Annotated in this window: 38 protein-coding genes and 5 pseudogenes (1 of these 43 cut by a window edge); 12 read left to right on the plus strand and 31 right to left on the minus strand. The window is 68.7% G+C overall.

Annotated features, from left to right (window positions below; all coding sequences use genetic code 11):
- The 3 genes in view from ACZ7MG_RS00685 to amaB are tightly spaced (at most 53 nt apart) and all read left to right on the plus strand, a layout consistent with a single transcriptional unit that may run on beyond the window.
- On the plus strand, positions 1-632 hold the 3' portion of the coding sequence (locus ACZ7MG_RS00685) for a LysR family transcriptional regulator (protein WP_471386400.1). It extends 361 nt beyond the left edge of the window; only the last 632 of its 993 coding nucleotides appear in the window; its start codon lies beyond the left edge, outside the window; the stop codon is at positions 630-632.
- Positions 633-685: 53 nt separating this feature from the next.
- Positions 686-2,035: a 2-oxoadipate dioxygenase/decarboxylase gene (gene hglS / locus ACZ7MG_RS00690; protein WP_471386504.1), complete on the plus strand. Its 1,350-nt coding sequence runs from the start codon at positions 686-688 to the stop codon at positions 2,033-2,035.
- Positions 2,032-3,582, plus strand: a complete 1,551-nt coding sequence (amaB, locus tag ACZ7MG_RS00695) for an L-piperidine-6-carboxylate dehydrogenase (protein WP_471386398.1) — start codon at positions 2,032-2,034, stop codon at positions 3,580-3,582. Before hglS ends, amaB begins: the two co-directional genes overlap by 4 nt.
- A gap of 395 nt (positions 3,583-3,977) precedes the next feature.
- Here the strand turns inward: amaB and ACZ7MG_RS00700 are convergent, their stop codons facing one another.
- The 6 genes from ACZ7MG_RS00700 to ACZ7MG_RS00725 all read right to left on the minus strand — a co-directional run bounded on the left by ACZ7MG_RS00700 (position 3,978) and on the right by ACZ7MG_RS00725 (position 12,455).
- Positions 3,978-4,502, minus strand: a complete 525-nt coding sequence (locus ACZ7MG_RS00700; protein WP_471386395.1) for a carbohydrate-binding protein — start codon at positions 4,500-4,502, stop codon at positions 3,978-3,980.
- A 773-nt stretch (positions 4,503-5,275) separates the two neighbouring features.
- The gene (locus tag ACZ7MG_RS00705; RefSeq protein ID WP_471386393.1) at positions 5,276-7,045 is read right to left on the minus strand and encodes an RICIN domain-containing protein; all 1,770 of its coding nucleotides are present in this window, start codon (positions 7,043-7,045) and stop codon (positions 5,276-5,278) included.
- Positions 7,046-7,251: 206 nt separating this feature from the next.
- A complete protein-coding gene (locus ACZ7MG_RS00710; RefSeq protein WP_471386390.1) occupies positions 7,252-8,073 on the minus strand; it encodes a carbohydrate ABC transporter permease in 822 nt (273 codons plus the stop codon).
- The gene (locus ACZ7MG_RS00715; protein WP_471386387.1) at positions 8,070-9,053 is read right to left on the minus strand and encodes a carbohydrate ABC transporter permease; all 984 of its coding nucleotides are present in this window, start codon (positions 9,051-9,053) and stop codon (positions 8,070-8,072) included. The genes ACZ7MG_RS00710 and ACZ7MG_RS00715 overlap by 4 nt, the downstream gene beginning before the upstream one ends.
- A 114-nt stretch (positions 9,054-9,167) precedes the next feature.
- Positions 9,168-10,421: a sugar ABC transporter substrate-binding protein gene (locus ACZ7MG_RS00720; protein WP_471386384.1), complete on the minus strand. Its 1,254-nt coding sequence runs from the start codon at positions 10,419-10,421 to the stop codon at positions 9,168-9,170.
- A 90-nt stretch (positions 10,422-10,511) separates the two neighbouring features.
- Positions 10,512-12,455, minus strand: a complete 1,944-nt coding sequence (locus tag ACZ7MG_RS00725; RefSeq protein WP_471386381.1) for a glycoside hydrolase family 127 protein — start codon at positions 12,453-12,455, stop codon at positions 10,512-10,514.
- A 279-nt stretch (positions 12,456-12,734) separates the two neighbouring features.
- On the opposite strand from ACZ7MG_RS00725, the gene ACZ7MG_RS00730 reads away from it, so the two are divergent.
- A complete protein-coding gene (locus ACZ7MG_RS00730) occupies positions 12,735-13,754 on the plus strand; it encodes a LacI family DNA-binding transcriptional regulator (protein ID WP_471386377.1) in 1,020 nt (339 codons plus the stop codon).
- 300 nt (positions 13,755-14,054) lie between these two features.
- On the opposite strand, the pseudogene ACZ7MG_RS00735 reads toward ACZ7MG_RS00730, so the two are convergent.
- Positions 14,055-14,685 (minus strand): annotated as a pseudogene (locus tag ACZ7MG_RS00735) (class II aldolase/adducin family protein); the annotation flags it as partial.
- Positions 14,686-14,811: 126 nt separating this feature from the next.
- Positions 14,812-15,075: a hypothetical protein gene (locus ACZ7MG_RS00740; protein WP_471386374.1), complete on the minus strand. Its 264-nt coding sequence runs from the start codon at positions 15,073-15,075 to the stop codon at positions 14,812-14,814.
- A gap of 248 nt (positions 15,076-15,323) precedes the next feature.
- On the opposite strand from ACZ7MG_RS00740, the gene ACZ7MG_RS00745 reads away from it, so the two are divergent.
- Positions 15,324-15,572: a hypothetical protein gene (locus tag ACZ7MG_RS00745; RefSeq protein WP_471386371.1), complete on the plus strand. Its 249-nt coding sequence runs from the start codon at positions 15,324-15,326 to the stop codon at positions 15,570-15,572.
- Positions 15,573-15,801: 229 nt separating this feature from the next.
- Here the strand turns inward: ACZ7MG_RS00745 and ACZ7MG_RS00750 are convergent, their stop codons facing one another.
- Positions 15,802-18,033: an ATP-binding protein gene (locus ACZ7MG_RS00750; RefSeq protein ID WP_471386368.1), complete on the minus strand. Its 2,232-nt coding sequence runs from the start codon at positions 18,031-18,033 to the stop codon at positions 15,802-15,804.
- A 290-nt stretch (positions 18,034-18,323) separates the two neighbouring features.
- Positions 18,324-21,128: a beta-L-arabinofuranosidase domain-containing protein gene (locus tag ACZ7MG_RS00755; RefSeq protein WP_471386365.1), complete on the minus strand. Its 2,805-nt coding sequence runs from the start codon at positions 21,126-21,128 to the stop codon at positions 18,324-18,326.
- A gap of 975 nt (positions 21,129-22,103) precedes the next feature.
- Here ACZ7MG_RS00755 and ACZ7MG_RS00760 point away from each other — a divergent pair.
- Positions 22,104-23,606 (plus strand): family 43 glycosylhydrolase, encoded by a 1,503-nt coding sequence (locus tag ACZ7MG_RS00760; RefSeq protein WP_471386363.1) that lies wholly within the window; start codon positions 22,104-22,106, stop codon positions 23,604-23,606.
- 149 nt (positions 23,607-23,755) lie between these two features.
- Here ACZ7MG_RS00760 and ACZ7MG_RS00765 read toward each other — a convergent pair.
- The 4 genes and pseudogenes from ACZ7MG_RS00765 to ACZ7MG_RS00780 all read right to left on the minus strand — a co-directional run.
- Positions 23,756-24,305: pseudogene (locus tag ACZ7MG_RS00765) on the minus strand (transposase); the annotation flags it as partial.
- A gap of 554 nt (positions 24,306-24,859) precedes the next feature.
- The gene (locus ACZ7MG_RS00770) at positions 24,860-25,306 is read right to left on the minus strand and encodes a hypothetical protein (RefSeq protein ID WP_471386360.1); all 447 of its coding nucleotides are present in this window, start codon (positions 25,304-25,306) and stop codon (positions 24,860-24,862) included.
- Between the two features lie 68 nt (positions 25,307-25,374).
- Positions 25,375-26,019 (minus strand): hypothetical protein, encoded by a 645-nt coding sequence (locus ACZ7MG_RS00775; RefSeq protein ID WP_471386357.1) that lies wholly within the window; start codon positions 26,017-26,019, stop codon positions 25,375-25,377.
- A gap of 355 nt (positions 26,020-26,374) precedes the next feature.
- Positions 26,375-26,830 carry a hypothetical protein gene (locus ACZ7MG_RS00780; RefSeq protein WP_471386354.1) on the minus strand — a complete coding sequence of 152 codons (456 nt, stop codon included), beginning with the start codon at positions 26,828-26,830 and terminating at the stop codon, positions 26,375-26,377.
- Positions 26,831-29,719: 2,889 nt separating this feature from the next.
- Here ACZ7MG_RS00780 and ACZ7MG_RS00785 point away from each other — a divergent pair.
- Both ACZ7MG_RS00785 and ACZ7MG_RS00790 read left to right on the plus strand, forming a co-directional pair.
- Complete coding sequence (locus ACZ7MG_RS00785) at positions 29,720-30,049, plus strand: hypothetical protein (RefSeq protein ID WP_471386351.1); 330 nt, start codon at positions 29,720-29,722, stop codon at positions 30,047-30,049.
- A 298-nt stretch (positions 30,050-30,347) separates the two neighbouring features.
- Positions 30,348-31,547: pseudogene (locus tag ACZ7MG_RS00790) on the plus strand (IS3 family transposase).
- Positions 31,548-31,733: 186 nt separating this feature from the next.
- Here the strand turns inward: ACZ7MG_RS00790 and ACZ7MG_RS00795 are convergent.
- From ACZ7MG_RS00795 to ACZ7MG_RS00815, 5 genes are all read right to left on the minus strand, one after another.
- Complete coding sequence (locus ACZ7MG_RS00795; RefSeq protein ID WP_471386349.1) at positions 31,734-32,849, minus strand: PQQ-dependent sugar dehydrogenase; 1,116 nt, start codon at positions 32,847-32,849, stop codon at positions 31,734-31,736.
- Positions 32,850-32,903: 54 nt separating this feature from the next.
- Entirely contained in the window at positions 32,904-34,043 is a 1,140-nt protein-coding gene (locus tag ACZ7MG_RS00800) for an XdhC family protein (protein ID WP_471386347.1), read from the minus strand.
- 111 nt (positions 34,044-34,154) lie between these two features.
- Positions 34,155-36,374 (minus strand): xanthine dehydrogenase family protein molybdopterin-binding subunit, encoded by a 2,220-nt coding sequence (locus ACZ7MG_RS00805; RefSeq protein WP_471386344.1) that lies wholly within the window; start codon positions 36,372-36,374, stop codon positions 34,155-34,157.
- The gene (locus ACZ7MG_RS00810) at positions 36,371-37,351 is read right to left on the minus strand and encodes an FAD binding domain-containing protein (RefSeq protein ID WP_471386342.1); all 981 of its coding nucleotides are present in this window, start codon (positions 37,349-37,351) and stop codon (positions 36,371-36,373) included. Before ACZ7MG_RS00810 ends, ACZ7MG_RS00805 begins: the two co-directional genes overlap by 4 nt.
- Positions 37,352-37,361: 10 nt before the next feature.
- Complete coding sequence (locus tag ACZ7MG_RS00815; RefSeq protein ID WP_471386339.1) at positions 37,362-38,003, minus strand: (2Fe-2S)-binding protein; 642 nt, start codon at positions 38,001-38,003, stop codon at positions 37,362-37,364.
- A 185-nt stretch (positions 38,004-38,188) separates the two neighbouring features.
- On the opposite strand from ACZ7MG_RS00815, the gene ACZ7MG_RS00820 reads away from it, so the two are divergent.
- Positions 38,189-39,175, plus strand: a complete 987-nt coding sequence (locus ACZ7MG_RS00820) for a GlxA family transcriptional regulator (protein ID WP_471386337.1) — start codon at positions 38,189-38,191, stop codon at positions 39,173-39,175.
- Positions 39,176-39,304: 129 nt separating this feature from the next.
- Here ACZ7MG_RS00820 and ACZ7MG_RS00825 read toward each other — a convergent pair whose 3' ends face one another.
- The 5 genes from ACZ7MG_RS00825 to ACZ7MG_RS00845 form a co-directional block, all read right to left on the minus strand.
- The gene (locus ACZ7MG_RS00825; RefSeq protein ID WP_471386335.1) at positions 39,305-41,860 is read right to left on the minus strand and encodes a CBM35 domain-containing protein; all 2,556 of its coding nucleotides are present in this window, start codon (positions 41,858-41,860) and stop codon (positions 39,305-39,307) included.
- A 133-nt stretch (positions 41,861-41,993) separates the two neighbouring features.
- Entirely contained in the window at positions 41,994-42,848 is an 855-nt protein-coding gene (locus ACZ7MG_RS00830; RefSeq protein ID WP_471386332.1) for a carbohydrate ABC transporter permease, read from the minus strand.
- Positions 42,845-43,801 carry a carbohydrate ABC transporter permease gene (locus tag ACZ7MG_RS00835; RefSeq protein WP_471386329.1) on the minus strand — a complete coding sequence of 319 codons (957 nt, stop codon included), beginning with the start codon at positions 43,799-43,801 and terminating at the stop codon, positions 42,845-42,847. The genes ACZ7MG_RS00830 and ACZ7MG_RS00835 overlap by 4 nt, the downstream gene beginning before the upstream one ends.
- 77 nt (positions 43,802-43,878) lie before the next feature.
- The gene (locus ACZ7MG_RS00840; RefSeq protein ID WP_471386326.1) at positions 43,879-45,189 is read right to left on the minus strand and encodes an ABC transporter substrate-binding protein; all 1,311 of its coding nucleotides are present in this window, start codon (positions 45,187-45,189) and stop codon (positions 43,879-43,881) included.
- A 112-nt stretch (positions 45,190-45,301) separates the two neighbouring features.
- A complete protein-coding gene (locus ACZ7MG_RS00845; RefSeq protein ID WP_471386323.1) occupies positions 45,302-46,372 on the minus strand; it encodes a LacI family DNA-binding transcriptional regulator in 1,071 nt (356 codons plus the stop codon).
- A 167-nt stretch (positions 46,373-46,539) separates the two neighbouring features.
- Between ACZ7MG_RS00845 and ACZ7MG_RS00850 the strand changes: the two genes are divergently transcribed.
- Positions 46,540-48,702 carry a glycoside hydrolase family 36 protein gene (locus ACZ7MG_RS00850; RefSeq protein WP_471386320.1) on the plus strand — a complete coding sequence of 721 codons (2,163 nt, stop codon included), beginning with the start codon at positions 46,540-46,542 and terminating at the stop codon, positions 48,700-48,702.
- On the opposite strand, the gene ACZ7MG_RS00855 is transcribed toward ACZ7MG_RS00850, so the two are convergent.
- The 5 genes and pseudogenes from ACZ7MG_RS00855 to ACZ7MG_RS00875 form a co-directional block, all read right to left on the minus strand.
- On the minus strand, positions 48,626-49,267 hold the full coding sequence (locus ACZ7MG_RS00855) for an SDR family oxidoreductase (protein ID WP_471946101.1): 642 nt from the start codon (positions 49,265-49,267) through the stop codon (positions 48,626-48,628). The genes ACZ7MG_RS00850 and ACZ7MG_RS00855 overlap by 77 nt on opposite strands.
- Positions 49,234-49,803, minus strand: coding sequence for an SDR family NAD(P)-dependent oxidoreductase (locus ACZ7MG_RS00860; protein WP_471386314.1), 570 nt, complete (start codon positions 49,801-49,803; stop codon positions 49,234-49,236). Before ACZ7MG_RS00860 ends, ACZ7MG_RS00855 begins: the two co-directional genes overlap by 34 nt.
- 286 nt (positions 49,804-50,089) lie before the next feature.
- The gene (locus ACZ7MG_RS00865) at positions 50,090-50,875 is read right to left on the minus strand and encodes a crotonase/enoyl-CoA hydratase family protein (RefSeq protein ID WP_471386311.1); all 786 of its coding nucleotides are present in this window, start codon (positions 50,873-50,875) and stop codon (positions 50,090-50,092) included.
- Positions 50,872-51,312: an AMP-binding enzyme gene (locus ACZ7MG_RS00870; RefSeq protein ID WP_471946112.1), complete on the minus strand. Its 441-nt coding sequence runs from the start codon at positions 51,310-51,312 to the stop codon at positions 50,872-50,874. Before ACZ7MG_RS00870 ends, ACZ7MG_RS00865 begins: the two co-directional genes overlap by 4 nt.
- A pseudogene (locus ACZ7MG_RS00875) lies at positions 51,310-52,356 on the minus strand (AMP-binding protein); the annotation flags it as partial. The gene ACZ7MG_RS00870 and the pseudogene ACZ7MG_RS00875, both read right to left, overlap by 3 nt.
- Positions 52,357-52,441: 85 nt before the next feature.
- On the opposite strand from ACZ7MG_RS00875, the gene ACZ7MG_RS00880 reads away from it, so the two are divergent.
- Positions 52,442-53,038 (plus strand): TetR/AcrR family transcriptional regulator, encoded by a 597-nt coding sequence (locus ACZ7MG_RS00880; RefSeq protein WP_471386309.1) that lies wholly within the window; start codon positions 52,442-52,444, stop codon positions 53,036-53,038.
- Between the two features lie 272 nt (positions 53,039-53,310).
- On the opposite strand, the gene ACZ7MG_RS00885 is transcribed toward ACZ7MG_RS00880, so the two are convergent.
- Positions 53,311-55,635, minus strand: a complete 2,325-nt coding sequence (locus tag ACZ7MG_RS00885) for an ATP-binding protein (protein ID WP_471386307.1) — start codon at positions 55,633-55,635, stop codon at positions 53,311-53,313.
- Positions 55,636-55,906: 271 nt separating this feature from the next.
- Positions 55,907-56,080, minus strand: coding sequence for a hypothetical protein (locus tag ACZ7MG_RS00890; RefSeq protein ID WP_471386306.1), 174 nt, complete (start codon positions 56,078-56,080; stop codon positions 55,907-55,909).
- A gap of 696 nt (positions 56,081-56,776) precedes the next feature.
- Between ACZ7MG_RS00890 and ACZ7MG_RS00895 the strand changes: the two are divergent.
- Positions 56,777-57,250: pseudogene (locus ACZ7MG_RS00895) on the plus strand (DUF6192 family protein); the annotation flags it as partial.
- Positions 57,251-57,671 lie beyond the last annotated feature (421 nt).

Consider the following 57,671-nt stretch of genomic DNA (forward strand, 5'->3'; position numbering starts at 1 on the left):
CGGAGTTCACGCTCCAGAGCGACGAGGGCGGCCCCGCCGACGTCGCGCAGGCGGTGTGCGAGGGCCGGGCGGACCTCGGCCTGGTCTTCGAGTACGACCTCGTCCCCGAGAGCTGGCCGGGCGAACTGCGCGTCACCCCCGTACTCGACGAGGAACTGGTGATCCTCTGCGGTCCCGGGCAGCACACCAAGGACCCACACCACACCGAGCCGGGAGAACTGGCGGACGCGATCTGGGTGACCAACCGCGAGGACTCGGCCGGCTACCACAACCTGACGCGGCTGTGCGCCCAGGCCGGATTCAGGCCCGAGATCCGCTTCACCAGCAATGACTTCGACGTGATCCGCGGCATCGTCCGGGAGAACCTCGGCGTCGCCATGGTTCCCGCACTCGCCCTGGGCATCGACCGGTCCATCACGATGCGCCGGATGCGCGCCCAGGGCCCACGCCGGAGGGTCTACGCCGTCCAGCGGTCCACGGACCCGAGCCCCCTCCTGCCCGCAGCCGTCGACGCCGTCCGCGAAGCGGCCCGCGCCTTCCTGGTGTGGACGACCGAGGCACTGGGCGTACCGGTCGACCCCCCTCTCGCCACCGTCCCACCCGAACCCTCCCCAGGAAGGAGTCAGTCGTGAACGCGGTCCCCACCTGGGAACTCCGAGCCCGCTTCGCGCGATCCCTGTCCGAGATGTACGGGCGGGAAGTACCCGCCTACACCACGCTGGTCGATGTCTCCGCGCAGGTGAACGCCGACGTGCTGCGCCGCGACGGCACCGCCGCCGCGCAGCGGCTCGGCAGCATCGCGCGGGTGACGGCCGAACGGCACGGCGCGATCCGGGTCGGCACGCCCGGCGAACTGCGCCAGGTCGGGCAGATCTTCGCCGCGCTCGGCATGCATCCCGTGGGCTTCTACGACCTGCGCGACGCCTCCGCCAGCTCGATCCCGGTCGTCTCGACCGCCTTCCGCCCCGTCGACCCCCTGGAACTGGCGCGCAACCCGTTCCGGGTGTTCACCTCCGTCCTGGTCACGGAAGACCGGCGGTTCTTCGACGCCGAACTGCGGTCCCGCATCGAGAACTTCCTCGCCCGGCGCACCCTCTTCCCGCCCGAACTCCTGGACCTCGCCGAGCGTGCGGAGCGGGAGCGATGCCTGCCGGAACCCGATGCCAGGCGCTTCCTCGGCCTGGCGACCGCCGTCTTCGAACTCTCGCCCGAGCCGGTGGACCGTACCTGGTACGAGACCCTGGAGAAGGTGTCCGGCGTGGCCGCCGACATCGCCGGGGTCGGCTCCACCCACATCAACCACCTCACCCCTCGCGTCCTCGACATCGACGAGCTGTACCGGCGCATGACCGACCGGGGCATCGCGATGATCGACGAGATCCAGGGCCCGCCGCGCTGGGACGGCCCCGACATCCTGCTCCGTCAGACCTCCTTCCGGGCACTGTCCGAGCCACGGCGTTTCCGGGAGCCGGACGGCACGGTCACCTCCGGTGCGCTGCGGGTCCGCTTCGGCGAGGTGGAGGCCCGGGGGATCGCACTCACCCCTGCGGGGCGTTCCCTCTACGACACCATGACCGCCGAGACCGACCGCCGGCTGGCCGAGGACCCGTCACTGCCCCGGCAGGCCGCCGCCCACGCCGTGTGGGCCCGGCACCTGCCCCGCGACGAGGCCGAACTGGCCCGCCATAACCTGGCCTTCTTCACCTACCGCGTGGCGCCCCGGCCCGCGGACGGCCGGCAACCGCCGCACACACTCCCCGAACTCCTCGACGGCGGATGGGTAACCGCCGAACCGATCGTCTACGAGGACTTCCTGCCCCGCTCCGCGGCCGGGATCTTCCGGTCCAACCTCGGCGACGAGGGAACGAAGGACACCAGCCTGGCCGAGTCCCCACGGGACGCCGGCTGGATCTCCGACGCCATCGGGCGCCCCGTGCGCGACCCGGCCGAACTCTACGCACGACAGCGGCACGACTCGCTCGTCCGAGTCGCCGAGGAACTCAAGCTCGACAGCATCGATGAGGAGTCGCCATGACCGCCACCGCCACCGATACCACCACCGTCACCGGTACCGAGGCCATCCGCGCCAGGGCCGAGGCCGCGCTGGAGCGCTGCGGTGTCGACCTGGCAGCCGTCAAGGGCGACGCGCTGACCGCACGCACCCCCGTCACCGGCGAGGACCTCTTCGGTCTGCGCGCCGACACCGCGCAGGACGTCGACAGCGCGATCGAAGCCGCGCACACCGCGTTCCTGACCTGGCGGACCACTCCGGCGCCGGTGCGCGGCGCGCTGGTCAAGCGTCTCGGTGAACTGCTCACCGAGCACAAGCAGGATCTCGCCGCCCTGGTCACCGTCGAGGCCGGGAAGATCGGTTCCGAGGCGCTGGGCGAGGTCCAGGAGATGATCGACATCTGCGATTTCGCCGTGGGCCTGTCCCGGCAGCTCTACGGCCGCACCATGCCGTCCGAACGCCCCGGCCACCGCCTGATGGAGACCTGGCACCCGCTGGGCGTGGTCGGCGTGATCACGGCGTTCAACTTCCCGGTGGCGGTGTGGGCATGGAACACCGCGCTCGCCCTGGTCTGCGGGGACACCGTGGTGTGGAAGCCGTCGGAGCTGACCCCCCTGACCGCGCTGGCCTGCACCGCCCTGCTGGACCGCGCCATCGCCGAGAGGGACGCGCCGGCCAACCTCAACCAGGTCGTGCTCGGCGGCGCGGAAGCCGGCGAGCGGCTGGTGGACTCGCCTCTGGTGCCACTGATCAGCGCGACCGGCTCGACCCGCATGGGCCGGGCCGTCGGCCCACAGGTGGCGGCACGCTTCGGGCGCAGCATCCTCGAACTCGGCGGCAACAACGCCGCCGTCGTCACCGCGTCCGCCGACCTGGACCTCGTGGTGAACGCCCTCGTCTTCGCCGCGGCCGGCACGGCGGGCCAACGGTGCACCACGCTGCGGCGGCTCATCGTGCACGCCGACGTCGCGGAGACGGTCACCGAGCGCCTCGCCACGGCCTTCCGCAAGCTCGCGATCGGCGACCCCTTCGCGGACGGCGTCTTGGTCGGTCCGCTCGCCAACGAAGCCGCGCACGCCCGGATGCGCGGCGCCCTCGACCGTGCGGTGGAGGAAGGCGGGGAGATCGTCACCGGCGGCGAACGACAGTCCGCCGACTCCGCGCCGGGCGCGTACTACGTCGCCCCGGCTCTGGTCCGGATGCCCGCGCAGACGTCCATCGTCCGTGAGGAGACCTTCGCGCCCATCCTGTACGTCCTCACATACACGGACTTCGACGAGGCGATCCGCCTCCACAACGACGTCCCGCAGGGACTCTCGTCGGGCATCTTCACCCGCGACCAGGCCGAAGCCGAACGCTTTCTGTCCGCGGAGGGCTCCGACTGCGGCATCGCCAACGTCAACATCGGCACCTCGGGTGCGGAGATCGGCGGCGCCTTCGGCGGAGAGAAGGAGACCGGCGGCGGCCGCGAGTCCGGCTCCGACTCCTGGCGCGCCTACATGCGACGCGCGACCAACACCGTGAACCACTCCGGCCGCGTCCTGCTGGCCCAGGACGTGAACTTCACCTGATTCCTCGCCCCTTAAGAGCGCGTCTGACACATCCAGTCGAAGGAGAACACCCAGCTCGACTCCGACGACGGTTCGGCTGCAGTCGGTACGGTACTTTCGGAATCCAGGTCGTCTCTCCGGTTTAGACGCGAGCAGGTGAAGGGTGCCCTGCCCGGTCAGGCGCACTCCGGTGAACGTGATGCCGCCACGGCTCGGTGTATACGTGCGGACGGCTTCGGTCCCGGGGAGTTCGCACAACGAGGTGCTGTCGGGGGGTTCGGGGCGTACGTCCGTACGGGTGGGCCGTCGTGGCGAGTTCCGAAGTCTCCCCGATGGCACGGGGCTCCTCCTGGAGGGTGTGATGGGGTTACTCCGTCCGGGGCCCATGGGCTCCGGACGGCCGTGGTGTCAGTTGTTCAGTGACGCGACCGTGATGCGGTCGATGTCGGGGGCATAGGCGGAGGAGTTGCCGAAGGAGATGGTGTTGGTGCCCGCGGTGGTGCGACGGGGACGGGGAGCTCCCACCAGTTCGACCAGCTGTAGCTGTTGCGGAACATGACCGTCGTCGCGGTGCCGTTGACGGTGACGCTCGCCGCCCTGGAGACGACGTTGGTGTTGTAGTTGCCGGAGCCGGCGGTCTCGTTGTCGGCGTAGCGCACGTTCATCACGTAGCGCCCGGTCTTCGGCGCGGTCACCTTGAAAGTGAGGGTGTTGGCGGAGCCGAGGCCGATGTGGCCGACGTAACTGCCCTCGGAGGCCCAGGAGTTGCTCCCGATGTCGGCGGTCCCGGCGCGGGTGGCGCTCTCAGCCTCGTAGGAGGTGACGCCGGAGGTGCTCGTCGGCCCTGCCACGCGCAGGTCACGCAGGGTGAGGCTGCCCTTGCCCGGGACCGCAGCCGCGATGCGGTTGTTGCTGGCGGACAGGTACGATGCCGTTCGCATGGCGATAGTGGCGCGTGCCCTGGGGGGCCCGAGGATGGTGTGCCAACGCATCGGTGGTGCGCGTACGGCGCGCATCCGCCAGGCAGCGGCGGCGAATCACTACGCCTCCACACCCCCGCGGCCTCCGGCAGACCCAGACTACGCCCGACGCGCCGGCCACCACCGAGCCGGTAGAGGCAGCCATCAACACCACGGCTACGGCCACCCCTGGTTCGGCCGCCGGTTCGTGGTCAGACCGGGATCATCGCGGTACGAGAGGCGGCGGCAGACAAACGGCGGGTGTGCCAGCCGACACGTGCGCCGCCATTGGTGGTCCCGCCGGACGCTTCGCGGCACGGACCTTGCGCTTCGGTACGGACGTTGTCTGCGCTGAATCCGCTGCCTCGACGTAGGCCCACATACAGGGCGGCGTCCTGGACCGTCGCGTGCCGCAGGCCCGAACCGGCCTACACCGGCGACACCGGTTTCGCCTGCTGACATACCGCCTGCGATCTGCTTCTCAGCCCCGACGCCCGCACTGCGTGCCCGACCACGGTCCTACTACCACCCGACAAGCTCTCCGTGACGACCGTGCACCGGAAGCCGTCCACCGACGACCTCGCCGCGTAGGAGCTGCCATGATGGCCGCCTACCTGGCCGGGCGTCACTTCTCAATGGCGACCACGCGCTAAGTATTCTCCTCAAGGGCTTGGCCGCACGGCGGCGAGGCCCGTCCGCTCGACGATTCGAGCGGACGGGCCCTTGCGCTTCTCGGGGTGTGGGCCGCGAGGGTGTTACCGCGCGGTGAGAGCCCACAGATGGTCGGCGGTGCCGTTGTCGTTCCACTGGAGGACCTGGGCGCCGGAGGTGGTGCTCATCTGGTCGACTCCGAGGAGGCGGCCGCTGTTGTAGTTGGCGATCTTGTAGTAGCCGTCGCGGGCGGGTATGACCTGCCAGAGGTGGTCGGCGGTGCCGTTGTCACCCCAGATCAGGGCCGTGCCGCCGTCGGCGGTGCCCGCGTTGGTGATGCCCAGGAGCAGGCCGCTGGACTGCTGCTTGATCTTGTACAGGCCGTTCCCGGCGGAGACCAGGGTCCAGTTCTGGTCGGTGCCGGTGGTGGACGTGGCCTGGACGACTGAGGTGCCCTGGGCGGTGCCCGCGCCGCTGGTGTCGAGGGCGAGGCCGCTGTTCTTGTTGGTGATCTGGTAGCGGCCGGCCAGCGAGGTGTTGGTGCCGCTGGGGGTGATGACCAGGTGGTAGCCGTCGGCGGCGTTCATCGTCACCGGGACCGTGATCGAGCCGCCCGAGACGGTGTAGTCGGCGTCGGAGATGGTGATCGGGCCGGGGGAGGCGGTCGTACGGCCGGTGTGGGGGCTGTACTCCAGCTTCACGTGGACCGTGCTGCCGAAGGCGGACAGGGACGACAGGCCGTTCACGGTGACCGCGCAGGAGCCGGTGCAGCCGCCCGTGATGACGCTGATCTGGTTGCCCGTGCTGTTGCGGGAGGCTATGCCGTCGATGCCGGTCTGGGCGGGCGGCGTGGTGGTGAGCATGCTCCCGGACATGTCGCCGTACCACTTGTACGTCCAGTACGAGCCGTTGGGCGAGCCGCCAGTGTCGGTGAGGGTGTCGCCGAGGGTGCCGTAGTGGTTCCAGAAGGCGAGTTCGGCGTTGCGGACGCCGCCGCGCTCGAACTTGGCGGCGTAGCTGATGAGGGCGCCGGAGTTGCCCATCTGGGCGGGGGTGCCGTACTCCTCGATGTCGATCGGGCGGGGGCTCAGTCCGAGGCTGGACTCCAGGGCGCGGTAGTCAGCGATGTGGGCGGCGATGGTCGAGCTGGTCTGCAGCTCGTGCCAGGCGATGACGTCGGGGACGGCGTTGTTGGCGATGGCGTCCTGGAGGAACGTCTGCATCTTGGCGCGGGTGTACGAGGCGAGGCTCGGCCCCTGGATCGGGGTGGTGGTGTCCTGGGAGCGGATCCTCTTGTACGTCAGGTTCCAGGCGTCGTCGAAGGGACCGGCCTTGGCGGTGTCCCAGTTGCCGTCGGGCTCGTTCCAGATGGCCCAGGCCGAGATGTTGGTGGCGCTGGAGGACTTCACGGCGGCGATCTGCTTGTCCACGGCGGACAGCCAGTCGCTCATGCTGACCCACTTGTAGGGGAAGTTCGGGTACCAGTCGGGCATGCGGGCGACGACCTTGGCGCCGGCGCGTGCCGCCTTGGGGGCCACGACCAGGGTGTCGCCGGCCGGCTTGGGTTCGCCGTTGGGCAGTTGGGAGCCGCCCGGGGCCATCTGCACGAAGGTGTTCGGCTTCAGCGCGTTGACAAGGCTGTCGGACGGGGTGGTGTCGTCGGCGAGACCGTAGAGGCTGCCGGTGCCCACGTGGGTGACGGGCCGCAGGGTCTGCGCAGCGTTGACGACGAGGGTGGTGGACGAGCCGGGGGTGGCCTGGGCAGAGGGGCCCGACAGGGCCACGGCGCCGGCGGCCAGGGCGGTGGCGAGGGCGGCGGCGCCGGCCCGACCGAGGGATGTTCTGTGGCGGTGACGGGAGCTCAGGTATGACATCAGCGGCTCTCCTGAGGGAGGGGTGGTGGCTTGTCGAATGCGGGGGGAGGGGGGAGGAGGAGGGGGGCGGCTTGGGGAGGCAGCCAACCGGCTGCATGGGGACTTCGGCCCTCAAGAGGGGCGACAGCCTGCGTGGGGTGCGGCCGACGCGCGGGCGGAGCACGGCCCCGACCGACGGGTGGGCCGGGAGCGACGGTCATCAGGGGTCAGTCCTTGACCGCTCCCGCGGTCACGCCCGCGGCCACATAGCGTTGGGCGAGGACCAGCAGCACCGCGGCCGGCAGGGACGCGATGACGGCGGTGGCCATGATCGCGTTCCATTCCTGGTTGTTGTTGCCGATGTAGTGGTAGATGCCGAGGGTGATCGGCCGCCAGTCGCCGCCGCTGTCGAGGGTGTTGGCGAAGACGAAGTCGGACCAGGCCCACAGGAAGCTGAAGAGGGAGACGGTGACCAGGGCGTTGCGGCTCACCGGCAGCACGATCGACCAGAACGTGCGAAAGGTGCCCGCACCGTCGATCCGGGAGGCGGCGATCAGTTCGCCGGGGATGCCGGACATGAACGCCGTGAAGATCATGACGCCGAACGGCACGGCGATGGTGGAGTCCGCGATGATCAGGCCCCACCAGGAGTTGAGCAGACCGAGGTCGAGGAAGATGCCGTAGAAGCCCATCGCCATGACGATGCCGGGGATCATCTGGGCGATCAGCAGGAACAGGCCGAGCGCGCCGCCGCCGAGCGGGCGGAGCTTGGCCAGCGCGTATCCGGCCGGAGCGGCGAGCAGCAGGGTGAGGACCACTGTGCCCAGGCCGATGAGCAGGCTGGTGCCGAGGTACGGCATCTGGTCGTCGAGGACGGCTCGGTAGCCCTCGAAGGTGGGGTGCAGTGGCAGCAGGTCGGGCGGGCTCTTGCGCATGTCCTGCTGCGGGGTGAGGGACACGTTGATCATCCAGTACACCGGGAACAGCATCACGGCGGTGAGCAGGAGCCCGATGGCGGTGTAACGTCGTTTTCCGGTAGGGGAGTTCACGCTTCCTGCCTCCTCTGGACGCGGATGTACAGCAGCCCGAAGACGAGCGCGATGAGGATGAGGATGTTGCCGACCGCGGCTCCCGGGCCGAACTTCGGCAGCAGGGTGCCGAAGCCGAGCTGGTAGGACCAGGTAGCCAGGGTGGACGAGGAGTCGCCGGGCCCGCCCTTGGTCATGATCCAGATCAGGTCGAACACCTTGAGGGTGTAAACGAGTCCGAGCAGCAGGGTGATCGCCGAGACCGGGCGCAGCAGCGGGAAGGTGATGCGGCGGAACTGCTGCCAGGCGCTCGCCCCGTCCAGGGAGGCCGCCTCGTACAACTCCGCGGGGATGTTCTGCAGGCCGCTGTAGAGGATGACCAGGTTGAACGGGATGCCGATCCAGATGTTGGCGATCACGACCGAGGCCAGCGCCCAGTCCGGTGAGGTGAGCCAGTCGACCGGGGAGACGCCGGCCAGGCCGAGGGCGTAGTTGATGACACCGGACTCGCTGTTGAACATCCACGACCAGGTGGACGCGGACACGATCAGTGGGAGCAGCCACGGGATCAGGAACAGCGCCCTGAGGGTGCCGGCCAGCCGGAAGTGCCGGTTGAAGAAGACCGCGAGGGCGAGCCCGGCCACGTACTGGAAGGCGATCGACACGAAGGTGAAAAGCATCGTGTGACGCATCGCCGGGCCGAAGGTGGGATCGTCGAGGACGGTCCTGAAGTTGTCCAGTCCGGTGAAGGGCGCATCGCCGGCGACGAACGAGCGGACGGTGTAGTCGCGCAGGCTCAGGTCGAGGTTGCGGTAGAGCGGATAGACGTAGAACGCGGCGAGGTAGACGACCAGCGGGGCGAGGAACGCCAGCGCGGTCAGCCGGCTCCTGCGCCGCTGTCGGCGCCGCAGTGCCGAGGCGTTCGTCCGCTGTCTGGCCACGGCCACCTCGGGCCTGGCCGGGGACCGTTGTGCGCGGCGGTCGACGCGGGCGATGGTCATGCGTACTCCTGGATGAAGGTGGCCGCCCCGGGGCGCGGTGGTGTCCCCGCGTTTGCGGGTGCCGTGCGGCTGTCGAAGCAAGGGCCCCGGGGCGTGTCACGAGGGCGGCGAGTGTCAGTTGCTGCCCTTGTCGGCGGCGGTCTGCGCGGTGCTGAGAGCGTCCTTGGGGCTCGCGCTTCCGGACAGAGCGGCCTGGACGGCGGTCCACATCGGCTGGGAGATGGTGGGGTACTTGGTGCCCAGTCCGCCGCTGGTGCGGCCGCGTGCCGCGGCGACCGCGTCGACCCACGGCTTGAGCTTGGGGTTCGCCTTGACCTGCTCGGACTGCACGGCCGCGGTGGGCGCGACGTACGCCAGCGTGGTGTCCGTGGCCAGCAGGTTCGCGGAGCTGGTCAGGCAGGTCACGATCTTCTTGCTGACGTCGTAACGCGCGGTGTCCTTCTGCACCGGTACCGTGACGAACTCGCCACCCGTCGGCACCGGCGCCGCGCCGCCGTTCTGCGCCGGGATGCTGATCACGCCGTAGCCGAAGCCGGCCTTCTCGGCGTTGCCGAGCTGCCAGGTGCCGTTCTCGCTGAACGCGTAGTCGCCGGTTGCGAACTCCTGCCAGCTGGTGGTCTGGGTGTTCTGGAGAACGTCCTTGGGCGCGTATCCCTCGTCGACCCAGTCCTTCCACAGGGTCAGCGCGGCGACGCCCTTCGCCGAGTCCAGCTTGGAGAGGTCACCGCCCGCGCCCCAGAACCACGGCAGGAACTGGAAGCTGCCCTCCTCCGTGTTGATCGCGGAGAAGGTGATGCCCTTCTTCCCGGCCGCCTTGACCTTTTCCAGGGCCGCCGTCAGCGAGGCCCAGTCCTTGATGGAGGCCGGGTTGACCTTCGCGGCGGACAGCACGCTCTTGTTGTAGTAGAGGGCGAGCGTGTTCGCGCCGATCGGGACACCGTACGAGGCACCGTCTAGGGTGCCCGCGCCGATGATGTTCTTCTGGATCGACGCAGTGTCCAGCCCGAGGTCGCTTGTCTTGTTGAGGATGCCCGCCTCCACCATCGTGGAGACCACCGGGTTGTCCACGAGCATCACGTCGGGGGCGTTGCCCTGCTGCGCGGCCAGCAGCGCCTTGTTGCCGAGGTCCGAGGTGTCCATGCCCGTGCGCTTGACCGTGACCCCCGCGGCGGAGCCGCACTTGGCGACTGCCTTGCCCCACTCCGAGGAGGCGTCGAACTGCGGGTAGGGGTCCCAGAAGGTGTACGTCCCGCCGGTGCTGCCCGATCCGGAGGCAGAGGAGTCCGACCCGCCGCCGCAGGCCGCGACGGAGGTGAGCGCGCCGACGGCGGCGATGGCGGCGATCAGGGTACGGCGGGAGTTTCTCACGGTGAGACCTCGTTGTCTTGGGGCGGTTCGCAGGGAGTGAGTGGTAGGGGAGATGAGGCGGGCGAGGGAACGGCGGGGATGCGGAGGGATTCAGGTGGTGGGCAGCCAGACGCGCATGCTGCCGTCCTGGCGGTTGGCCCAGGCGTAGTAGGGGACGGCCGTGAGTGCGACGGGATCGCCGTCCGTCTCCGGGGCCCGCTCGTCGGCGGAGGCGCGGGTGTAGGGCCACCAGCCCGCATCGGGGATCTTCCGTCGGCGCCCGGTGGCCAGGACGGTGGCGACGCCGCCGAGCAGGTCGGGCCGGTGCTTCTCGGCGAGCGGACGGGTGGTGTCGAGGACGATGTCGTCCAGGCCGCCGCCGGGGTGATCGACCCCTTCAAGGCAGTACACGAGCGGTCCTCGCTCGATGGCCACGCAACCGCGTACGGCGTCCACGCGCGGGTCCGCGGCCGTCAGGCGGGGGGCCATGGCGAGTTCGAGGACGACCCGGTCACCGGGTACCCAGACGCGTTCCAGGCGGAGCCAGCCGTCGGTGGCGGGGGCATCGGTCTGGTCGTAGGTCTTGTCCCCGTACCGGACCCGGTACTCGCGGCACCACTGCGGAATGCGCAGAGAAAGGGTCCAGGGCCGGTCTTCCGGGGTCTCGTCGACGGTCAAGCCGATGCTGCCCTGCCAGGGGTAGTCGGTCTCGGCGCTCACCCGGACCATGGCCCCGTCGAGGTCGCCGGCGTACTGCCCGGTGGCGTACTGGTGGATCTGCAGACCGTCGGCGTCGGCGGAGGCGAGGTAGTGCTCCAGCGAGGCCAGCAGCCGCATCACGTTCGGTGGGCAGCACGCGCACTTGAACCAGCGGGTGCGGCGGGCCGACTGGTCGCCGCCGGGGTCGGTGTGGCCGTCGCGCACCTGGAGCGGGTTGACGTACAGCCAGCGCTCGCCGTCCAGCGACACCCCGGCGAGGAACCCGTTGTACAGGGTGCGCTCGATCAGGTCGGAGTAGCGGGCCTCGCCGGTCAGCAGGGCCATCCGCCAGCTCCACTGGACGGACGCGATGGCCGCGCACGTCTCGCAGTAGGCGCGCTCGTTGGGCAGCTCGTACGGGTCGCCGAAGTCCTCCTCGTCGTGGTGGGCGCCCAGTCCGCCGGTGATGTGGGTCTTGGTGGCGGTCATCGCCGACCAGAGCCGTTCCGCGGCGGCACGCAGTTCGGCGTCCCCCGTCTCAGTGGCCAGGTCGGTGGCGGCGGCCAGCAGGTACAGCTGGCGGACGGCGTGGCCTTCGACGTTGTCCGCCTCGCGCAGAGGGACGCGGTCCTGGCAGTACGCCTCGCCGCCCTGCAGGCCGTGACCGAAGCGGTCGACGAAGTAGCCGGCGAGTTCCAGGTAGCGGTGTTCGCCGGTCTCGCGGTACAGCTCGACCAGGGCGGTCTCCACCTCCGGGTGGGCGTCGATGCCGTCGATCGGCTTGCCGCTGCCTGGCGGGCCGAACACCGAGTCGATGTGATCGGCGAACTTCACGGCCACGTCAAGCAGCTCGGCGCGGCCGGTAGCCCGGTGGTGGGCGACGGCCGCCTGGATCAGATGTCCCGCGCAGTACAGCTCGTGGCCCCAGCGCAGGTCCTTGTAGCGCTCGCCGTCCTTGACCAGTTGGAACCAGGTGTTCAGATATCCGTCGGGCTGCTGGGCGCCCGCCACCAGGGCGATGATCCGGTCCACGTGGGCCGCGAGGTCCCCCTCGGGGCTCTGGGCGACCTGCCAGGAGGCCGCTTCCAGCCACTTGTAGACGTCCGTGTCCACGAACGGGTACCCGCCCTGGAACTCGCCGTCCGCGGCGCCCGCCGCCAGCCGCAGGTTGTGCAGGTTGCCCGCTGATTCGAGCAGCCCAGGCCCCTGAGGGGTCGAAATGCGGGCATTGACCTCACGGCGGACGGACCAGAATCCCCCGCGCACCTCGGCGACGGCGGGTCGCAGCGCGACACGGGCGTGGGGACCGAGGCGGATCGGGCCGGTGGCGGGCACGGCGGAACGTGGGCTGGGCATGGTTCTCCGATGGGGGTTGGCAGGTCACGGACCGCGAGTTCGACGGGAAGGATTTCGACGGGAACGCTGTCGGGCGCTCACGCTCTCGCGTCCCAGGAGAGGGCGGGGCAACGCCGCGCCGACAGAAGGGAAAAGGTTTTTCTGCCGGGAACCTAAGTAGTGCGCGGCTGCTGGTCAATAGTTACGCCCCAGTTTTTTTCTGCGCAGGTGAGGCATAGTGTCCTGGGCCCGTTGCTGGCACGATGTACGTGGTTGCCTCGACTAGGAAAAGGATTGCTCGTGACGGAGGTCCCACGTTCTCGATCAGCTCGGCCCGCAAGGCTCGCCGATGTCGCGGCACTGGCCGGCGTGAGCGTGGGGACGGCGTCGAAGGCGCTGAGCGGCGGTGGCAAGATGCGGCCCGAGACCCGGCAGCGCGTTCTGGCGGCCGTGGAGACACTGGGCTTCCGCCCGAACCAGCATGCCCAGAGCCTGCACACCGGCCGCACCTGGACGGTCGGGCTGATGACCACCGATGGCATCGGTCGCTTCAGCACCCCGGTCCTGCTGGGGGCCGAGGACGCGCTCGGGGCTGGCAAGATCTCCGTTCTCCTGTGCGACACACGCGGTGACACCATCCGTGAGCAGCACCACCTGCACAACCTGATGGACCGCAGGGTAGACGGCATCATCGTCACCGGTCGCCGTACCGACCCGCGTCCCCCGCTGACAGGCATCGACCACGTGCCGGTCGTCTACGCACTCTCGCCCTCCACGGACCCGGCCGACACCTCCGTGGTCTCCGACGACCGCGACGGGGTCCGCCTCGCCGTGGAACACTTGCTCGACACCGGCCGCCGTCGCATCGCACACGTGACCGGGCCCGCACACCACGCTGCCGCCCGCGACCGAGCCCAGCACGCCGTCGATCTGCTCGCACACAACGACCTGCGACTCGCCACCGACCGGATCCACCACGGCGACTGGAGCGAAGCCTGGGGACGTCGCGCCGCCGAGGCCGTCCTGCGCACCGCCCCGGACACCGACGCGTTCTTCTGCGGCAACGACCAGATCGCGCGAGGAGTCGCCGACACCCTGCGTGAGAACGGCATCGATGTGCCCGGCCGAACAGCCATCGTCGGCTACGACAACTGGGACACCATGGCTCTGGCCTCCCGTCCCCCGCTCACCACCATCGACGTGGATCTCGCCGAGATCGGCCGCACCGCCGCGCTACGACTCCTGGACGCCATCAACGACGAACCGGCGCCGGGGGTCCACACCGTGGCCTGCCGCCTGGTCGTGCGCGAATCCAGCTGAAGACCTCGTACGAAGTGGCGCCCAGATCGGCTTGCGAACGGTCCTTGTGTTCCGCCCGTGGTGTGAGGCGGTCGTGGGCACCGTCGCGTGGCCGCCGGGGATTGCGCGACGGTGACCGCGGATGGTGAGTGGATGGCGTGCCGGTTCGACGTGATCTGACGACTCGCTGCCGACGGCGAAGGCGATGGGCCCGAAATGCGAGCGTCTGTCCACTGAGCCCCGGACACACGACGGGCCGACTCGGCGAATTCCGCCAGGCACCCAGGGTCCGGGCGGAATTCGCTTGCGTGGAGGGCCGGTTCAACCGGAGGCTGCCGCTGGGCCCGGGTTGCCTAGTAGGCGTCGGGGCCGTGTTTGCGGGTGTAGTGGCGGGCGAGGAGGTGGGCTGGGGGCGGCGTGGTCGGGGACAGGGAGGGGGTGTGCAGGGCGATGTCGGCGACCGCCTCGCAGATGATCGAGTGTTCCAGGGACTTGCGGGCGGTGGCGCCCCGGGTGAAGGGGCCGTGGATCGCCACGAGCGCGGCCGGGAACTCGACCGCCTTCCGGTCGTCGTCCTTCAGCAGGTCCACGATCATGCGGCCGGTGTTGTACTCGTAGTTCTTCGCGCACTGTTCGGCGGTCAGGTCCGAGGTACTGGGAATGGGCCCGTTGAAGGTGTCGGCGTGCGTGGTGCCCAGCACGGGGATGTCGCGGCGGGCCTGGGCGAAGGCCACCGCACGGGTGGAGTGGGCGTGGGTCACGCCACCGATCGACGGGAACGCCAGATACAGACAGCGGTGGGTCTCGGTGTCGGTCGACGGCGCAGGTCGCCTTCGACGACCTCGCCGTCCGACAGCCGTACCGTCACCAGGTCGTCGATGGTGAGGTTCCCATACGGCACCCCGGAGGGCTTGATGACGAAGACGTCCGCCTCACGGTCGACTCCGCTCATGGCGAGGCCCGTTGTTCGCGGGGCGGGTCGCTCGATTCTGCGTATGGACGATCATGCTTATGGCGGCGCGAGGCGAGCGACGAGATGGGGGTGCTCGCTATCGAGGAGCACCCCCACCGGGCGGTACTACTTGTACCAGAGTTCGCTGATGGTGCGGCCGGTGACCTGCACGGTGTTGTCCGCCCGCTGCATCTTCAGGCAGACGTCGTCCCCGTAGTTGGCGTTCAGCAGATCCTGGGAGTACCACTCGCAGGTCACGCTGTTCAGCTGTTGCCGGTCACCCCACTTGACCCCGAGCCGGGTGAGATCGCTGGGCGGGTTGCCGACCTTGTCGGTCCGGTCGATGGCACGTCGGCAGGCGATGCCGTCGGTCTTGGGAACCTCGATCACTCTCACGCCGTACTACGGCCACATATGGAACGCCGCGGGCCAGCACCGCTGCTTGCCCCCCGGCTACCACTTCACCTACGTCGGTGACGATTACAACGACAAGATCACGCACTGGGGTCTTTACACCGACTGGTGCTGAGCCCTCCACCCACGGGCATGGTCGGGTATGTACAGACGTATGTCACACATACCCGACCATGCCGAGCCGGGTGCCTGCCAGACCGAGTTGATGCAGCTCCCTGGCGATAGTGAGCACGGCCGGTGGTAGCAGCAGGCGGCAACTGCCCGACGCCGAGGCCAACTTCGTCTGGTTTCCACTCGGCGCCGACACCCTGGCCTCCGCGGCCGAGTTCGAGGCACACGGGCTGGTCGTCCGGCCGTACGCCGGAGAAGGCATGCGGGTCACGATCGCACGGACGGAGGCGAACGACAGGATCGTCGAGGCGGGCGGAACCGTCCTCGCGGCGCGTCCGATCTGGGACACCGACAACCTCTGACCCATGGCATGGGAGCGACTTCCGGCGCTGGCGCCAGTGCCGGGTCAGCCGAGGTTCGCCCCGTCAGGACGCCCGGCAAGCTCCCCCACTGCCGCAAGGGGCACGGCAGGTGCACCACCCACCGCACCGGCCGAAAGGCCAAGTACACCCAGTGCGGGACTTCCGGTCGGCACACCGAGGACACACGCCGAACGCACTCCCCCAGCGGCAAACTGTGACCGTCGCGGCATCAGTTCGAGTGCATGACCCACCAGACCGCGATCTGAGCGCGGCCGGCACCTAGCTTGGCTCGAATGTTCTCGACGTGACGGTCCACCGTCCGTAGCGACCGGTCGAGCCTGAACGCGATCTGCTTGTTGCTAAGGCCCTGCGCCACCATCCCGGCGATCTCGCGTTCCCGGGGGGTGAGCATGTTCGGAGCGGTCGTCCCGGCCCCCGGTTCAGGGGTGGTGTCCAGGGCCAGCTCGATGGCCTGGGCGCGGCCGTCGGCTGCGCTACCGACGGCGAACGCCTTCTCGTACGCGGCCTGGCCCAATGCCCGTACCGTCTGCTCCACACACCGTGCGTGGCGCGCGGCCAGCTGCGGGAAGGCGGACGTGGTAATGCCTATGTTCCGCCACAGAGCGGCCGCGGCCCCCAATTGCCGAGCCGCCCGTTCGTGGTCACCACAGGAAGCGGTCATCAAGGCCAGGTCCTCCAGCATCATCTGGGCGCCCAAGTAGTCGGCGAAGCCCTGCTCGATCTCTAGCGCGGCACGGATCAGTTCCCTGGCCTCCTTCGGCTCTCCACGCGCATAAGCATCGAGACCTAGGGCCCGCAGCGCGTGTGCGCGGCCTCGCCGGTCGCCATGGGTCTCCGCCAGGGCGAGTGCCCTTTCACCGATCGCGGTCGAGCGGGGGTCGCCGAGGCCGAGGTGCAGCAAGGCCAGCTGGGAGAGCAACATGTTGGTCTCGGACTCCCTGCCCAGCGCCAAGTAGGTGTCCATCGCACCCTCCAGCAGTGACACCGCCTCCTGCCGCTGCTCCAGGAATATTGCCGCCAGCGTGCCGCGCAGGTGCTGGACAGACCCGTGAACTGACGGGTCAGCCAGGAGTTCGTTCAGTTCGTGGACTTCGTTCAGCAGCAGGTCGGCCGACGCGTGGTCGCCGTGCAGCAGCGTCAACCAGGCGGCTGTCATGAGTGCCTGGGCGCGGGCCGGGGTGGGCGCGGGCGCGGCGGTGAGGGCCCGGTCGAGTCGTTGGCGTCCCTCGCCCAGGAAGCCGCCGATGCACCAGTGGTAACGCAGCGCGGCGGCCAGCGCGAGGGTGACCTGTGGGTCGCCGGGGCAGTCCAATGCGGCGAGCAGGTCGGCGTGCCCAGCGCGAAGCCGGGTCAGGGCCTGTTCCTGGCCCGGGCCGTACCAGTGATCGGCGATGTGTTCAGCGAGGCGGAGGTGGAAGTCGCGGTGTCGCAGCCGTAGTCGTTCCGCCTCACCGGACTCGGTGAGGCGCTCCTTGCCGTACTGGCGGATGGTCTCCAGCAGACGGTAGTGGGGCAGACCCTCGGCTTCGGTGATCAGCACGACCGACTGGGCGATGAGCCGGTCCAGGAGGTCCGATACCTGGTGCGCCTCGACGCCTTCGCCCAAGCAGACGTATTCGGCTGCCTCCAGGGCGAAACTCCCGGCGAAGACCGAAAGGCGGTTCCACAGCAGCTGCTCGGCCGGGGCGCACAGACCGTAGCTCCATTCGATCGTCGCGCGCAGGGTGCGCTGGCGAGGGGACGCGGTCCGACTGCCGCCGGTGAGCAGCGCGAAGCGGTCCTCCAGCCGGTCCAGCATCTGCTCGATCGTGAGAATACGCAGCCTGGAAGCGGCCAACTCGATCGCCAGCGGCATGCCATCCAGATCGGCACACAGCCGGGACACCGCGGCATGGGTCGCGTCGGTGACACGGAACTCCGGGCGAACCGCGACAGTCCGGTCACGCAGCAACTCGACCGCCTCGTCCGGCGCCAGAGGAGGCACGGTGTAGAGGTGCTCGCCGACGATGCCCAGAGACTGCTGGCTCGTGGTCAGGACACGTACCCCGGCGGCGCCCGACAATAAGACGTCGGCCAGCTCGCCGCAGGCGTCGACGAATCGCTCGCAGTTGTCCAGCACGATCAGTGCCCGGCGTCCGACCAGTCGTAGCGCGAGCTGCCGAAGGGCGGGCCCGGCTCCAAGGTCCGGCACGCCGAGCGCGGTGGCCGCCGCGCCGGCCACCGCCGACGCCTCCTGAACAGGAGACAGGTCCACCAGCCAGACACCGTCGGGAAAGGCTTCCATCGATGCGGCGGCGGCCTCCAGCGCCAGCCGCGTCTTGCCGATTCCGCCTGCCCCGGTGAGTGTCACCAGTCGTGCCGTCCCAAGGAGTCGGCGGATCTCGGAGACCTCGCGCCGCCTGCCCACGAAGGTGGTGAACGGCGCAGGCAGATTCCCCACCGACCCAGCCACAGTAGTCACGTTCCTTGCCCCCGCCCGACTGGCAGCACGATTGAAGTCCTCGCTCCGGCGCGGGCCGATGATCGTCCGAGGGTGTGGCACTCGTCGCGTGTCACTGGACGAAGCACCGTTTATTGGTTGTTATGGATAGAACAACCAATAAACGGACTATAGCATGGCATGTCCCGACCGTCGGTCAACGGTATGGGATTAGTCCCGCCCCCGCCCGTGCAGGCATCCCCCGTCGAGGCACGCCACGAACAGCCCCCCGAGGCGGTCCCGGCCGGCCGTCAGGCCACGTATGTCGCGTTCTGCGCCGTGGTGACCACGGTCTGTCCGTCGGCCTGGGTGAGCAGACCCGCGGACACCCAGGAGTTCACCGTCGCCTGCACCTGCGTCACCAGCGCGCCCTTGTCCGCGAACGGCGCCTCGGCCCAGATGTCGTCCAGGAGTGTCGTGCCGCTGGACTTCGCCGGGTTGGTGACACCAGAGTCGGTGTTTCCGAAGACGACCTTGGGCTCGGAGCGGCGGACGTAGGCGTGCGTCGGGGCCGTGGTGCCTTCGTAGAAGGGGGCGAACTCGGTGCCATTCAGCGTGTAGTGAAGCGGCTTGCCGGACAGGGGCGTAAGCGAGGGCAGCAGGTCGCCGGAGAGGGCGGCGTTTTTGTAGAGGCCGACCTGGAGGTGGCTCGTGCTTGAGTTGCGGCCGACCAGGTTCACCGGGCCGTAGAACAGGGTCTGGAGCGACGGGTCGTCGAGGGCCTTCTCCACTCGCAGCCGGAACGGGATGGTGACTCGCACGGTGTCGCCGCTGTTCCAGGTCCGCGACACGGTGAAATAGTTGCCCGCAGCCGGAGTGCCGCTGACCGCGCTGCCGTTGACGGTCACTTTGAAGCCGCTGGTCGCCCAGGACGGCACGCGCAGCTTCAGCTCGAACGACGCGCTGCCTCCGCTGATCGTGATCGTGGAGCCCTCCTCCCGCGGGTAGTCCGTGGTCTGGGTGACGGTGACGCCCTTCTGGGACCAGGTCAGCGAGGACGGGCTGTAGAGGTTGACGTACAACGCGCTGTTGTCGGCCTTCCTGAAGTACACCGAGTCCTGGTACTTCGTGGCGCTCTCCATGCCCGTGCCCTCGCAGCAGGTCGTGCCCTGCTTGGGGGTGTAGTCGCGTACGTGCCCGGGCGTGAGGCCGATGAAGTACGTGACGAGCGGCTTCTCGGCGTCGGCCTTGTCCTGCTTGGAGCCGAGGACCTGGTTGTACAGGGCTCGCTCGTAGTAGTCCATGTACTTCGGATCCTGCTCGTGGAAGAACAGCATCCGGCTCAGCTTGAGCAGGTTGTACGCGCAGCACGTCTCGGCGTTGGTGCCGCTGATGGTGCCCGAGATCACGCCGCGGGCCTTCCAGAACTCGGCCGTGCTGGTGCCGCCGATCCCGTACATGCGCTGCGGGATCACCATGCCCCAGAAGTTCTTCGCGGCGGTCAGATAGCGCGTCTCACCCGTCGCGTCGTACAGCCGGACATAACCGGTGAAGATTGGGATGTGCTGATTGGCATGCAGGCCATCCAGGATGTCGGTGTTCGCGACACACGCGTCGATGAGCTTGTCGAGGTCGAAGAGCTTGGCGAGCGCGAGGTGTTCGGCCTTGCCGGTGATCGAGTGCAGGTCGACGATCGTCTCGACGATGCCGCCGAACTCACCACTGGAGAAGATGCCCCACATCCGCTGCAGCGTGGCGTCGGGCAACTTCGACAGCCGCGAGTACATCCAGTCACACATCCCGGAGGCGAGGTCGAGCGCGCGGGCGTCGTCCGTGGCGAGGTAGGCGTCGAGCAGGCCTTTGAGGATCTTGTGCGCGGTGTAGTAGGGCGCCCACACCTTGGTGTAGTCGGCGGTGGTCCGCGTCTCCAGGTCGATGAACTGCGTCTCCGGGTACGCGGCGAGGAAACCGGGGTGGCTCGGTCCGCCCCAGGTGCGGCGCAGCGTCGCGGTCAGGCCGCGTCCGGAGGCGTCGGCCCAGGTGCCGCCGGTGGTGGTGGCGAAGTAGTACGACGCGAGGTTGCCGAGCGCCGCGGAGGATTTCTTGGCCTCGTTGGTCTGCAGAGAGGTGATCTCGGCCGCGGTCAGGGCTCGCGAGTAGACGTTGAACTCGTCGAAGGCGCCCGCGAACACCGGGTCGCCGGCGTAGTTCGAGCGGCCCAGCCAGTTGTTCGTCAGGGTGCCCAGGACGGACGGGTTGAGGGTCATCGAGGTGTTCTGGGCGACGGCGGTGCCGTTGACGTAGAGGGTGCCCGTGGTGCCGCTGATCGTGACGGCCAGGTGGCTCCACTGGTTCAGCGGCAGGGCGGCGGTGCCGTTCAGGGCCTGCTCCCCGTTCGGCCCGCTGGTGGTGATGGCGAAGCGCGGCACCCCGCTGCCGTTGCGGGAGGCCAGGTACATGTACCGGGTCGTGTTGTTGCCGAAGTCGAAGATCCTCTGCCAGTTGGCGTTGTGAGTGGGCTTCACCCAGACCGACAGGGTGATCGCCGAGGCACCGCCGAGCACGGCGGCCGGCAGGTCGACGTACTGGTACGAGCCCCGGACGTTCTCGTGCGCGCCGCCCCACTTACCGGTGACGGTGAGCATGCGAGGGTCGGTGCGCAGGGCCGCGCGCGCCTCGGTCAGCGCGCCGACCATGGTGCGGATCTTGTCGGCGTAGACCTGCTCTCCGGTGCTCGCGTACGCCTGCGCCAGCATCGTCAGGAAGTGCCCGGTGTAGTGCCCGCGCAGATTGCCGTTGGCCTCCCCGTCCAGGCCCTCCCAGCCACCGGGGGCGACCGCCCCGCCCGTGGAGAGCCCGGCGTTGGCGCGGAACACCTGCAGCAGCCGGTTCACGTCGTAACCGCGGCCGTGGTCAAGCATCAGCTGGCGCTTGGTGGCGAAGATGCCCTGCCCCAGGTTGACATCCGTGAGCTCGAACGGTCGGAGCGTCCAGGAGGACGGCGCCGGCAGCGTGGCGGCGGCTGCCCTGCCGGTGGCGGCGTACGTCATCGCCGGCGCCGCCATGGCGAGCAGCGTGGCCTGCAGGAGTGTTCGTCTGGAGAGTGCGGGTGCCATGCGTTTCTCGTCTCTGCGCAGGGTGTTTTGGGATCGGAACTTGCTGGCCAAGCCCCGGTATTCGTCATGTCGAACCATGTTCGACATGGCGAACGCCGCAATGGAACTAACTGCGGGGTCAAGGTCTGATTGGTGTTGTCGAGGCCCATCCATGGCTGGATCTTCAACCGATGGGCCGTACCCACGTCGGCCTCGTCCGGGACGAGTCCGTTGGAGCGGGACGATACTGCCGTCGACCCGGAATGACCACTGCCAGGCGGTATTCCCGTTGCGGACTCACAGGATGGACGCGGTCGAAGACCTGCAGCTGGACGCCCGTCCGGGCGTCCGGGACCTTGAGGCGGCGCCCGAAAGCCGGTGTCCGCTAGGAGAAGCGCGCACTGAGGAGCCAGGGGGCGCCTGACCTCAGCGAGATACGTCGGCAACCCCGTCGCGACACGCCCCAGCCCCTCGGGCGGTCGGCGTACCGCGCCGGCGGCGTGCCCGCAGGTCAGGATCACCATGGAGTAACAGGCGAAGCGGCTCACGGCTCGCTCCTCGATCGGGCCCTCCGTCTCCCGGGACGACAGTCGACCCCGAAGTCGTACGGCAGCTGTTGCGCAGGCGGCTGGTTCGAGCGGAACGGGCCGTCCCGCCCGAGCGGGGAGATCCTGGCGCTCATCGCGGAGGGACTTCGACGGGGCCGCCGCCGGGCCGCATCAGAGGATGCCGGCGGTGCTCGCATTTCTGCTGGGGCAGATCGCTTCGCTTCCGGGCCCGGCCGTCCACGCCGTCCGAGCTGAACCTTCCGAAGGCGAGAAAGCGTTCGGGCGGTCGATGGAGTCCGCGACACCGGCCTTGCCCGACCCATTGACGGCACTCCGGGCGCACCTCTACCTTTCGGTCGAAGTTACGCACATTGTTCGTTATTTCGAACACGCGGGCGGGGGGCCGCTAGTCCGAGCCGCTGCTGGAAGGACATCTGTGATCCGCACCATGAACCGTCAACGATCGAGTCGTCGCTGGGCGATGCTCGGGGCAGCCCTGCTTTCTTTGATCGCCTCCCTGCTGGTCGTCGTCACGCAGCCCACCGCCGCGGCCGACGGCCAGCCATACACAAACCCGGTCAAGTCCCAGAAGGGTGCCGACCCCTGGCTGGAGTATTACAACGGCAACTACTATCTGGTCACGACCACGTTCACCAACAAACTGCTCATGCGGAAGTCCCCCACCCTCACCGGGCTGAGCACCGCCCCGAGCGTGGAGATCTGGTCGGACACCACCGCGGGCCGCAACGCCAACATCTGGGCGCCGGAGATCCACTTCCTCGACGGCAAGTGGTACCTGTACTACTCGGCCGCGCAGTCCGGCGCCGCCTGCTGCGACACTCAGCGCACGCACGTGCTCGAGAGCTCCGGCACCGACCCGATGGGCACGTACACGTACAAGAACCAGCTCACCGGCTCCAACCTCAGCCCCGGCGGCTGGCTCATCGATGCCAGCGTGCTGAAGCACGACAACAAGCTCTACCTGATGGGCAGCGGCTTCATCAACGGCAGCAAGCAGAGCCTCGTCATCGCGCCGATGAGCAACCCGTACACGCTGAGCAGCTCCACCTTCACGATCATCTCCAGCCCCACGCTCAGCTGGGAGACCTCCGGTGGCGCGGTCAATGAGGGACCCGAGCCGCTCTACCATGGCGGCCGGACCTTCGTGACCTTCTCTGCCAGCCACTGCCGGACCGCGGACTACAAGCTGGGCCAGCTGGAGCTCACCGGCAGCGACCCGCTGGATGCCGCCTCCTGGACGAAGAAGCAGACGCCGGTCTTCCAGCGCAATGACACGGCGAGCGTCTACGGCCCCGGCCACAACGGCTTCTTCACCTCCCCCGACGGCACCGAGAACTGGATCGTCTACCACGGCAACAGCGCGGCCAACGGCGGCTGCGGCAACGGCCGCACCACCCGCGCGCAGAAGTTCACCTGGAACGCTGACGGCACCCCGGACTTCGGCACCCCGGTCGCCCTCGGCACCTCTCTGGCCGGCCCGTCCGGTGAGACCGCGACCACCCCGACCGCGTACACCATCGTCAACCGCCACAGCGGCAAGTGCCTCGACGTCACCGACAGCAGCACCGCCGACGGCGCCAACATCCAGCAGTGGAGCTGCACCGGCGGCGCCAACCAGAAGTGGCGTATCGAGGACCGGGGTGACGACGCCAGCCGCCTGGTGAACGTCGCAACCGGCAAGGTTGCCGACGTCGCCAACTGCTCCTCCGCCGACGGCACCGACATCCGGCAGTGGTCCTGGCTGGCCAACAATTGCCAGAAGTTCCGCATGATCTACACCGGCGACGGCTACGTCCGCATCACCAACGTCAGCACCGGCAAGGTCGCCGACGTCGCCAACTGCGGCACCGGCAACGGCGTCGACGTACGCCAGTGGTCGTGGCTGAACAACAACTGCCAGCAGTGGCGGCTCGTGCCCACGACCGCCTGACCGGCCGGCACCGGGTGTGCGCCAAGCCTGGCCAAGCTCGCCACAGGCCGCTTTCGCGAAGCAGTGACTCAGCTCGTGGAAGCGGTAACCCGCGGGCCGGACCGCCTATCTGACGGAGCTGGTGTTCCGCCGGATCATCGAGGCCGGCGTCCTCCCGGTCCGTGGTCGACGAACCCCATCAGCGGGTGGTGGCCGTAGGTTCTCTTCCACGTCGGTGCGGCGTCCTCCTTGTCCGAATGCGCGATCACCAGCACCCCGTCGAGGTCGGCGGTCACCGCCCTGCCCGCATTGGGCGCTTTCCCGTCGGCCAACTGCCAGGCCCGATCGCGCGTTTCGGCCCGCGCAGCACGGATCGCCCGCAGGGCTTTCTCCCCGGAGGCGGCAAGAGTGTCGACCAGGCGGGAGACGGTCGGGTCGGAGGCGACCGGCCCGAACACAGCCGGCTCGGCCCGCAACATGCCGACATCGGCCAGGCAGTCTCCGCCCAACGCGACCGCCAGCGCGATGTCCAGCAGGACCTTCCCGGGGTCATGGACAGCCCGCGGCTTCCGCCACGGCGCCGATGCCACGGATATTGCCTGGTCGAGGCCGGTCCTGCGGACCGTCTCCACGAGCAAGACCGAACCGGCCTGCGAGACCACCTGGCGGCCGTCCCCCCTGGACACGGACACGCGGGTATGACGCGATAAGCTCTCTCACCTGGAAAGTGCTCTTTCCCTCGCAACCAACAGGACCCTCAGCAAGTCCTATCGTTGCAGGTCAAGAGCACTTTCTGCGTTTCTGATCAGCCTGCGGACAGGCCACCTCGTGAAAGCACGAGGCTAGCCGCCCCCGGCCGGCACGCCGTCGTCGTCCTGATGCCGGACGGGCCGCAAGGCTCCCGGACAACTTCCGGGCGGCGGCGCACGCGGCCCCCAAGCGCTGCGCGTTCGCCAGCGACTTCCAGTCCCAGGACTCCGACGTCCACAAGTGGCTGGAGGCCGCCGGATCGGCATCACCCAGTCCTGGGATCAGTCGCTCGGCCTCACCCGGGGCACCCCGCTGCTGACCGAGATCCAGAAGCTGTTCAACGGGCAGAGCTCGCCGGAACAGTTCGTCAGCTCGGTGCTCGCGAAGCCGCATGCCTCAAGCGATCTCGCGAGCTTGGGCACAGTACACAGGTGCCCTGCTCGGGAGAGCAGGGCACCTGTGTGCGCGGTCAGGACATCCGGGGGCTCGGTACATCCTGCGGAGCCTGGATTCCTCCCACGGCTCTAGTCGCGGAGAGCCCACAGTTCGACGATGGGACGGCTGTTGACCTGGCCGGTGTTGTCAGCGCGCTTGATGCTGTTGCAGACGTCGAGCCCGCGCTTGCCGTCGAGTACGTTGAGGGAGAAGTCCTCACAGGTCCAGCCGTCCACCCTCTGCCGGGCCCCCCACCTCGGCTTGAGCTTCGTGACGTCCGCCGGCGGGTTGGCGACGTTGTTGGTGCGGTTGACGGCCGTCTTGCAGGCAACGCCGTCGCTCTTGGGAACCTCGAATATTCTGGCCCAGACGACCTCCTTCTCGCCGTTCTTGCCGTAGTAGCCGACCCAGTAGTTCCCGCAGACACGGGAGCCGGCCTGCGCCTCGGCCGTGCCGGGGACGGCGATCAGTAGGCCGGCCGCCGTGGCGAGGGCCGCGAGTACTGCGGTGCGGTGCTTCGTGCGCTTGAAGATCATTTCTTTCCTCCTGGGTCTGCGGGGATACCGCCGAAACCGATGGCCAGGGTGCTGGAGCGCGTGCTCGTTCAGCGGGCCAGGATCTTGCCGTTGATCTCGTACGTGGCCATCCAGCGCTGGAAGATGTTCCGGTTCCACTTGCCGAACCTGACGCTGCCGTTCCAGTCGTACTCCCTGCCGTTCAGGCAGCCGCGGTTGGTCCTGACCCAGCCGCCGACGAAGTCACCCTGAGTCCAGCGTCGGACGGCCACGTTGACGGGCGCGGCCTGGTCCCTGCCAAGCAGGTTGACCGTCCAGGTGAAGGTTGTGGTCGTTTCGGTGGTCCGCGAGTAGCCACCCGCGATACCGACGACGAGGTTGTACCACTTCTTGCTGGGGGAGCTGGCGTTACCCAGGTCGGTGCCGCCGCCGAGGTTCCAGGAAGCGCTCGACGTCTTGCTCTTCTCCCACGAGTAGCTGCAGGTACGGCCGGCCGGGCACAGGAACAGCGGGCCCCGGAACCTCACGTCGTACCAGTCGGCCGGCGCCTTGATCCGCCACACCGCACGGGTCACGTTGCCACCGCCCTGACCGGGAACGATCTGCGCGCCGTCGGACTGCTGCTCGGTCATGCACTGGGTCGCGGCTTGCGCCGATCCGACCGTGCCCATCATGGTCGCGAGCAGCAGCGCCACGCACATGAGCAGCCGGTGCCACCAGACTCTTCTTGCCATTACTCATTCCTTTCCCTGGAGTGCCGGCACGGCAGGCACTCGGTCGTCCGGTTCGGAAGTCGCCCGTCAGAGGAGGCCACGCGGACGAGATCCCGGATCGAACCTTGTCGGTAGGCGGGCGGTCCGGAGGCCACCAATAGCCGAACCCCACTGCCTCACGCTGGCCGCGACACGGAGTTTGCGAAGAGAACCCGGAAGCTGTGAATGCCAGCAATCAGATGCGGTGACGAACCCAGGCGCGAACTTGGGCCTAGGGTCTGTTCCGGTCGCAGCCCATATCTCGTCTACAGAGCCCGCGGGGCACGCGTCCGATATATTTCACGCTCTCCGGACCGGTCGCGACCTCCTTCTCGCCCTAGTAGACGATAGACATGACTGTGGCGGTACGTCCCGCTACCTGGCCGATAGCGTCGACGCGCTGCATATTGAGGCAGGGGTCGTTTCCGTACTTGTCGCTGAACAGGTCGCCGACAGCCTCGCAGGTTTCATTCCCGACGCTGACCCTGTTGCCCCACTGCACCTTCCCTTTATATCCGGGAAGGCTCGTCATGTTGAGGGCGTCCGTCTTGGTGTTGACCCGGTGGCACTCACCGAACTCGAACTTCTTGACCTCGATGAACTTGCCTACCCTGCCGACCTTCCTGACCTCGCCCTTCGAGTTCGCGGCGTACGCGTCCCAGTAGTTCCCGCAGATCCTGGACCCGGACTGGGCCGAAGCGGTTCCGGGAAGCGCGACCGTTGCGGTCGCCGCGGTCACGAGGGCGAATGCAGCCAGAGCCACTCTGCCCCTGAGAGAGCGCTTGGAATCCATTTCCACTCCTTCGGTTCCGTGGGCATTTCGCATCCTGGTGACCCCGAAAAAAGAGACTCTTCGGACCGAACAGAACTCGAAATAGCTCCTACAGCGGCGCGATCCTCGTTGGCCGCACCGTCGAGCGAGATAAGTTTGGGATCAGCACGACCGCGATGTCAAGACTTCAAGAACTTCCTTCCCTCCAGCTCGCCCCGACTCCTCCAGGCTTATTCCAGGCATGCAAAAGCAACCCTTTTGGCCCCACCGAAAAAGTGAAAGAGAGGGCAAGGAGAGGGTTGCGAGAGGATTGCATTGCGACGCCCGAAGAAGTCGCCCCCAGATGGCGGCAGGAACGAAAATATCGAAAAGAACAGGCTGTGCCGATTTCTGCGGCAATGACCTCGAAAGTACGCAGAGAACACTGTGGGGACTGGGGACCGCTTCGGCACCACAAAGCGAAAAAACGAGGCGAAGCGAACGGCGAGCAGTGCACACTTCACGCACCGCCGGAGCTTCGCTCGGGCCAACCTCCTGCGGGGGGAGAGGGCGCCACGCGGGGCTGGGTCAAGTCTCGCGTGGGGATGGACGGGCATCCGTGGTCCTGATGCACAGATCATGTGACCTGCGCTCCTGTACGTCAAGACAGATATGCTTGAGGTCTCAAGAACATAAAGACCGAAACCCAAGTGGGGCGCGACCGCCCTGATCAGGGATGAAGCCTCAGCGTGTCGGCCGCTCACGTCGCGCCGAGCCCGGCGACCGCCCACCGGTCATCCACCTCATTCGCCAGAGCCTGGCCAACGGGCCCGCGCCGTTCACCTGCCCCGAAGCCCCGCACCCAACAGCAACCGCCAAGGTGCGCTGCCACACCACCAGACTGGCGAAGTCACCTCCTCCGCCACCTTGTTGAGTCCTCCCGACCCGACCGGGCGGCCGAACCCGTCAATGCCCTACCCGACGCACCCGCGTCCACCTTCGCGTCGAGCAACAGAGCTGGCCAGCTGGGCGATCACCGGCACCCGGTTCCCAGCTGCCGAGGACGGCGGCGCCACCGCCCGCCGGTAGCGAACCGAACCGGTGCTGCCGCGGCACACGATCTGTTGCACTTCTGACGACCTCCACCCGGCGAACCTGTGCGGTCACAGCACTGAACAGCGTCTGAAGGGCCTGTCAGCGGGGTAAGTTGGTGCCGATGGTGCCAGGTGGGCGACCGGCGAAACACCACGCGTCGGGAGACCCACGCGGCGTTGACGCACTGGCTGAGGCCCGGTTGCGCCTGGAGACTGTCGCCGTATGACCTACCGCCGTGGTGGACCGTCTGCCAGCACCGGCGGCAATGGCGCCAAGTCGACTTGAAGAAAAGCACGTTGACGACATTGGGCGAACGCAAGCGAGTGCAGGTTGGCCTAGATCCCGGCGCCCCAGCGCGGCCATCGTGGACTGTCAGAGGGTCAAGGGCAGTGAACACGGCGGACTGCACGGGCATGGCGGCGTGAAGAAGTTCAGCGGCATCGAGTACCACCTGTTCGTCGATGTCCGGCGGCACCGTCCTGGTCACCTGCGTGTGCCCAGCGACCGTCGGCGATCGCGACGCGGTGCTGTTCTCCTGGGCTGCCGCTGACTTCCTGCGTCTTCGGTGGGCGTGGGTGGAGCAGGGCTACCGCGGGCTCTGACTTCGCTGCCCGCGCCTGGGTGGGGAACCGCCCCCAGCAGTACCTTCGCCCTCGGGGTCCAACGGTTCGAAGCAGCCCCGAGAGACCGTCCCTGGGTACAACAGCGGCACCAGGCCGCAAGCCTGGGAAAGACTGCTGTGCCTGCAGGGCATCCTGTGCGTACTGCGACGACATCGGCTGGCAACTGCTGCATGTAGCTCGGGCGGGCAGGCTTGTCTGCGCTGGCTCGGTCGATGGCGCAAGGCCGACGTCCTTCGAGAAGCGCACCGCATTGTGCTTGCCGCGCTGCACTTGGCGGACGCTGTCCCCATGCTTTGCACCGTGATCCCCTATCGAGCCATGGGTTCTCACGCTTGTCGCAACAGACCGGGCGCTTGCCGGTGCGGGTGATGGCGGAGACGTCATTCCTGCCCGGCAGTGTGTTCACTTCCCGCGGCCGACTCCAACGCGCAGCCTGGCTTGGTGGCTTGAGATCGCCAGCCGACGGGTGTGCGAACCGGCGGCGGTGGGCGCGGGCGGTCGAAGGCGCGGCGTGGTCGAGCGCTCGTGGCAGTCGCCATCGAAGTCACGGCCGCCCACGCAAACGCTCGACCGGGAACCCCGGCCGAGCGCCTCGCCGAAACGCAGTGATGCCGCAAGAGCCCCGGAAGTACGAGCGCTTTCCTGGTGGGAGCGCTGACTCGAAGAGGGGTGAGCGGTGGTTCACTACCGGCAACTCCCCGTTGTGGTCCGGCTCAGCGATTCTTGCAGTCTGCCGTCACCTTCCCGTTGCCGGCGTCCCTGACGGCTACCAGCCCGACACCACCGTCAGCTTTGCACTGCCTTTCCAGGTCCGCATATGTCCCTGTCCGGTTGTGCCATATGTGGTCCCCCCGGCCAGCGAAGGCCGAACTGGCCCCCGCTACCTGAAGTCCTACCAGGAGGGCTGCTGCGGCAGGTACCACCCACCGGGCGGCGCGGCGTCCACTGGGGGCAGTTGAGCCTTCCGCGGATCCTCGATCAGCGGATTGGGGGGTTCGTCGTGACACAACATCTCCTATCGGGAGAGCTCGCATGTGAGGGGTTCCTCGGACTCCACCAGCGGAGCAGCGGAAGCCGAGTGGTGAGGAAAGCCTCTACGACAGTTGTGTGTGACGCCGTCGGAAAAAGTCTAGAAACTGTGAATATTGAACTTTCACGTATCTCGTTGGAACGGGTCCGACACGCGGCTCCAGGCTCGTTCGGGGGTGCGCCCGTGCTGCCCCAAATCTGTGGCCGGTCGCGCCGCAACAACGAACCCTCCGCAGACCTCCCAACGGGCGGCTTCCCGCGGCCCGGTGGCACCCTGCACAACGCGCTGGCAGGGGGACCTCGACCCGCGCCCGTTCCCCGGGACGTCGAGGGCCCCACCCTCGCCAGTACCACCTACAGAGTCGAGAAGCTCCTGGCCGGCCGTGCTCCGCTCTGCTACTCCGAGTACGGGGACTACCTGATCGCCATGAACACCACCACCGCCAAGGGCTTCACCTTCCCGGCCTCCGGTGGCTTCGACCCGCCCGGGGCCCTATCACCGGCAAGAACCTAGGCAAGGGGCAGCAGCCCAGGCTGGGCTGCTGAGCACCCTGGTCCTGCGCGGGAGCCGTTCCTCCGACTGACAGGTCAGGTCCTCGACAGACTGCTCCGGCAGTTCGTCGCCCAGGCGACCGGTCCGACACTGTCATGGCGTCGGGCCGGTCGCCTGGGCCGGGTGGTCAGGCGGAAGGGGCGCCGGTGAGGGTTTCCACGCTGCCGGTGTCGAGCGAGTAGTAGGCGCTGACGGGCCTTGACCCTTGATCCTGGACACACGAGACACTGGATCCTGAGGATCTGAGAACGGACATCTCGTGGTCATGAAGAACTATCCGCCGCAGTTCAAGGCGGACGCGGTCGCGCTGTGCCAGTCGCGGCCGGAGGCGACGATCAGGCAGTCGCCGCCGATCTGGGGATCAACCCCGAGACCTTGCGGAACTGGGTCCGGGCGGCTGGAGCGAGTCGACCCCGGGAGCGCCGGGCGGAGGTGCCGACAGAGCCGCCGACGCAGTTGGAGGCGGAGAACGCCGCTCTGCGCAAGAAGGTCCGTGAGCTGGAGGAAGAGCGCGAGATCCTGCGGAAGGCGGCGAAGTATTCCGCCGGGGAGACGCGTTGGTGAACCGCTTCCAGTTCGTCGCAGACCATCAACGCCGTTACGACGTGAAGCGGCTGTGCACCATCCTGGGCATCGCCAACTCCAGCTTCCACTACTGGCGTCGGACGGCTGCGGACCGGACCGCCCGGCAGGAAGCCGACGCCCGCCTCGCCACCCGGATACGGGCCGTGCACCGCGAGTCGGACGGCACCTATCGCGTCCCCAGGATCACGGCCGAGCTCCGCGAGGCGGGCGAGCGCGTCAACCACAAGCGGATCGCGGGGTGATGCGGGGCGCCGGCCTGGCGGGCGTGCGCTTGCGCCGCAGACACCGCACCACTGTCGCGGACCCGGCCGCGGCGAAGGCCCTGGACCTCATCGGCCGCGACTTCACGGCAAGCGAGCCGAGCGCGAAGTACGTCGGCGACATCACCTATCTCCCGCTGGACGGCGGGAAGTCCCTGTATCTGGCCACCGTCATCGACCTCGCCTCACACCGCCTGGCCGGCTGGGCGATCGCGGACCACATGCACACCGACCTCGTCACCGACGTCCTGGCCGCCGCAGAACGGACCTGCGGCAGCCTCGCCGGGGCGTACATGCACACCGACCACGGGGCCCAGTACACCAGCCGGGCCTTCGCCGACGCCTGCCGTCAGGCCGGCGTCCGCCAGTCCATGAGCGCGATCGGCAGGTCGGCGGACAACGCGCTCGCCGAGTCCTTCAACGCGACGTTCAAACGCGAGACGCTTCAGGGCCGGAAGCGCTGCTCCAGCGATCGCGAGGCCCATCTCGACGCGTTCCGCTGGCTCAACCGCTACAGCACCCGACGCCGTCACTCCCGCCTCGGACAACGCAGTCCCATCGCCTACGAGACAGCACTCGACACAACATCAACTACCCTGGCCCAAGCCGCATAGCCCGTGTCCAAGATCCGGGTCAAGGCCCCCCGTCCAGCAGTAGTGAAGTGCAGGGAAACTTCGATACAAGCCACATGGCATGGCCGTCCGGTCGCTTCAGGAACGACGCGCTACGGCTGTGCGGATCCCGGCTCCGGCCCGGGAGATGAGGCTCCCGGGCCGGAGCCGGGATCCGCACGAAGGAAGTCAGGACACCTGCAGAAGCAGGATCCGGTCGTCCTCGTCGCTCGGCGAGCCCCGGCCGTCGGTGTTGCTGGTGACGAGCCACAGCCTGTCCTCGGTTGCCGCGACCACGGTGCGCAGCCTGCCGTGATCGCCCTCCAGATATCCTCCGGGCTCTCCATCTGGCCGGGCGCCGTTCAGCGGGATGCGCCACAGGCGTTGGCCGCGCAGTCCCGTCATCCAGATCGCGTCCTTGGCGTGGGCGATGCCGCTGGGAGAGGCGTCCTCGGGAATCCACTGCTGGACGGGGCTGGTGAATCCCGGAGTGTCGTCGCGCCCTTCGACCTCCGGCCAGCCGTAGTTGCGTCCGGGCCGGATCAGGTTCAGTTCGTCCCAGGTCGCCTGGCCGAACTCCGAGGCCCACAGGCGTCCGTCGTCGTCCCAGGCGATCCCCTGGGGGTTGCGGTGCCCCAGGGAGTACACCACCGATCCCGGTTCCGGATTGCCCTGCGCCGGTTCACCGTCCGGGGTCATCCGCAGGATCTTGCCGCCGAGCGAGTCCCGGTCCTGGGCGAGGTGGGTCTCGTCCGACTCGCCCGTGCTCGCGTACAGCATCCCGTCGGGGCCGAAGGCGATACGGCCGCCGTTGTGGGTGTAGCCGTGCGGGATGCCCCGCAGGACTGTGTCCGGCGGACCCAGCTGGCGGCCGGCGGGCTGTGACGGGTCGTAGCGCATCCGGACGATGCGGTTGTCCGAGGCCGAGGTGAAGTACGCATAAACCAGGTGATCGGTTACGAAGCCGGGGGAGATCGCGAGGCCCAGCAGTCCGCCCTCACCCTGAGGGGCGACTGACGGCACCGTTCCCAGTTCGGTCTGCTCACCGGTGTCGGCGTCGATGCGGGTGATGGTGGCCTCGTCGCGGGAGGACACCAGTAGGTCGCCTTCGGGCAAAGCGGTCAGTCCCCATGGCGAGTTGAGGCCGTCCGCCACGGTCCGGAGCACCTTCACCCGCCCTTCCTGCGCACCGGTGCCGGCAGAGGCCGCGGCGTTGCCGGAGCGGGTGTCCCGGGTGTCCGTCGTGCAGCCCGTCACGACAAGGAGCGCGGTACCCAGAGCGGCCCTGAGCAGGGAGTGGCGCACGGGTCCTGGTCCTCGTTCTCTCAGGGTCTCTCGTATGTTCAAGGTTCCTCCTGGTTACGCGACTGCCCGGCCGCCGCCTGCCGACATGGCAGGGTGGATGGGGCCGTGCCCCGTGGAAAGCGGTGCCCCCGAGGCTTTGTTGGTGTGCGCGATGATTTCGGCGGTGATGGAGACAGCCGTCTCCTCGGGGGTGTGTCCTCCGAGATCGAGCCCGATCGGTGAGCGCAGCAGCGCGAGACGCGTCTCGGGCACACCTTCTTCCTGCAGTAGCTTGAGACGGTGTTCATGAGTGCGCCGTGATCCCATGGCGCCGACATAGCTCACGGGAAGACCGAGAGCCAGGCGCAGAAGCGGAATGTCGAACTTGGCGTCGTGGGTGAGGACGCAGATCGCGGTGCGGGAGTCCACCGTGGTGCGGGCCAGGTACCGGTGCGGCCAGTCCACCACGACCTCGTCCGCGTCCGGGAAGCGCGCGGCAGTGGCGAAGACCGGGCGCGCGTCGCAGACGGTGACGTGGTAGCCGAGGAAGCGTCCGGCCGAGCTGAGGGCGGCGGCGAAGTCGACGGCGCCGAAGACCAGCATCCTGGGGCGGCGCGCGTTGCTGTGGATCATGACGGTCAGCCGTTCGTGGCACATCCCGTCATCGGCGCCCACCTCAACCCGTCCGCTGCGTCCCGCCCGTAGCAGGGCACGGGCCTGTGCCACCACCGTCCGTTCCGTGACCGTGTCGTCCAGGGCTCCCCGGTGCCCGCCGTCCGCTTCGGTGCCGGGTACGACGATCATGCGGCCCACGAGTTTCTCGGGGCCGTCCACGATCTGGGCGACGGCCACGGGCCGGCCGGAGGTCACCTCCGCGAGAGCGGCGGCCAGAAGGGCAGTCCGATCGACGTTCTGTATCAGGACCTCGATCTCACCGCCGCAGGTCAGGCCCACGGCGAAGGCGTCGGAGTCGGAGTAGCCGAACCGGGCCGACACGGGGGCCCCGCCCTCCGCCAGTACCTGCCGGCACAGCTCGTACACTTCCCCTTCCACACAGCCGCCGGAGACGCTGCCCACCGCGTTGCCGTCGATGTCCACGGCCATGGCGGTGCCGGGCGGCAGGGGTGCGCTGCCACTGACGTGGACCACGGTGGCGAGGGCGAAGGGGCGGCCCTCACGGCACCAACTGGACAACGTCTCGGCGATGTTGAGCATGTGCGTGTCTTTCTGGGTTGGGGTTGCTCATGGGGCGGCGGCGGGCCGGACGACCATGTGGGGAGGGACGGCTGGCGGGAGTCCCGAGCGGCGATCTCCCGCGACGACCGATCAGAGCAGGGCCTCCGCGGTGATGGGCAGCTCACGGACACGGCGCCCGGTGGCGTGGAAGACGGCGTTGGCCACGGCGGGCGCCACCCCGACCTTCACGATCTCGCCCAGGCCCTTCACGCCGATGGGGTCGGCTTCGAGATCCTCGCCCTCGAGATAGACCGCCCGCAGGTCGCGGATGTCGGCGTTGACGGGCACCAGGTAGTCGGCCAGGTTCGCGTTGGTGATGCGGCCGTCGCGGTGGTCGGTGACGGTGTGTTCGAGCAGTGCCATGCCGATGCCGCCCACCATGGCGCCGAGCGCCTGGCTGTCCGCGAGTTTGGGGCTGATGACGCGCCCCACGTCGTAGACGCCGAGCATCCGCCGTACCCGTACCAGCCCCAGGTGTCGGTCGACGGCCACCTCGGCGAAGACGGCGCTGTAGGCGAAGGCCGAGGTCCGCTCCTGGTCCGCCGCTGGCGGTACGTAGACTCCGCGCGCTTCGAGGTGCGTGAGGGCGTGGCGGGCCATGAGCCGGGCGTACGTCTCGCCGCGTCCTGGATCGTCGCGCACGTGCATACGGCCCCCGCGGACCACCACGGCGTCTTCGGTGACTCCGTGCAGAGGGGACCGTTCGTCCCGGACGGCGAGTTCGATCGCCTGCCGTCGCAGTCGGTCGCAGCCGTCCTGGACGGCGGAGCCCACGCTGGCCATGGTCTGGGAACCGCCGTGGGGTGGGACCGGCGGCAGTGCCGAGTCGCCGAGTTCGAAGCGGACGTTGCGCAGGGACAGGCCCAGGGCGTCCGCGGCGAGTTGGGACATGGACGTGTAGGTGCCGGGGCCCATGTCACTGGCGGCGGCCTGGACCCGTGCCGTGCCGTTGGCGCCGAGCCTGACGGCGGCCTCCGCACGGCCGCGCAGGGTGTCGTAGCAGCCGGCGGCGACACCGGTGCCGATGAGCTGGTCGCCGTCGCGGGTGGAGCGGGGCCGGGGGTCGCGCCGATGCCAGCCGAACTCGCGGGCCCCGGTGCGCAGACACTCGCGCAGCCGCCGGGTGGAGAACGGCAGCCCATTGGACTGGTCCACGTCCGGCTCGTTGCGCAGGCGCAGTTCGATCGGGTCGACGCCCAGGTCGTACGCGAGTTCGTCCAGGGCCGACTCGATGGCGAACGCGGCGGTGGAGTAGCCGGGCCCGCGCATGAACGTGGGCGTGTTGACGTCCAGCGGAACCGTCCGGTGCGTCTGACGGACGTGAGGCGTCGCGTACAGCATCTGTCCCGGGACCCGGGCGCTCTCGACGAAGTGCTCGTAGGCCGATGTCTCGGACCGCAACTCGTGGAGCATCGCGGTCAGTCGGCCGCGGTCGGTGCTGCCCAGACGCACCCGGTAGCTGTACGCGGGACGGTAACCCGTTCCGTAGTACAGCTGCCTGCGGGTCAGTACGAGCTTCACCGGGCGCTGGACCTCGCGTGCGGCCAGGGCGGCGATCGTGACGTGTGGCCAGGTCCGCAGGGCGTTGCCGAACGCCCCGCCGACGAAGGGGGAAACGCAGCGCACCGAGGACTGCGGTATTCCGAAGACGGCGGCGAGTTCGTCCCGCGTGCCCAGGACCCACTGCGTCTTGTCCCACACGGTGAGTTCGTCGCCCTCCCAGCGCGCCACGGTGGCGTGCGGTTCCATCGCGTTGTGGTGGTTGCGGGCCGCCCGGTAGGTCCGGTCCAGAGTCACGGGCGCGGAGGCCAGCGCCTCGTCCGGTTCGCCTCGCTCGTAGTCCTGATTAGGGAGCGGGGGGTTGACCGGTCGGTCCGTCGTCGCCAGGTCGGTGACGGGTTCTTCGGCGGCGTACGACACCTTGACCAGGCTCGCCCCGTGCTGCGCTGCCTCCAGGGTCCGGGCCACGACCACGGCGACGGGCTGCCCGAAGAACAGGACCTTGTCGTCCTGGAAAACGTGCAGACGCTCGCCCACCGCCGGGTCGAGCCAGGCACCGGGGTTGTCGCGGTACGCCAGCCTGGGCGCGTTGAGGTGGCTGATCACCTTCATGACGCCGGGGTGGGCGAGCGCGCGACCGGTGTCGATGCCGGTGACACGTCCGAGAGCGATCGTGCTGTCGACGACGACGGCGTGGACGGTGTCGTCGAGGACGTGGTCGGCCGCGTAGGTGGCCCGGCCGGTCACTTTCAGGCGGCCGTCCACCCGGGACAGGGGGGCACCGACGGCTGCCCTCGGCTGCGAGCTCATTCGGCGCCTCCCACGATGCGCAGCTGACGTTCGACGGTGCGTTTCAGGAGCTGCACCTTGAAGCGGTTGTGCTCCAGCGGGCGAGCGCCGTCGTCGGCCCGCTCAGCCGCTCTGGCCCACAGGGACGCCGACGGCCGCTCACCGACGAGGAGTCGCTCGACGGCGGGCAGCCGCCAGGGCACGGTGCCCACACCTCCGGCCGCGACCCGCGCCTTGTGGATGACGCCGCGACGCAGATGCAGGGCGACGGCTGCGGAGGTGAGGGCGAACTCGTAGCTCTGCCGGTCGCGCACCTTCAGATAGCCGGACCGGAGCGGCCGGGGCTGCGCCGGGATCTCCACCGACGTGATCAACTCACCCTTACGGAGCGCCTGCTCGCGGTCCGGGGTGTCCCCCGGTGGCAACAGGAACCCGGACAGGGGAACGGTCCGTTCGCCACCCGGCCCCAGCAACCGAACCCGAGCCTCCAGCGCGGTGAGGGCCACGGCGGCGTCCGAGGGGTGGGTGGCCACGCAGGACGCGGAGGTGCCCAGGATCGCGTGGGTACGGTTCTGGCCGTGCAGCGCGGCGCAGCCCGAGCCGGGTTCGCGTTTGTTGCAGGCGGCGGTGACATCACGAAAGTAGGCGCACCGGGTGCGCTGCATGATGTTCCCGCCGATGGTGGCCATGTTCCGCAACTGGGGCGACGCGCTCAGCTCCAGCGCCTGCGAGATCACGGGGTAGAGGGCGCGCACCTTGGGGTGGGCGGCGGCCTCGGCCATCCGGACCAGCGCACCGATGCGCAGACCCCCGCCTTCCGTGACCGAGAGGTCGCGCAGTGGCAGGCCGCTGATGTCGATCAGGCTGCCGGGGCGTTCGACCGTCTCCCGCATCAGGTCGACCAGGGTGGTGCCGCCGGCTATGTAGCGTCCGCCGCGACGGGCGGCGTCGACCGCCTCGCGGGCGTCGGAGACTTTGGTCAGAGTGAAGGGATACATGGGCGCGGCCTCACTTTCCGTGGGCGGTCTGTTCGACGGCGCGCACGATCTTCACGTAGCAGCCGCAGCGGCAGATGTTGCCGCTCATCCACTCCCGGATCTCCTCCGGGGAGTTGGTGTGGCCCTCCTTGATGCAGCCGATGCCGGACATGATCTGTCCGGGCGTGCAGTAGCCGCACTGGAAGGCGTCCTGCTCGATGAACGCGCTCTGCAGTGGGTGCAGTCGACCGTCGTCGCCATCAGCCGCCAGCCCTTCGACCGTCGTGACCTCGGCTCCCGCCAGGCGTACGGCCAGCGTGAGACAGGAGTTGACGCGGGTACCGTCCACCAGAACCGTGCAAGCACCGCAGGCGCCCGCGTTGCAGCCCTTCTTCGTGCCGGGCAGGCCGAGGTGTTCACGGAGCAGGTCCAGCAGCGAGGTGCGGTTGTCGACGGTGAGGGTGTGCCGTACGCCGTTGACGGTCAGCGACACCGTGCTGCCCGGGGCATCGTCGAGGGCCTGGGCACCGCTGGCCGCCGCGGGTGCGGCGACGGCCCGGCCGCCCGCGATCACGACCCCGCCGGCGGCACTGGTCACCATGAAGGCGCGTCTGCTCGGGGCGGATCCCTCCCGCGTCGTGGTCGGCGTCGCGTCAGGATGTTCTGCAGGCATGTGTGTTTCCTCGCCTCGCTCATGCGTCTCCGTGGACGACCCCAGGCCCCTCCCGCGCGGGGGACCGGCACTGGACACCGTCGCCGCCACCGTCCTCCAGTGCGGCAGTTGGTTGAATGCGAGACTTTCGTACGTCCGTGATCGGCCCAAGTACCGGAAACGACAACCATCGCTAAATTAATGACATGGAGCGCCACATCATGAGCGTCGCTGTGACGGCCGACGCACCGATCTTCGAGCTGACCATTCCCTGGGAGGTGTTCGGCAGGCCCAACCTCGGCGCACCGGAAGCCTGGTACGACTTGCGTTTCTGCGCGCCTCCCGGTCTGCGTACCGGCGGCGGGTTCGTGCCTGACACGCCGTACGGGTACGAGGCGATGGACGGTGCCGACACCGTGGTCGTGGCGCCGCTCGCGTTCGGCAGGGACGAGATCCCGCAGGATCTGTTATCCGCGGTCAAATCAGCCCACGCCAACGGGGCCCGGATCGTCTCCCTGTGCACCGGAGCCTTCGTGCTCGCGGAAGCCGGACTGCTCGATGGCCGTACCGCGACGACACACTGGCTCCACGCGGACACACTGGGCAGACGCTATCCGTCGGTCAAGGTCGACCCGGAGGTCCTCTACGTGGACGACGGCGATATCCTGACCAGCGCGGGTGCCACCGCGGCGATCGACCTGTGTCTGCACATCGTCCGCCTCGACCACGGAGCGGCGGTCGCCAACCGGATCGCCCGGCGACTTGTGGCCTCCCCACACCGCTCCGGTGGTCAGGCACAGTACATCGATCTGCCCATGCCCCGGTGCGAGGAGGGCTTGGAACCATTGTTCGACCGCATGCGCCGCCATCTGCACGAACCCATCACCGTCACGACCTTGGCGCGCTGGGAGAATGTCACCGAGCGCACGCTGTTGCGACGGTTTCGGCAGGTCACCGGAACGACGCCGATCAAGTGGCTGACCGCGCAGCGACTGCAGCACGCCCGACACCTGCTGGAGACGACCACGCTCGCGGTCGAACGGATCGCGGAGGCGTCAGGTCTGGGCGGCCCGGCCAATTTCCGCCGCCACTTCACGGAGAAAGTGGGTGTGTCCCCGCACGCGTATCGGCGCACGTTCAATGGCGGGACCGATGGCATCGGGAGCGAGACAGCCGGCATCGTCCGGGGCTGAGAGACACCAGAGGGACACCTGAGCAGCAGACGGTCGTTCACTTGGCCACGTGCTTGGCGTCGCCTCGTCCGGAACGTGCGCGTCCTGGGGCGGGCCGGCTCGCAGTCCGCCCCAGGACGCGTGGTGTCGTCAGCCGTTCAGTGGCGCGACGGTCACCTTGTCGATGTCCGGCGCGTACGCCGCGGCGTTGCCGAAGGTGATGGTGTTGACGCCGGCCTTGAGGGTGACCGGGACCGGGAGGTCCCAGAAGTTGGACCAGCTGTAGGAGTTGCGGAACATGACCCTCTGGGTGGTGTCGTTGACGGTGAGGTCGGCCGCTCGGGAGATGACGTTGGTGTTGTAGTTCCCGGACCCGGCGACCTCGTTGTTGGCGTAGCGCACGTTCATCACGTAACGCCCGGCCGAGGAGGCGTTCACCTTGAAGGTGAGGGTGTTTCCGGCGCCCAGGCCGACGTGTCCCACGTACTTGCCGCCGGAGGTCCAGGAGTTGTTCGAGACCGACGCGGTGCCGGTGAGGGTGGCGTCCTCGGCTTCGTAGGCCGTGGCCCCCGTGGTGCTGACCTTGCCGGTGACGCGCAGGTCGCGCAGGGTGAGGCTGCCCTTGCCCGGGACGGCGGCGGTGATGCGGTTGTTGCCGGCCGACAGGTAGAGCCGCAGGGGCTTGTCGGTGACGCGGCCCCGGGTGGAGGGGAGTTTGGCGGCGGTGGCGCCGTCCAGGCTCAGGGTGCCGTTGCCGGTGGCGGCGTAGTCGGCGTGCACGGTGTAGTAGCCGTCGGCCGGTGCGTAGACGTCGAAGGCGGCCTTGTCGCGGCGCTCCAGCTTCAATGCGCCGGCGCCGCTGATGCCCGAGACGCCGTACTCGTACGACGGCGACCCGGTGATGTCGGTGTAGGTCGCGGGGTAGACGGAGTCCGGAGTCCTGGACGCGGTGAGGTCGATCTTGTCGAGGGTGACCTCGTTGGTGCCCTTGGACAGGGTCAGGGTGTGCTTGCCGGCCGTCAGTGAGACGGGTGTGCTCGCCGTGGCGCGGTAGGTCCAGTTCAGGGTGGACCCGTAGGTGAGGGTCTGGGGCGAGCCGCCGTCGACCGTGAGGGTGTGGGTGGCGGGCCCGCCGGACTGGTTGCCGTAGAAGACGTCCAGGTCGTACGTGCCGGTCTTCGGGACGTCGACGGTGAAGGCGACCTGGCTGTCGGACTTGTTGAGGCTGCCGACGTCCTTGGTGCCGGAGGTGGCGAAGCCGTAGGGGTTGGTCACCGAGCCCTGGGAGTAGACGGTGCCGCTGGTGATCGCGGCGTTCTCCGCCTCGTACGACGCGGACCAGGGCAGGCTCGCTGCCGTCGGCGAGCCGCTGCCCGCCGGGTTGACGGTGACGCGGTAGGCCGACATGGCGTCCAGGTCGCTCAGAGGCACGGTGACGCTGCCGTTCTTGGTGACCTTGGCGGTGGTGCGGGACACCACGCTCGGCGCGGCGGCACCCTCGTAGCCGCTCCAGCCGATGCGTTCGACGGTGACGTTGACCTTCTTGCCGAAGCGCGAGGGGACGTTGCGGATGACGGTGTTGACGTCGCCGGAGGTGCCGCCGAGCAGGACCTGGGCCTGCTTGCGGGTGGTGTCCAGCGAGGCGATGCCCTGGACGGTGTCGATGGTGTTGGGCTGCGGCGGGTCGAGCTTGACGGTCTTGCCGGTCAGGCCCGCGTACCAGCGCAGCAGCCACCAGGTGCCGTTGGGGATGTTGGTCTGGGCGGCGTTGTCGTTGAGGTTGCCGGCGATGTTCCAGTACGCCTGGTCGGCGTAGACCTTGTTGCGCTCGAACATCGACATCCACTGGACCATCTGTCCGGGCACGGACTGGTCACGCCGGTTGCCGTACTCGTTGATGCTGACCGGCCGTTCGGAGATGCCGGCCTTCTTCTCGATGGCCCGGTAGTGGGCGAGGTGGGACTCGAAGTCCTTCAGGGAGTCCGGGCCCAGTTCGTGCCAGGTCGTGATGTCCGGGAGCACCTTGTTGGCCTTGGCCCACGGGTAGAAGTCGCCCATGAGCTTGCCGTCGTAGTGGGTCTCGTTGGGCCCCGCTATGCGGGCGTTCGGGATGATCGAGCGGATCTTCTCGTAGACGGTCGTCCAGTCGCTCTGGAACTTGCTCAGCGCGCTCGCGTACTTGGCGCTGTCCGAACTGCCCAGATCCGGATACCAGTTGCCGTTGGGCTCGTTGAAGGGCACCCACACGAAGTCGTCCCGGTCAGAGCGGGCGGCGACCTTGCGGACCATCGTGTCGACCTTGGCCAGATAGTCGCTCAGGCCGAGGTTCTCGTAGGGCCACTGGGCGTAGATGTCCTGCATGTAGATGTGGACCTCGCCACCGCCGTTGCGGTCATAGCTCTTCTTGATCGCGAGAGCGTCCCCGTTGGGGTGCTGCGCACCGTCCGGCGCCTTCTGGATGACCGTCGTCATGTGCAGCGGGGCGACCAACTCGTCGCCGGGGACGGCGTCGTCGCTGAGCCCGTACAGCGTTCCGTTGGCTCCGTGCATCACGTCACCGGTGGTCCTGCCCAGGTCGACGGTGACCTGAGGGGTGGCCGCCTGGGCGGTCGGGACGGTCACGGTCGTGCCGACCAGCGCGGCGGTGAAGGCGACCGCTCCCATCAGGCGTGCGGTGTTGCGGGAGCTGTGCTTGGTTCGGGGCATGTGCGTCCTCCGCCTCCCGCGACGCTGCGGGAGGATGGTGAGTGGGCCCGGACCGCCCGGACGGATCGGGTGGACCGGAGGTTGGGGGGCCGGGGCGCGCGGGGAGACGCGCCCCGGAGATCTTGGGCGCAACCTATTTGACGGCTCCGCTGGTGATGCCGGCGACGATCCGGCGCTGGGCGATGACGAAGACCGCCACCATCGGCAGGCTCATCATCACGACATAGGCGAAGATGAGATGCCAGTTGTTCAGGTACAGCTGGGCGCTGGCGACCTGGTAGAGGTTGAGCGGCAGGGTGGCTTTCTCCCCGCCGCCTAGGACGAAGAACGCGTAGAAGATGTCGCTCCAGGCGAACAGCATCACCATGATCGTCGCGGTGGCGATGACGGGTCGCAGCAGCGGCAGGATCACCTGGAAGAAGACCCGGGCCGGGCTGGCGCCGTCCATGCGCGCGGCCTCTTCCAGTTCCTCCGGGAGGTTCCGGATGAAGCCGGTCATGAAGAAGATCGACGTGGACAGGTACATCCCTGTGTAGACCGCGATCATGCCGAGCTGGGTGCCCGCCAGGCCGAGTTGCCGCAACTCCATGACGATGGTGATGACGGCGGGCGGAAGCAGCAGGCCGCTGATGCTCAGCGCGTACAGCGTGCCGACCAGGCGGCCCTTGCGGCGGGCGAAGACCCAGGCGGCGCCGGCGCCCAGCAGCAGTACGAGGACGACGGAGGGGACCACGACCAGCGTGCTGTTGACGAAGCCCTGGACGATCTTGCCCTGGTCGAAGGTCTGCTGGTAGTTCTCCGCGGCCTGTGCCTGGTGCGGCAGCGAGAGGTTGGGCTTGATCGCTTCGGCCTGGGGCTTCACGGAGGTCACCGCGACGAGCCAGAGCGGGATGCCGATGGTGACGGCCGCGACGAGCAATACGGCGACGGGCTGCACCCAGCGCAGGGGGCTGCGGCGTACGGGGGCGAACGCGGGAATCGTGGTCACTGGTTGTTCTCCCTGCGCCGCAGGCCGACGATGACGGGCACGGCGAGGACGACGACGATGAGGAAGAGGACCAGGCTCATCGCGGACGCCTGGGCGTACAGACCCTGGCCGAAGATGCGGAACATGTAGATGTTGAACACCTCGGTCTCGCTGCCCGGACCGCCCGCGGTGGTGGCCTGGACGATGTCGAAGGTGTTCATGGAGCCGATCAGCGCGGTGGTCACGTTGAACGTCACCGCGGGCGCCAGCAGCGGGAACCTGATCGACCAGAAGGTGCGCCAGGCGCCGGCCCCGTCGATGCGGGCGGCCTCCAGGACGTCACCGGGCATGCTCTTCAGGCCGGCCAGGTAGATCAGCATGGCCAGGCCCATCCACTTCCAGCCGTGGATGAGGGTCACCACAACCAGGGTCCAGGTGGTCGACCCCAGCCAGGGGGTGTCGACCTCGTGACCCGCGAGGGCGGACAGCACGCCGTTTAGCGCCCCGTCCTGCTCCAGCAGGGCCCGGAAGATGTAGCCGACGGCCAGTGCGGAGATCAGCACGGGCAGGAAGAAGACCGCGCGGAAGAAGCGGTTGAAACGGGTGTCCCGTTCCAGCAGCAGGGCGAGGCCCAGGCCGAACCCGTTCTGGAAGACGGCCACGAGGACCGCGTACACCAGCGTGATGCGGATGTCCCGGGCCATCGACCCGTCGCTGAGGATGGTCTCGAAGTTCGACAGACCCACGAAGCTGATCTGCGGGTGGAACGCCGACCAGTCGGTGAACGGGTAGACGAAGTTCAGCAGGTTCGGCAGCAGGAAGAACGCGCCGAACACGGCGAGCGCGGGAACGGCGAACCACCACGGCTGGTCGGGCTTCCTGCGGGGCCGCTCGCGGCGACTGTTACGGGGCGGGCTGCCCCGGTCCTTCGCACGCTTGGCGTCGATGACGTCCATCGTGGCGGTGTCCACCACTTTCCTACCTCCGAATGCGGGCCCCGGGCACGCCGCCGACGGGCGGCCCGGGGGACGGGCTGACGAAGCGGTGCCGGTCAGAAGCCGTCGACGCCGCGTGCCTTCAGCACCTGCTCGAACTGGTCCTGGGCGGCCTGGGCGACCTGCTTCGGGCTCTTCTTGCCGTAGATCATGTCGGCGAGGGCGAGGTGCATGTCGGGCGCGGTGAGTCCCTTGACCTGGAAGACGCCGGTGGCGGAGGACAGGGCCTCGGCCTGGGCGATCGCGGTCTGCGGCAGACCGTCGGGGTTGGGCACCGACGGCTGCACCGAGACGAGCTTGTTCGCCTTGATGTAGTCCGGGTAGTTCTGGCCGAGCCAGAAGGACAGGAACTGCCGGGCGGCGTTCTGGCGCTTGGTGTCACCGGTCTTGAAGGCGACGACGCCGTTGGTCTGGTCCGGCGAGTACTCGGCCTTGGCGGCGCTGTTGGCGATGGGGAACCAGCCCAGCTTCTTGTCCATCTCCTCCGTGCTGGACGTGGCCTGGATCTGGGACTGGAGCGAGGTGACGTTCAGGGCCATGGCGGCGCTGCCGTCCATGATCGCCTTGCCCTGGTCGACGAACGTGCCGGTCTTGTAGTTCTTCTGGGCCAGCCCGCCGTCAAGGATCTTCGTCTTGTACTTGGTGATGGCGTCGACGATGACCTTGTTGGTCCAGCTCTCCTTGTTCTCGTTCAGCTTGTCCCAGAACGTCTGCGGCAGGTCGGTCATCTGCACCTGGACCTGCCACTGCAGGGGCCACTTGTCGCCGCCGACCTCGAAGAACGGGGCGACGCCTGTCTTCGACTTGATCTTCTCGGCGGTGGCGATCATGTCGTCGTAGCTGGTGGGCATCTTGGTGATGCCCGCCTTCTCGAAGACTTCCTTGTTGTAATAGACACCGAGGACCGCGGGGCTGGTGACGATGGCCGCGTAACGGTGGCCGTCGACCTGGCCGAGGCCCTTCTCCGTCTCACCGAGCTTGGAGACCCAGTCCTCGTTGTCGAGCTGCAGCAGGTTCTGCTGCGGCTGGATGAACGGCAGGGTGCTGCCCGTGGGCTGCCAGAACATCAGGTCCGGCTTGACACCCGAGGCGAGCTTGGTCGGGACGTTCGACTCGTAGGGGTCGGGGATCACCTCGGTGTTGATCTTGGCACCGGTGGCCTTCTCGAACGCCTCGATGGCCTGCTTGGGCTGCCCGACGCTGTTCTGGGCCGTCCACATGGTGAGTTCGACGCCCTTGAGGTCAGCGGTCGGGTCGACCGATCCCGTGGGTGCCGCGCCGCCACCGCCGGCGGTGCTGTCGCTGCAGGCCGTGGCGGTCAGCCCGAGCAGACAGGCGGTGACAAGGACAGAGACGGCTCTTCTCATGGCGGATCCTTGATGGTTGAGGTGCGGTGAGGCGGTGCGGGCTTGCGGAGACGGGCGATGACTGTGGGAGAGGCGACCGGAGGAGGCGGCGGGTGCGAGCATCCCGCCCGGCTCATGTGCGGCGCGGCCCCGTACTCTCCCGGAACACCAGGACGGGTTCGGCCGGAACCGCCGCGGGTGACTGCTGATCGGTGTCGAACCGGGCACGCAGCAGCCCGAAGGCAGTGCGGCCCAGCCCCTGGAAGTCCATACGGACCGTGGTGAGGGACGGTGTGACATAGGCGGAGTGCGGGGCGTCGTCGAATCCGATGACGCTGACGTCCTCCGGGACCCGCCGACCCGCGTGATGCAGGGCCCGCAGGACACCCAGCGCCAGGTCGTCGTTGCCGCAGAGGATCGCGGTGACGTCGCGGTTTCGGGCGAGCTTCTTCCCGGCCTCGTATCCGGCTTGGGCGTCCCAGCCCTTGCCGCACGGTTCGGGAGCGGCGACGCCGGCCGATTCCAGGGCCTGACGCCAGCCTTCAGCGCGGGGTCCCACCGAACGCCGGGTTCCGGTCGAGGCGGGAATCGCCACATAGTGGACGGTGTCGTGCCCCAGTGACAAGAGGTGTTCGGTTGCGGCACGGGCAGCCTCGCGGTCGTCGGCCCACACCGAGGGCAGACCGGGTGATCGCCCCGGTGACGGCGCCTCCACCACGGCCGCGCACGGCACATGCGCCGGTACGCGGTCCAGGGCGGCCGCGCCGAGGCGGTCGAAGCCGATGACCACCAGACCGCTACCGCCGTCGGAGGCCGAGGCGATGGTGCGGTCCAGGTCGTCCTCGGACGTCAGGACCCGCACGCCGAGCGTGTAGCCGGCAGCGCGGGACGCCTGCTCCAGGCCCTGCAGGGTGGCTGCGTAGCCGTAGAGCAGAGTGTTCGACGTGAGCACCGTGATCGACCGGGTCACGCCGCTGGCCAGGGCGAACGCGGTGGCGTTGCGCCTGAAGCCCAGGGCGGCGATGGCTTCCCGCACCCGCCCCCGCGTCTCCTCCCGGACGTTCGGGTGGCCGTTGATGACCCTCGAAACGGTCTGGTAGGAGACGCCTGCTGCCTGGGCGACATCGCGGATGCTCGCGGCCCTCTGCTGTCGCTGAGGGGGGCCGGCAGGGCTGCCCGACCTTGTGTGACCGGTCACAAACATGCGAGGATTGTGAGCGGTCACAACGCGGTCGTCAAGGCTGTGAGCGCAAGTTCAGCTCCGCAGGTACATCCGCCGCCGCGGGCCCGCCCTCACCGCCGTAGGTGAATCCCCAGCTCAGCCCCGCATGGACCACCGCAGGACCGAACCATCCCGGAAGGGGAATCGCGTTGACCGCTGCCGTCGAAACCGTCGAGGGGTCCTGGGTCTGGTCGCATCCGGAGTCCGGCCTGCACGCAGTTGTGGATGCCACCGGAGCGGTGAGACTGGGAAGACCCGGTCAGGACTGGGCCTGCCTGGTGCCCCTCGTCGAGATCACCGCCACAGGTCACGGACGCATGTGGTCGGGAGAACGCTTCATCGAGACGGCCATCGGCGAGCGCCTGACCTACCGAGGCCACGAGACGCTCCTGGACGGCGGCAGGGAGCGTACGACGATCCGGCTGGCGGACCCCGCGACCGGTCTGGCCGCCGACATCACACTGGAGACCCGCCCGGGCAGCGGTTTCCTGCGGGCCGGGGTACGCCTGGTCAACGAGGGTGGCGTGCCGCTGCGGCTGGAGAGCGTCTCCACCCTGGCTCTCGGCGGCATCGTCGACGCCGACGGCGGTCTCGACGGTCTGACCCTGCACTGGGCGGACAACGACTGGCTCGCCGAATGCCGGTGGCGACAGGACGCCTTCCGTGAGCGGGTGGTCCCGCTGAGCCGGTCCGCCCACGGCCACGAGGGCCGGGGGTGCTTCGAGCGGTACTCGCAGGGAAGCTGGTCCACCGGCCGGCACCTTCCCGTGGCTGGCCTCACCGACCAGGAAGGTCGCGCCTGGCTGTGGCAGATCGAGTCCAGCGCGGGCTGGCGCTTCGAGACCGGTGAACGCGAGGGGGCCGCCTATGTGGCCCTGTTCGGCCCCGACGACGCGCACCACCAGTGGCAGCACACCCTCGCCCCCGGCGAGGAGTTCCACACCGTCCCGGCCGTTCTCGTCCATACGCGGAGCGGCGGACTGGACGCGGCCTTCGGTGAACTCACGGACTACCGCCGGAGCATCCGCCGCGATCACCCCGACCACCGCATGCTGCCGGTGATCTACAACGACTACATGAACACCCTGATGGGCGACCCCACCACCGAACGGCTCCTGCCGCTGATCGAGGCGGCGGGTGCGGCCGGTGCCGAGGTGTTCGTGATCGACGCGGGCTGGTACGACGACGACGCCCAGGGCTGGTGGGACGCCGTCGGCGCATGGGAGCCCGCTCCCCGCCGTTTCCCGGGCGGTCTGCCGGAGGTCCTGGACGCCATCAGAGCGCGCGGGATGACCCCGGGGCTCTGGCTCGAACCCGAAGTCGTCGGCGTACGCAGCCCCCTGGCCCGCACCCTGCCGGACGAGGCGTTCTTCCGGCGAGGTGGCCTGCGCGTCACCGAACACGGGCGGCACCACCTGGACCTGCGTCACCCGGCCGCCCGCGCCCATCTCGACGCGGTCGTCGACCGGCTGGTCGGTGACTGGGGTGTCGGCTACCTGAAGCTCGACTACAACGTCAACATCGGCCCCGGCACGGAGAACGGCCCCGAAAGCCCGGGCGCCGGTCTGCTCGGGCACCACCGCGCCCACCTCGACTGGATGACCTCGCTCCTCGACCGGTACCCCGCTCTCGTCCTGGAGAACTGCGGATCGGGCGGCCTGCGCATGGACTACGCGCAGCTGGCCGTGGCTCAACTGCAGTCCACCAGTGACCAGCAGGACCTCCTGCGTTATCCGCCCATCGCCGCCGCGGCAGCCACCGCCGTGACACCGGAGCAGGCCGCGGTCTGGGCCTACCCCCAGCCGGACCACACCCTCGACGAGATCACCTTCACCCTCACCGGCGCACTCCTCGGCCGCGTCCATCTCTCCGGATTCCTCAACCTGATGAACCCCGAGCAGTTCAGCCTCGTCCGCTCGGCGATCTCCGTGTACAAAGAGCTCCGGCCGGAGCTCGGCAGTGCGAGGCCGTTCTGGCCTCTGGGACTCCCCGGCTGGGAGGACCATTGGGTCGCTTATGGGCTTCGAGGACAGGGGGCCACGTTCCTCGCGGTCTGGAGAAGGGACCCGGGAAACGGCGAAGCACCCGCCCCGAGCGGATACGACCGGAACGGATCAGCCGACACCGACCGCGCCCTCACCCTCCCCCATCTGCGTGGCGTTCACGTCCGGCCCACCGTGGTGCATCCCGCGACAGCCGATGCCGCCCCGTGGTGGGACGCGGACGCGGGGCGGCTCACCGTCTCGCTGCCGCGTGGGAACACCGCCGTCCTACTCCGGCTGGACCGGGTCGCGGCGGACTCGTCGAGATGACGCGCCCCGGGGTTGCCTCGCCGCCTCCCCCGATCGGCACGTGCGTCCGTGCCTGTGCCGGCCTGAGCCCAGGAAGCCTTGGGCCCGAACGGGCCGCGACGGTTCTCCCGCGTGAAGGTGCCGGTGGGGCAGTTGAAGACAGCGACGCCGACGTTGACGCCGACGGGATCCGGGCAACTCGGCGTCGCCGATACTCAGCTGAGACCTGCGCGACCAAGCAAGAACCTGGGCGCGCCGGAAGCCCGGTACGACCTGCGCCCGTGCTGGTCCTCGAACCTCCTCCGGTGCGGCAGCACCTCCCGGGCGAAGAAGGTGGCGTCTGTCCGGTGATGTAGTCCGACTCCGGCACACACAGCAGATAGGCCGCGCCGGCCGCTTCCTCCGGAGTGCCGGTACGACCCAGAGGGATCGTGTGGGTGGCGGATTCCAGCAGTCGCGGGTTGGCCCCGATGGGGATGTCGTTGCCGTCGATCTCGACGGTCTCGCCGATGCCGACCGGTGCGATCAGCCGGGTCCGTATGAGGCCGAAGGTCACCGCGTTGACGTCACGTTGTAGCGGCCCCACTCCTTGGCGATCGTCCTGGTGAGCCCGAGGATGCCCGCCGAGTAGCCGTACTGGCCCGGGTTGCCGCTCAGCCCAGCTATGGAGGACACGCTCACGACCTTGCGGCACACCGGCGTCCCCGTGGCACGCTCCCGCTTGGCCGCCGCGCCGATGACCGGCTGGGCCGCGCGAAGGATGCGGAAGGGGGCGGTGAGGTGTACGTCCAGCATCGTCTCCCACTGCTCGTCGCTGGTCTTCTGCACGACGTCGTCCCATGTGTAGCCGGCGTTGTTCACGATGATGTGGAGGTCGCCGAAGCTCTCCACAGCCGTACGGACGAACGTGTCGGCGAAGGCCGGGGCGGTGACCGAGCCCGGGGCTCCGACAGCGCGGCCGCCTGCCTCGGTAATGGTCTTGACCGTCTCGGCGACCAGGGCCTCGTCGAGGTCGTTGACGACGACAGCCGCGCCTTCGCCGGCCAGCTTGAGCGCGATGTGACGCCCGATACCGCGGCCGGAGCCGGAGACGATGGCGACCTTGGAGTCCAGTGTGCCCATAGGGCTGAAGGTCCTTTCGGTGATGAAGCGGGTCCGGTCCCGCAAGGGCGGCCACGGGCGGCAGGGGCGGCTGTCCGACGGCGCCGAGTGCGTCTTGGCGCGGGAGCGGGGTGCCGTGGGGAAGGGAGGCCGCGAGCTCCGGTTCGGCCGTGTGGCGTACGGCCAGACATGAGCTCAGAAGCGAGTGCGCGTGTTCGGGACCGAGGGACGTGCGTGGGCCAACGGCGGTGCCGCGTAGGGCCCTTGCCGCGCTGCGTCGGGCGGGGCCACGCATGCCCGTCGCAGTTCAGTCGAAGGTGCCGTGCCGGCCGGCGCCGTCGGTGAACCGGACGGCTCCCGAGTGGCCGTCCGACCGCAGCGACTCCAGACCGACGGCTGTCTCGAAGCGCAGGGCGTCCGCTTCCGACAGTGCCTCCTGGACGTGGACGGACCGTCGGTCGTTGCGCAGGCAGGTCTGCGGGAAGCGGGAGATCCGCCGGGCCAGTGTCTCGGCCTCGCTTCGCGCGGTGCCCGGATCGACGACCCGGTTGGCCAGGCCGAAGTCGGCGGCCTCCCGGGCGTCGACGGGGCGTCCTGTGAGGATCATGTCCAGGGCACGGCTCGTCCCGATCAGCCGGGGGAGCCGCACGGTGCCGCCGTCGATGAGCGGTACTCCCCAGCGGCGGCAGAAGACGCCGAAGGTCGCGTCGGCGGCGGCCACCCGCAGGTCGCACCAGACGGCCAGCTCCAGGCCGCCCGCGACGGCGTATCCCTCGACCGCGGCGATGACGGGCTTGCTGAGCTGGAGCCGGGTCGGTCCCATGGGGCCGTCGCCGGTCATGCGCACGACGTTTCCGCGGTCCGTGTTCACGCCCTTCAGATCGGCTCCGGCGCAGAAGTGGCCCCCAGCGCCCCACAGCACCGCGGCGTCGGCGTCGGGGTCGGCGTCGAAGGCGCGGAAGGCGTGGGCCAGCTCGGCCGCCATGGGTCCGTCGACGGCGTTGCGTCGCTCCGCCCGGTCCATGATGACGGTGGTGACGCGGTCCCGTGTCTCTACCCGGATCGACTCGTAGGCGTGCTTGGAGCCGGTCATACCCGCCCCTCCCACAGTGGTTCACGCAGCGCGCGGCGAAGAATCTTGCCGACCGGGGACTTCGGCAGTTCGCCGGTGAACTCGATTCTCTTCGGCACCTTGTAGCCGGCCAGGCGGGACCGGACCAGGTGTCTCAGTTCGTCCTCTGTGGCGGAGTGCCCCTTTCGGAGGTGGACGAACGCGGTGACGGCCTCACCCCAGAGCGGGTCCGGGGCACCCACGACAGCGCATTCGGCTACCGCGGGGTGTTCGGCGATGGTGTCTTCCACCTCTCGCGGGTACACGTTGTAGCCACCCGTGATGATCATGTCGCTGCGCCGATCGACGAGGAAGAGGTAGCTGCGGTCGTCGGCGTAGGCCATGTCCCGGGTGCGGATCCAGCTCTCTGTCGTGATCATCTCGGTGTTCAGCTCTGGCGCCTCGTGGTAACCGGCCATCTGGCTGGCCGACTTGACCTGCACTTCGCCCGTCTCCCCTGGCGGGACGGGCACTCCCTTCTCGTCCGTCAGCCGGACGGCCATGTCGACCGAGGGCTGACCGCAGGATCCGGCGAGCCAGGGATCGAGATGGTCGCTCTCATTGAGGACCGTGATGGCCAGCGGTACCTCGGTCTGGCCGTAGTACTGCTTGAAGATCGGGCCCCACAGACCGATGGCGCGTTCCAGGAGGGGCCTGGGCATCGGACTGGCGCCGTAGACGACCGTACGTAGCGAGGAGACGTCGGCGGCCTCCAGGGTGTCGCTCGCGAACAGCATCGCCAGCATCGTCGGCCCCAGGTTGATTTCCGTGGCGCGGTGGTTTGCGATCGCCTCGACAAGCGTCGCCGGCTCGAACCGGGGCAATACGACGGCCGTGCCACCGCGGGTCCAGTAGGGGAGCACGAAGGTGCCGCTGGCGTGGATCAGCGAAGCAGCATGCAGCATGACCGAATCCGGTGCCGGTGACAGAAAGTCCGCCAGGATGTTCGCGGTGATCGCGGCGTAGGAGCCTTGCGTGTGTGTCGCGGCCTTCAGGACTCCGGTGGTGCCCGAGGTGTGCAGCAGCAGCATCGGATCCGACTCGTCCAACTGCACCGCGGGGTCCGAGGCGTCGGCGGACTCGGCCGCGCTGAGGAGGTCGATCCCACCTCCCGCGCCCGGCCCCTCCAGCCCGATGGTGTTCAGGCCGTTCAGGCTCGCGGCCAGTTCGGTGGCTTCCCCGGTGAGATCCGCGTCGTGGAGCAGCCACTTCGTGCCGGTGCCCGTCATCATGCGGCGGCGCTCGGTGGCCGAGAGCCGGGGATTCAGCGGGACCCGCACGATGCCCGACTTGAGGCAGGCGAAGTCAAGGGAGACCGACCACAGGCCGTTGTCTATCAGCATGCCGAGCTGGTCGCCCTTCGACATTCCGGCGCCCAGCAGGACGTTCGCGAAGCGGTTCGCCGCCACGTCCACCTCTGTGAAGGACAGCGAGCGGTCGCCGAAGACCACCGCTCTTCGCGCGGCGCGCCGCGCACCAGATCAGCGGCCAGAACCATGAGCCCTCCCTGAAACAGACCGTTCGGTCGGTCTGATTAGACTATGAAGGGTGGAAACAAGCAAGAGACGTCAGCAACGATGGCTGTCGACCCGCACCGCCCTGTTGGACGCGACGGTCAGGACTCTCGTCGACGATGGTTACGCCAGCACGACCATGCAACGCGTCCAGGCCCGCGCGGGGGTGTCCCGCGGATCGCTCACCCATCACTTCGCGTCCATGCAGGAGCTGCTCGCCGCCGCCGTGCACCACGTCGCCGAGGGCCAACTGCGAGAGCTCGAAGAGATGATGCGCGGCGCGGACGCTCCGACCGGCGTCGAAGCCCTCGTGGCCGTGATGTACCGGTTCATGTCCGGGCCCCTGTTCACCGCGGGTCTCGAACTGTGGATGGCCGCACGCACCGACCCCGCCCTCCGGGAGGAACTGATCCCCGCCGAGCGCGAGTTCGGGCGACAGCTGCGCTCGGCCCTCAGTGGGGCCTCGGCTGGATCAGGCGGTCTCCATCTCGAACGTGACGATCTGGAGACCCTGCTCGCCCTGCTGCGCGGGTTCGCCGTCACAGGTGTCCTCCGGGAGAACGCCAGGACGCAGCAGGAGTTGCTCACTCGTTGGGTGTCTCAGGTCCAGGGGGCTACACACCGTGACTGAGTACTTCTTCTCTCATGCTTTCTGACGATCGCCGGTCAGGTCCGCTCCGACTGCGGCCTCGGATCACGTCGAGGTCCCGTTGGCCGGCTGTTCGCCGCTCTCCCCGACGTGGAAAACCCCGGCAGGGGGGAATGCGCGCCACCCAGCTACCCCATCAGCCGTATCGGTCCGGTTGCGTGTGAACGTCCGCTTTGCTGGGCGATCGAGAGCCGACGCGTAATGATCGTCCTGCCTCGAGTGCGGAAGTGTGCGGCAATCGCGTACGGCGCCGTTCACACCAGGGGGGCGCCGGTATCCCGGTCGGTGAGTGCCGCGGCGGGTTGGTTGGTCGCCCACCAGGCGGCTATCTGGGTTCGGCGGAAGAGGCAGAGCTTCGTGCGGATGTTATCGATGTGGCGGTCGACGGTACGTGGGGACAGGACCAGTCGCGTGGCGATCTGCTTGTTGCTCATCCCCTGGGCTACCAGCTCGGCGACCTCCCGCTCCCGGGGGCTGAGCGGGTTCTGCCCCTCGGAAGCGGCAGTCGCTGCGGGGGCGATAACGATGTCAAGGGCCAGCGCGACGGCCTCGGCGCGGTTCTTGGCGGCTCTGCCCGCCGCGAACGCCTCCTCGTACACGCCCGTGCCCACGGCCCGGACGATCTCCTCCTCGCAGCGGGTATGACGATCCATCAGCTGCGGGAACGCGGAGGCGGTGACGCCTATGTCCCGCCACACCGCATCAGCGGCCCCCAGCTGGCGGGCCGCCCGCTCGTGGTCACGGCAGGCGGCGGTCGCCACGGCGAGATCCTCCAGCATGAACGCGCACGCCATGTAGTCCGCGAAGCCCTGCTGGATCTCCAGCGCGCTGCGCAGGTGCTCCACGGCCTCCCACACCTCGCCGCGCAGGGAGGCGGCGGTGCTCATGGCCCAGAGTGCGTGTGCGTGGCCCCGCTGGTCGCCGTACTTCTCGGCGACGGCCAGCGCTCGCACGGCGGTCGCAGTGGCACGCGGATCACCGCACATGAGCTGTACGAAGCCCAGCTGGAACAGCGGCATGGCGTTGTGGGACTCCTGGCCCAGCCCGGTGTTGTCGGCCACCGCCTGCTCCAGCAGCGCCGCAGCTTGCTTCGGCTCGTTCCGGAACACCCAGACCAGCGTTCCCCGCTGGTGCAGAACCTCCGGACGCACCGTCGGGTCGCCCAGCGCGGCGCCCAGTTCCTCGGCCTCGTCCAGCCGTCGGTGGGCCGCCACGGGTTCGCCGAGCAGCAGCTGCGTCATGGCCATGGCCAGCAGCGCCCGCGTGCGAGCCGGGGTGGGCTCGGGCGCCGCGGCAAGCGCCCTCTCGAGCCGGTGGTGGCCCTCGCGGAGGAAGCCGCCGAGACACCAGTGATGGCAGAGCGATCCGGCGAGAACCAGTGTCGCCTGTGCGTCCCCGGGATAGTCCAGGGCCGCCAGCAGATCGGTGTGATCGGCGCGCAGCCGAGCCAGAGCCTGCTGCTGGCCCGGCCCGTACCAGTGGTCGGTGACGTGCTGGGCGGCGGCGATGTGGAAGTCGCGGTGGCGCAGCCGCAGGGTTTCCTCCTCACCGGACGCGACGAGCCGCTCCCTGCCGTACTGGCGTATGGTCTCCAGCAGGCGGTAGCGCGGTAGTCCTTCGGCCTCGGTGGTCAGCACGACGGACTGGCTGATCAGGCCGCTCAGTAGGTCGAGTACGTCGTGTGACTCCAGGCCGTCGCCCGAGCAGACGCCCTCGGCCGCCTCCAGGGCGAAGCACCCCGCGAAGACCGACAGCCGGGCCCACAGCAGACGCTCCTTCGGCGAGCACAACTCGTGGCTCCACTCGACCGTCGCGCGCAGGGTGCGGTGCCGGGGGAGCGCGGTCCTGCTGCCGCCGGTCAGCAGGGCGAAGCGGTTGGCGAGCCGCTCCGACAGCTGTTCCACGGTGAGTGTCCGCAGCCTCGACGCGGCCAGCTCGATCGCCAGCGGTATCCCGTCCAGGTCGGCGCAGAGCCGGGTGGCCGCATTGTCCGCGGCGTGCGGCAGTCGGATGTCCGGTCGCAAGGCCGTGGTCCTGACCCTGAGCAGCTCGACCGCCTCGTCCAGCCTCAGGGACGGGACGGTGTAAAGGTGTTCGCCGACGATGCCGAGCGCCTGCCGACTGGTCGTCAGCACTCGGAGCTGTCCGGCGGCGGACAGGAGCGCATCGGTCAACTCGCCGCACGCGTGCACCTGTTCCTCGCAGTTGTCGAGCACGATCAGTGCCCGGTGCCCGGCCAGACGTGTCGTCAGCTGCTCCAGGACGGGTCTGGTGCCCAGGTCCGGCACGCCGAGCGCCATCGCCACCGCGGTCGCCACGGTGCCCGCCCCCGCACTCTCCGTCGCGGGCACCCGCGCCGCCGCCAGATCCACCAGCCACACGCCGTCCGGGAACGCCTCCACGACCGAGGCGGCCACCACGAGCGCCAGCCGCGTCTTGCCGATACCGCCTGCTCCGGTAAGGGTCACCAGCCGCTTGTTCTCCAGGAGCCGGCGGACGTCGTCGACCTCTGACCGGCGGCCGACGAACTCCGTGAAAGCCTCGGGCAGGTTTCCTGTCTTCAGGACCCCGACAGCCATGCCCTGCTCCTCTCCGGCAGCCCCGGACGGGCACCGAACGGGCCATCGGCATGGCCCCCATGCCCGAAGGCCGCGGATAGTGGGTCTGCCGTGTGCCGGTCGCACGCGACAACGCATCGGGCAGGGACAATCGCCGGTTGGCGTGGTGGCCCTCGCGTTCAATTCCGAGCTTCGAACACAGCAAGCGCCCTTGCATAGCTGTGACTTTAGGAGTCGAACAATAGCCCTGTGTCCGGGTGAAATCCCACTAGCCATGGGCGTGACGGGTATCTCACCCGATGTGCCGGTGGCGGGTGGTTCGCCGCACCAGGCTCCCCGCCGCCGCCGGCGTCCCGGCGCGGCCCAGGCCGCCGCCGTAGGCGGACGTGTGGACGATGCCGGTGAAGGCGATCCGGCATCGTGAAAGTGTGCCCGGCTCCGGGAGGCGTAGGAGCAGCGCGTCCACAGACGCTCCACCGTTCCTGTGGCCGGGGCATCTGTCCCTAGCGCGGACTCGACAGGGGACAGGCCGAAAATTCTGTCCCCTGTCGTGGTGCCACGATTGGATCTGCCGTAGCGGTGGGTTGCCGGCGGTCTCTGGAAGTGAGTTCTGGATCGCTTTCAGAGACCATCTTTGAACCTCCGTCGATCTCGTACATGCGTCACGGGGGCGGGCTCGGCACTCATGAACCTCTCCGCTCTCAGTGGCCCGGCAACGGGCTTTGCGGAGAGCTTTCGGGTGCTCCGCACACCGCGGCTGCACGCCTACGCGGTGCGGCCTGGTGGGCGGATTCTGCCGGTACCGGGCGGGCCGGAGTTCCCCTTCTTCACGGCCGCGGGGCCGTGCTCCGGCCTGGCAGGGGGTGGGCATGGTGCCCAGTACGGAGCAGGTCGGCAACGTCAGCGTCGCGCGGTACGAGCAGATCGTGGAGAGGCTGCGTGAGGCCGTCGACACGATGGCGAAGTGCCAGTTCATGATCGGTGACGGCGCCCTCGAAGTGGTCCCGATGCAGGAGCACGGTGGGCGGTCCGTCGGGGACGACCTGTTCGGGGTGTCGGCGTGGCTGCACCGGTTGTCGGAGGACACCAACGTCCCCACAACACGATCAAGGAGTACCGGTGGGTGGCCAGCCGGTTCCCGGAACGGCACCGGTGCGCGGGGGTGGCCTTCAGCACGCACCAGGTCCTGGCGGCGATCTCGGATCCGGAGGAGCGGTGGGCGGTGATCAAGAATCCGCCGCTGGACGAGCGGACCGGGAAGCGACGGTGGACGCCGGAGACGACCCGGCAGCGGGGCGGCTAGCGCGGGCCGGGCCCGGAAACGGTGCAGGAGAAGGTGGAGGCCGTGCGCGACCTGGTCGCCGACGAGCAGGTCGCCTTGAAGGTGGCGATGGATCTGCTGCGCCGGCCGGAGGTGGCGTTCAAGGCGATGCGGGATGACACGGCCCGTCATCAGGTCAACCATGCCCAGGTCGAGCAGGCCCGCCAGCTGCGTGAGATGCATGAGGCGGAACACCGGTGAGCCGGAGCCGTTCGAGCCGACCGTGCGCCGGATCAACCATGCGCTGGAGTTCCTGGACCTGGTCGGGGCCAGCGGCCCTTCTCCGACGACGAACGCGAGACCGTGCACCGCAACGTCGACCGTGCCCGCGCCACCTGCGAGTGGATCCTCACCGCCGTGGACACGGGCAGGTCGACGTCGACGAGGAGCTCGCGAAACTCCTGCGGGATGAGTAGGAATGCCCCGGTCGCGGCACCGGGGAGATGCGGGACGCGAGCACGCGGAAGCGATCTGGAAGGCACCCAATCAGGCCCGCCGGGCGGGCCTGCACACGCCGCAGCTGATGCGGGCCACCGAACTGACCCGCAGCCAGGTGCAGTCGGGGTGGCGATGATGCGCGACATCACCACGAAGAAAGGGTGGCCTCCGGTGATCTACACCCGTGCGGACGGCTACCAGTTCACCGCGGACCCGAACGAACTGGAGTCCTACAGGTGAGGCAGTGCCGCTGCCGTGAACGTCCTGTCCGCAGGCGACGTTCGCCGCGCAGGCCGAG

The organism is Streptomyces sp. NPDC107538, assembly GCF_055657445.1.

Excerpts from the sequence above, each read along its gene's own strand:
- ACZ7MG_RS00805 (WP_471386344.1), bottom strand. The coding sequence starts at position 36,374 with ATGAGCTCGCAGCCGAGGGCAGCCGTCGGTGCCCCCCTGTCCCGGGTG.
- amaB (WP_471386398.1), top strand. The coding sequence starts at position 2,032 with ATGACCGCCACCGCCACCGATACCACCACCGTCACCGGTACCGAGGCC.
- ACZ7MG_RS00705 (WP_471386393.1), bottom strand. The coding sequence starts at position 7,045 with ATGTCATACCTGAGCTCCCGTCACCGCCACAGAACATCCCTCGGTCGG.
- hglS (WP_471386504.1), top strand. The coding sequence starts at position 686 with ATGTACGGGCGGGAAGTACCCGCCTACACCACGCTGGTCGATGTCTCC.
- ACZ7MG_RS00760 (WP_471386363.1), top strand. The coding sequence starts at position 22,104 with ATGAACCGTCAACGATCGAGTCGTCGCTGGGCGATGCTCGGGGCAGCC.
- ACZ7MG_RS00780 (WP_471386354.1), bottom strand. The coding sequence starts at position 26,830 with ATGGATTCCAAGCGCTCTCTCAGGGGCAGAGTGGCTCTGGCTGCATTC.
- ACZ7MG_RS00820 (WP_471386337.1), top strand. The coding sequence starts at position 38,189 with ATGGAGCGCCACATCATGAGCGTCGCTGTGACGGCCGACGCACCGATC.
- ACZ7MG_RS00715 (WP_471386387.1), bottom strand. The coding sequence starts at position 9,053 with ATGACCATCGCCCGCGTCGACCGCCGCGCACAACGGTCCCCGGCCAGG.
- ACZ7MG_RS00865 (WP_471386311.1), bottom strand. The coding sequence starts at position 50,875 with ATGACCGGCTCCAAGCACGCCTACGAGTCGATCCGGGTAGAGACACGG.
- ACZ7MG_RS00810 (WP_471386342.1), bottom strand. The coding sequence starts at position 37,351 with ATGTATCCCTTCACTCTGACCAAAGTCTCCGACGCCCGCGAGGCGGTC.
- ACZ7MG_RS00755 (WP_471386365.1), bottom strand. The coding sequence starts at position 21,128 with ATGGCACCCGCACTCTCCAGACGAACACTCCTGCAGGCCACGCTGCTC.
- ACZ7MG_RS00800 (WP_471386347.1), bottom strand. The coding sequence starts at position 34,043 with ATGCTCAACATCGCCGAGACGTTGTCCAGTTGGTGCCGTGAGGGCCGC.
- ACZ7MG_RS00700 (WP_471386395.1), bottom strand. The coding sequence starts at position 4,502 with ATGCGAACGGCATCGTACCTGTCCGCCAGCAACAACCGCATCGCGGCT.
- ACZ7MG_RS00840 (WP_471386326.1), bottom strand. The coding sequence starts at position 45,189 with ATGAGAAGAGCCGTCTCTGTCCTTGTCACCGCCTGTCTGCTCGGGCTG.
- ACZ7MG_RS00870 (WP_471946112.1), bottom strand. The coding sequence starts at position 51,312 with ATGGCCGGTTACCACGAGGCGCCAGAGCTGAACACCGAGATGATCACG.
- ACZ7MG_RS00770 (WP_471386360.1), bottom strand. The coding sequence starts at position 25,306 with ATGATCTTCAAGCGCACGAAGCACCGCACCGCAGTACTCGCGGCCCTC.
- ACZ7MG_RS00825 (WP_471386335.1), bottom strand. The coding sequence starts at position 41,860 with ATGCCCCGAACCAAGCACAGCTCCCGCAACACCGCACGCCTGATGGGA.
- ACZ7MG_RS00845 (WP_471386323.1), bottom strand. The coding sequence starts at position 46,372 with ATGTTTGTGACCGGTCACACAAGGTCGGGCAGCCCTGCCGGCCCCCCT.
- ACZ7MG_RS00815 (WP_471386339.1), bottom strand. The coding sequence starts at position 38,003 with ATGCCTGCAGAACATCCTGACGCGACGCCGACCACGACGCGGGAGGGA.
- ACZ7MG_RS00775 (WP_471386357.1), bottom strand. The coding sequence starts at position 26,019 with ATGGCAAGAAGAGTCTGGTGGCACCGGCTGCTCATGTGCGTGGCGCTG.
- ACZ7MG_RS00860 (WP_471386314.1), bottom strand. The coding sequence starts at position 49,803 with ATGGGCACACTGGACTCCAAGGTCGCCATCGTCTCCGGCTCCGGCCGC.
- ACZ7MG_RS00725 (WP_471386381.1), bottom strand. The coding sequence starts at position 12,455 with ATGCCCAGCCCACGTTCCGCCGTGCCCGCCACCGGCCCGATCCGCCTC.
- ACZ7MG_RS00885 (WP_471386307.1), bottom strand. The coding sequence starts at position 55,635 with ATGGCTGTCGGGGTCCTGAAGACAGGAAACCTGCCCGAGGCTTTCACG.